We start from the raw sequence: 55241 nt of genomic DNA, 5'->3' as shown, positions 1-55241 counted from the left end.
CACCCGGCGGGACCTCGGCTCCGAGCGCGTCGCCGAGGTGCTCGCGCCGGCCCGGGAGGCCGTCACCGGGATCGTGGAGCGCGGGCAGCGGGACGGCGTCTTCCACTCCCATCTGCCGCCGGCCGTGCAGAGCGCAGGCCTGATGGCGTTGATCGTGGCTCTGGTGGAGTCCGTCAACACCGGCGCGCTGGAGGACGACGGGCTGCGAATCGCCACGGCCACCCTCATCGCGGCCGGCGTGCCGGAGGATCGGGCGAGCGCGGTGGTCGAGGAGGTCGCGTCGGCGATGGCTACGGCTCTCCCTGCCCACGGCACCTGATTTCTCTCCGGCCGACCCGTTCGACGAGGTGTCCCGGGCGTCGTCGCGGCGGAAGGTGACCGACTTGCCGGAGAAGTGCGCGGTGAGGCCCTGCTCCGTGGTGGTGACCGAGCGCAGTCGGAGGCCGTCGGGGATGTTCCGCGGCGCGATCGGCTCGGCGAAGACCTGGACGAGCAACTTCTCACCGGCCTCGGGCAGGGCGAAGCGGCCCGCGAGCTTGAAGTCCTTGAAGATGACGCGGTTGCCGGAGGCCGCCGTAGCCCTGGGGCAGTTCCAGGCAGAGCGCAGGTCCGCGTACGACAGGAAGGCGGTCGCCTCCGCCGAGCGGACCCGGGCCTTGCTGCGTCGTCCGACTTCTCCGACTTCTCCAACCCGTCCATCCGTACGGCGAGTTCGGTCACCGGCAGCGGGCGGTCCGAGTCATCGGCGGGGATGTCGTGTGCTGCCGTGATGTCCAGCCGGTCGAGGGCGCCGGAGGGGGGTGGTACATCGGCATTCCTTCAAAGGGAGTTCGGGGGGCGGGGAGTTCGGGGCGGACATTCGGGTGAGTGGGATACGGGCACGGGGTTTTAGACGGGACTCGGGGGCGACCCGGACTTCCGTACCTGATCGACCTTCGCGGCGGCTGTGTCCGGGGCGACTCCGGCGGCGATGAGGGCGGCGGTGGCGGCGCCGGTGCCGTCGTCGGACCACAGGCCGCAGTCTGCGCAGTCGAGCAGGGTCAGCACTTGGGCCTCGATGGCTCGGGTGAGCGGATCGGGCGGGACGGTGGTCTGGAAGACGCCCTGTCGGCGGCCGCGGGCGAAGACCCTCGTGGCCATGTCGCGGGCGGGGGCCAGCAGTTCGTCGACGCGTGCGCGTGCGATGTCATGGCCGCGAGCCAGCCGGATGAGGGCGCGGTAACGGTCGCCGACGGGCCACACCATGAGGAGGAATCGCGCCAGGTCCGCGACGGCGTCTGGGGTCGGGGCCGGGGCACCCGCGACGGCGCGCCGGATCGCCTCCGCGGCCTCGGCGGCCAGGCCCTCGACGAGCGCGGCCCGGCCGGCGAAGTGGACGTACACGGTGCGCCGGGCCACACCGGCGGCATCGGCGATGTCCTCCAGGCCGCTGTCGGGGTCGCGGGTCAGTTCCCGCCGAGCCGCGTCGAGGATCCGGGCACGGGTGGCCCGCGCGTCGCGACGCTGCGCCGAAGTCGCGGTCGAAGTCGGCGAGGGGGATGAAGTCGGAGCAGGAGGGGGCGGCGTCTCGTGGGGCCGGGCCGGAGACCGTCTCGGCCTCATCGTCGGTGTTCGTGCTGGTCGGCTGGTCACGTCGGTACCTCGAGGGCGGGTGGGAGGAGGGAGTCATCGCGATAGTTGCACACCGAGGGGCAATAAACTAGTCTGCACATCGATGGGCAATTAAGTGCTTCCGCTCATCCGCCCGTCCCTCTCAGGAGCTACTGATGCCCTTCCTTGCGAACACCCCCGTGGAGAAAATGACCGGGCCTTACGCGCGGCGCTGGTGGGCGCTGCTCGTGCTGTGCCTGAGTCTGCTGATCACGGTGATGGCGAACACGTCGCTGATCGTCGCCGCCCCCGACATGACCACCGACCTGGGCCTGAGCAGCAGTGATCTGCAGTGGGTCGTCGACGGCTACACCGTTCCGTACGCGGCGCTGATGCTGGTGCTGGGCGCGATCGGCGACAAGTACAGCCGGCGCGGCGCGCTGGTGCTGGGTCTGCTGCTCTTCGCCGGCGGTTCGGTGATGGGGAGCATGGTCGACGAGACCTCGCTGGTCATCGTGGCCCGCGCGATCATGGGTGTCGGTGCCGCGGTCGTGATGCCGGCCACGCTGTCCCTGCTGGTCGCGACCTTCCCCCGGAGCGAGCGGGCCAAGGCCATCACCGCCTGGGCCGCGACCTCCGGGCTGGCGGTAGCCGTCGGCCCGCTGGTCTCCGGCTGGCTGCTTGAGGACCACGCCTGGGGCTCGACCTTCCTGATCAACGTGCCGATCGCCGTGGCCGCCGTGTTCGGCGCGCTCGCCCTGGTACCGCCGTCCAAGGCGCAGGGCATGGGCCGGATCGACTACGTCGGTGGTCTGCTGTCGATCGTCACCGTCGGCTCCCTGATCTACGCCGCCATCGAGGGCCCGCACTCCGGCTGGGGCGCCGGCCCCGTCACCGCCGCCGTGGTCGCCGGTGCCGGTCTGGTCGCCTTCATCGCCTGGGAGCTGCGCCACCCGCACCCGATGCTGGACGTCCGAAAGTTCGCGCTGCGGCCCTTCACCGGCTCGATGCTCGCGGTGATGTTCTTCTTCTTCGGCATGTTCGCCGTGATCTACTACTCGACGCAGTTCCTGCAGTTCGTCCTCGGCTACGGCGCCCTGGACACGGGTGTACGGCTGCTGCCGCTGGCCGGTGCGGTGTTCCTCGGGTCCGCGGTGACCGGGATGCTCGCCCCGAAGCTGGGGGTGAAGGCGATGGTCGTGACCGGCATGGCCATCGGCACGGCGGGCATGTTCCTGCTCACCCAGATCGACAAGGGGTCGACGTACGGGGACTTCCTGGCACCGATGATGATGCTGGGCCTCGCGCTCGGACTGGCCATCTCCCCGGCGACCGACACGATCATGGGCTCCTTCCCCGAGTCCGAGCTGGGCGTCGGCGGCGGGGTCAACGACACCGCGCTGGAACTGGGCGGGGCGCTGGGCATCGCGGTGCTGGGCTCGCTGCTGGGCACGGCCTACCGCGACGAGCTGACCGACCTGGTGGGCAACCGGCTCCCGGGCGAGGCGATGGAGACCGCCAAGGACTCGGTCGGCGCCGGCCTGGCCGTCGCGGAGCGGGTCGCACAGGATCCCTCCGCCGGGCCCCAGCAGGCCCAGGCCGCCGTGGACGCCGTCCACCAGGCCTTCGCCCACGGAGTCGCCCAGACCAGCCTCATCGGCGGGATCATCATGGCCGCCGGAACCCTGATCGTCCTCGCGGTCCTGCCGGGCCGGCGCGGCTTCGCGAAGCAGAGCACCGAGCCGGGGGCCAGGACGACGGCACGCGAGGCGGCCACTGCGCGGGAGCACACCGGGGCCACCCGCTAGATCGCCGACGGGGCGTCCACTGGATCGCCGGGGACGCGTCCGCGGGATCGACGGGCGACGCGTCCGGGCGGTACTCGTCGTCGGCGATCGGCGCGGACGCCCGGCCGCGCCACCGCTCGTACGGATCGGGATCGTCGCCGTCGTACTCGACGACCAGGCGAGGCCCGCCGTGAACTCGCCGAGCTCACCTGCCGGTCGACAGGGCCGGTGACGATCATCGCGTTCTCCTCGGGCAACTGCTCGTCCCGGCCCTCACCGCCCTCGCCCGCCTACGCCGGAAAGCTCGTCGACTGGGCGAAATAGCACCTCAACCTGACCGTCAAGCCGGTCAGCCGCCCCAAGGACGCCTCTGCCTTCGTCGTGCTGTCCCGCCGCTGGGTCGTCGAGAGGTCGCTCGCGTGGATGATGCACGCACGCCGCCATGCCCGGGACTCCGAACGGCTCATCCAGTACTCCGAGACCTGATCACCTGGGCCGTCATCACCCTCATGACCAGGCGTCTCGCACGGAAGGGGCCACCCCCAGCTGGCCAAGGAAACCCACATCGGCCACGAGTGCCTGACAGACGTGGTCACCGTTTTCCGGTCAAGCGGATCCCCGCAGCCCCTGCTCCATCTGCTCTCTGGGCGGAGGCGGCAGCCACGAAGAACGGAATGGCGATGAGGAAGCGGTCGGCCTCGGCGCGTCGGCGCTGTTCGGCGAGCCACTCATCGGCCTGGTCACGGCCGACGGCACCGCTCATGCAGGCCGACTCGGCGAGCCCGGTGAGCAGCGACAGCATCGCGGGATCGGTGAACACGCTGGTGTGCACCTCGACGGTGACGTCGTTGAAGCCGCCGTCCAGGAGCAGGTTGCGGTACTGGCGGGCGGCGCGGGGCGTGCCCAGGAGGTCGGCGCGGGCGTGCACGATCGTGCGGGTGAGCGCCGCGTCATCAGAGTCGACCATGATGGCGTCCCAGTCCTGCCCGACCAGGACGATCCTGCCGCCCGGGCAGAGGACGCGCCGCGCTTCCGCCACCGCGCGCCACGGCTCCTGAAGTGCGTGGAAGACCTTGTCGGCACGGTAGCCGCGCACACTTCCGTCGGCGAACGGCAGATCCTCCGCCCCCGCCTCCCAGAACTCGGCCCCCGGCCACCGTTTCCGTGCCTCGGCCAGCATCCACGGATCGGGATCCACGCCCACCGCGTGGACGCCACGCTCGGCAAGCTCGGCGACGGCCCGCCCGGCACCGCAGCCGATGTCCACGACAGACGAGCCCGGGACAAGAGACAGCAGTTCGTAGGAGCGGGCCCGCAGCAGGATGGCGCTCGGCATCTGGTCCATCGCGTCGAGGAGGGCCAGCATGGCCTCGGTGTTGCGGTGCTTTTCCACCGCTTCCGGGTTCTTGGACATGGACGCCACGCTACGACTTAATGTCAACATGAAGTCAAGCGGAGACAACGGCGCGAGCGCGATGAGCATCGGCGCTCTCGCGGCACGGTTCGGTCTCGCCACGCACGTCCTGCGGCATTGGGAGTCGATGGGCCTGCTGCACCCCGTACGGGACGCAGGCGGACGCCGCCGCTACGGCGCGGACGACTTCACCCGCGTGGCGGCGATCCTCATACTCAAGGAGGCTGGCCTAGGCCTGGACATCATCAGGAGCCTGTTCGCAACCGTCGAGCCCTCTACCCGGCACGAGATCCTGCGTGCCGAGGCCGAAGAGCTCCGATCGAGGATCGCCGCCACCCGGATCTCATTGGAGCTCATCGAGGGTGGCCTGAACTGCGAGCACGAGGACGTCACCCAGTGCCCGTACTACCGGCGGCTCATCGCCGAGCAGGTCGGCTCCCGAGTGCCGGCGCACGGGCGAGCGCGAGGCGGAAAGCCGCCTGCTCAGCGGGGCGATTGAGCACGACCCGGCCCGGGCCGGGCGAGGAGCGTACAGGTCTGACCGACGACGAGCCGGAGCCGCTTGAGTTCGTACGACGGCACTGACACTGGCCGAGGATCAGAAACACGGATCGGTCTGGAAGTCCTCGTCAAGCGCGGGACGGCCGAGTTCACCGGCCGCTGACACGGTCGTGCTGGGCACGCCGGACGGGTGTGCCCACCCTCTTGTCCGCGCTGCGGATGGCCCATGATGCGGGGACCACCAGGCGGGGTTGGGGGCATGATCTTCCCCACCGGGGTCCTGCCGTGACCCGCCCATGCGGATACCTGGCGCCCGCACGCCGCCGGGACACGCCGCGCGATGATCTGGTGGTGGCGGAGGCCGCGGGCCCTTGAGCAACGGCGCCCGCGCCTACGTCAGCGGCCACTTTGTTGTTACGTGCCCAGGCCGGACCCCGGTGCGCCCGCGCCGCCACCACCGGCTGCCAGAGGGGCGTACGACGACGTCCGGCCGCTGTACTGACAACCGTTCGCCGGAGCTGCGGCGCTGGTCCGATCAGAGCCAGCCGCCGAGAGTGATCAGCCCGCGGTGCACCAGCGGCTCGACGAAGGGATTAGGCCGCAGTCCAGGCCCGTACGCCAGCTCCGCGACGTCCATGTGCCATGGTCTCCGCCGGTGATCGATAAGGCGGAGATCGAAGATCCGGTCAGCGATGTAGTCGGCTGGATACCCGCGGTCCAGGAGCCGGTCTGCGGCGTATACCGCAGCCGCGACCCGAAGCGAGTCGGTCCATGGCCTTTTGCCGTTCCTCTTGTGCTGTGCGGTGCCCCGCGGTGAGCGCACCGCATATCGCAGCAGGGGATCACCGCGGCGCACCATCGACGGCGAAAGTAGTGGGATCAGTACGGCCGCGAGCGCTACGAGCTGTCTATCGTCATGCGTGGGTGTTCCGTCGAGCCACGAGTTGACGCGTTCCTGCAAAGTCAAGACAGAGGTGTCGCTGACGGGCACCGGCTGGCACATGGTCAGCGAGTGTCCGCAAGGTTCCCTGAGGCCGTAAGTCCATTCGCCCTCGTCGGTCATGTTGTCGCAGTTTCGCGGGGGTGGCGCGTCGTGCCGGAAATCGACGGTGTCCCAGCAGGACTGGCATTCGGTCACCATGTAGACGGCGTGATCAACGCACGCGAACGACCAGGGAAGTTGCCAGCGCAGGAGCCAGCGCGAACTGCTGCCGTTGCGCAGGCACCTGGGGCACCAGCGTGCCCGCGAACGGTGGAGCCACGCCCCCTTGTTCCACTGCTGTACCGCCACACCGTCAGATGCGAGCAGCGCGAGATGCGGCAGCGCGTTTCCGGCGTAGCGTGCGAGGGTCATCGCGTGCAGGCGCTCGGCGTCGATCCCGGTCAGCTTCTCCATCCGCCGGACCACAGGATCGGACAACCGCGTTTCGGCCGCAGTGAGCCCACCGAGCCTGTCGATGAAGTTCCCGAAGGAGCGGCTTCATCTCGAAGTCCTGTTCACGGGCCAGCTCACCGACCCAGCTGGTCAGTGACTCCCCGGGTATCGGTTGAACCACTGGTCCTGTCAGCGTCGGACGCGGTGGGCGACGCTTCTGCACGGTCTTCTTCGCGGTGCTCACGTTGCGAATCCTGTGACAGGTGCGCTCTGTCGAACCGTGGCTTGAGGGCGGACCACCAGTGTGAGTGACCGAGGCAGGTCGTCGTTTACTCAACCCTGGCCGGGGGCGTGTCACCCGTCAGGACGCTTCCATGGTGTTATTCGAATAACATCATGGAAGCGTTGGAGCATGAACGATGCCCACCTGGATGGCTGCGACGTAGTACGCCCCGTCGTCATCGACTCCTCGAAGCGCATGCTCCTCCTGATCCCGTACGGACCCGACGAGGAGAACTGCTGGACTCTGCCGACGGTCCCCATGCGCTCCGGTGAGACTTGCCGTCGGTCGGCAACTCTCCATCTGCGGAAGGTCGCGCACCTCCCGCCACTGCGTATCTCGCCGCTCATTGGCCGGCTCGCCCGCAGGGACGCACCACACGGGGTCCAGTACGTCCTCGTAGTCCGCTCTGTGGCGGAAAGCTGGCCGCCATCCGTCCGCTTCGCACTCGCACCGGAGGCCTGCTGGTGGACAACGGCCGAGTTGCGGTCAGCCGGCGCGGTGGTCGATCCCGCTGAGCTGCTCGACTTCATGGATGGCTACTGGGAGGGGTGGCTGCCGGACGGAGAGATCTCGCTCGAGTGACTCACCGAGGCCGCAGTTCTCGTTCTCAACTCACCGCAGCAGGAGGACAAGCAGTGACCTTGCACGCGATTGAGATCACCCTGACCCGCTCCGTGGACACCCTTGAACTAAGGGCTGCTCAACAGGAAAGTTGCCTCCCTCTGGCAGCCGCCGACGACCGCAGACGGCTCGTGGTACTCGTGTCGGCCAAGAACGAGGGGCGGGCGATGCGCAAGATCTGGAAACGGCTGGAGGACGCACTTCCGATCGACGTGCTCTGCAGTCTCTTTCCGGGGCCGGACGGCAAGTACCTGATGAGCATCCCCTTGAGCGACGAGACCTATGAGCGGATCCGGGCGGGCGCCTCGGCGGAGGGGAAGACCCCGGAGGAGTACCTGCGGAAGGCGATCGCCCAGGCGCTCGCTCGTGCGCGGTCCACACGTCGAGCACGGCTGGAGTGCTCGCTGAACGGTCTGCTGCGTACCTACAGCCCTGAGGAGATCACAGGTTCGGCTGCGCGGCGGATCCAAAGGTGATCCCAGGTGCTGCTGCTCTGCGGGAGTCTTTACGGGACTGGTCCCTACGTTCCCGTACCGCTCAGGTGGCCTGTTCTTATACTGGTGGCATGGACCAGGAGCTGGAGCGAGCTGCGCTCGTAGCGCTGTTGCGGCGCGGGGATCGTTCCTGGCCCGAGCTGACCGACCAGGTCGAGACCGTCGGCAGTGCGCGGGATGTCCTCGAGAGTGCTCTTGACGCCTCCGGGCAGGCTGCCCTTTTCGACACCGCGCCAGCCGTGGATCTGGAGTCGATCGCCGCTGAGATCGCTGCCTGGGACCGCGAGGGCATGCGCCTCGTGACGATTCTGGACGAAGACTATCCGCTGTGCCTGAGGTTGGTCCATCAGCGCCCTCCCTTCCTGTTCCTGCGTGGCACTCACGTCGAGGAAGACCTGCGGGTCGCGGTTGTTGGCACCCGCAACCCCACACCTGAGGGAATCGACCATGCCCGGGCCATCGCGGGTGGGCTCGCCGAGCGTGGCGTAACGGTGGTCAGCGGGCTGGCTGCCGGAATCGACACCGCCGCCCATGGCACCGCTCTCGCTGTCGGAGGCCGAACCGTCGCTGTCATTGGTACCGGCCTGCGCCGCTCTTACCCTGCGCCGAATGCTCGTCTGCAACAGGAGATTGCTGAGAGGGGGTTGGTCATTTCCCAGTTCTGGCCGGATGCGCCGCCCTCGAAAGCGTCCTTCCCCATGCGCAACGCCGTGATGAGCGGATACAGCCTGGCCACTGTCGTGGTCGAGGCGGCCTATCGAAGCGGCGCTCGGATGCAAGCCCGCCTCGCCCTGGAGCACGGTCGCCGCGTCTTCCTGATGCGTTCCCTCATGACGCATGAATGGGCGCGCGAGTACGCCACTAGACCGAACACGAGCGTCATCGATACGGCAGACGACGTCTTCGACGTCCTCGATTCTCTCGTCCCCACAACGGGCGAGCTGACCTGGGCATAGTCGGCGGCCTCGGGTGACAACAGTCGTCGGACTGTCCGACCGTTACGCCAACTTCCTCGTCCATCCCTTGATGTCCGGCCCGGGCGTATGCCAAATCTGCCGCGGCACCGCGAACGCCGGCTATCCGAGTTGCAGACAGTGTCAGCAGACCGGCAACGTCCTGGGCACAGGTGTCGCCGACGTGGTTGTTCCGGTAAGCCTGGCCCTCAAGGGTGAGCAGTACGCCAACGAACTGTGGCGCTACAAGAACGCTGCCGGTCCGCAGCAGATGTACTTTCGTACAGGCTTGGCAGCGGTTCTGTGGCGCTTCCTGGCCCTCCACGAAGGCTGCGTTGCGGCTCACTGCGCCGTACCCGGCTTCGACATAGTCACGACGGCACCCAGCACGAGCGGTCGCGAGAACCACCCCCTGCGCACCATTACCGCCGAGATGGTGGAGGTCACCCGCGATCGGTACCGCGACCTGCTCGCTCCGGCCCCGGACGCGGCCGTTCTGGGCCGGAACCCGTCTCGCTCGCGCTATACCTCGGCAGCGCTCTGGGGCGAGAACGTCCTGGTCATCGACGACACGTGGACCAGCGGAAACCATGCTCAGTCCGCCTCCGCAGCGCTGAAGGCAGCGGGTGCGAGAAGCGTGGCTGTCGTGGTCCTTGGTCGGCATTTGAACAACTCGTACGGCGACACGGCCACGCTCGTCGAACAGGCGCGGCTACGGCGGTTCTCCTGGGACATGTGCGCACTTCGACCCTGGCACCACGGCTGAGCCCTGTTTCGGGGACCTACACGCTGCTTGCCCATCTATTCAGGGCGCAGGCCGTTTCACGAATACAGGCATCTACCAATTCACTCAGCTGCTCAAAGGTATAGGCAGGAAAATACTGAGGTGCTAGGCCAAAGATCGGCTGAGCCAAATCAACCTTCGCGAGATCGGCCCCCTTCAGCAAGTTGTAGTGAATCAAGGTGTTCCGAAACTCTCGGACCGCACCATCCGTGATGGTATGTACGGCGTCAGTATCCAGGATGGTTTTCAGTACCGCGTTAGACGAAGGTGACAGCGGATAACGCGTGTCATCCCTGAGGAGCTTGAGGCTCAGCAACACCTGATACAGGGTGATGTAGCGAATCTTGAAAACCGTGTACTCAAGATTACGGATATCGGCTCCAGCAGTGACGATCTTATCGATGAAATTCATCCTGACTTGGAAGTCGGTCAAAACGCCTTTCATGGCCTGTGTTGCTACTCCATCGAAAGCCTGCGCGTAGTACGTTGAAGCTCGCACATCTGCAGATCTCAAATGCGCCCCTGCGAGGTGGCGTACAAACGTCTCGCCTCCCTGAGTATCCATACGAGCGCCGAGTGCTCCGAAGCAACGTCCCAACTGCTGCATAATACCGAGCATGTAGGTGCCGTTATCCTCCTGAAGGAGCTTGTCTGCCTCAACTCCAAGGTGAAAAGCAGCGGCATGCGAGGTCGTAACTAGCGTACCTTCGTACGTGAAAAGCCCCAGGTCCTTCTCCCACCTCCGGGCGAGCCAGAGCCAGGTATTCCCTAGGAAGTGATCGGAGTGCTTGTCCAAAATGTCATCTGTGAAAAATCGCAACTGTCCGTCGATGTGTCGTTGTGTGTCCTCGAAGAGCTTCAGGCTATGCCTCGCGCGAGCACACACCTCCTCAGCTTCGGCAGAGAACCCATTAAATGCTGAAGAGTCGATCGCCTGGGGCTTCCTCTTCGCCTCATGGAGCACCAGCGAAAAGTATGGAGCCATGCACAGGGGCATGACCCACGATACGCTCGCATCATTTGCTGCCTGAAAGTCGCGGAACAATCGACCCACGTAGTCAGCATCGCTAGCCACGCCAGCCTTGATGACGTCATTGTTCACGGACACTGCCAGCCTCCCTCATGCTGAGCCAGAATTATCTTCCCTTCTCATGTGGTGCTCAACGGCTTTTCCTCGGATGTCACCGGGCGTCAAAAATCGTTCGAACAGGCGCGCACTACCCGTAGGTGCCGCCGCCGATGGCCGGAGCGCCGTCCGCGGGGCATGGACGACTGATTGAACAGGCGCCGGTGACTCGGAGGTTTCTCGGCGGGGCATCCCCGGGGTATCGGCCGACTGTCGCGCCTCTCACCTGGCGGATGGGAAAAGATCTTTGTGATCGCGGGAGTTGATCTTGGGGGGCGTGGTGTACCCCTTGGTCAGCCCATTCCGTCGGTGCCCCACAGCGAAGAACCGATGGAACGGGTCTCTGCAGGTGACGGAAGTCATCGCAGGGGCCCGTTTCTCGTTTCCGTGATCGCTGTGAGGCATCACACAGCCCTGATCAGGGCGTGTGAGGGCCCTGCCGCGTGAGGTATCTCACGCGTCGGGGCTGTCTTCGGCGTGCTGCAGTGCCGAGGTCAGAGCGATCCTTGCCGCCGGCAGGGTCAGCTGGAGCCGAGCATCTTCCGCATCTGGGCGATCTCCGTGCTCTGGGTGGTGATGATGTCACCGGCGAGGGTTCTGGCGGGGCCGTGGACGCCCTGCTTCTTCTCTGTCTTGGCCATGTCGATCGCGCCCTGGTGGTGCTTGATCATCAGGGTCAGGAACATGGTGTCGAAAGCTTTGCCGGACGCGTGCATCATGTCGCGCATCTGCTGATCGTCCATCATGCCGGGCATGCTGGGCATCGCAGAGGGACTGTGGTGATCCATGCCAGGCGTGGACGTCCCCTTGGGGACTGGCTCACCCCAGGACTTCAGCCAGCCGGACATGGTCTTGATCTCCGGCTCCTGCTCCTTTTCGATCTTCACCGCGAGGGCTTTCACGTCGCTGGAGTGGGCGTGTTCCTGGGCCATGCCGGCCATCTCGATGGCTTGGCGGTGATGCACGATCATCTGCTGGGCGAAGGTGACATCGGCCTGGTTGTGCCGACCGGTGGCGGTCGCCGCCGGAGCGGATGCAGTGGAGGTGTGGGCAACGTCGGTGTTGTCGCTGCCGCCGCACGCGCCCAGTGCCAGCGCGGTCACGGCCGTGAGCGACGCCAGGCTGGTACGGCGCAGGAGCGTGCGGGCAGTGGTCATGGTCGGGGGTTCTCCAGGGTGGGGCGGGCCGAGGGCAGGGGTGCGAGGGGCCGGGTTGGTCTGGGCACGACTCATGCTGACTTGCAGGGCCCTGTGCCGGGGTGATCGAACGCGCGGGGCGGTCCGAGGGACACCCGGGTGGATCAGCCATTTCGTCTGAACGGCGAGGAGAGCCCGTTCAGTGCGCTCGCCGGTTGTCCGCGGTCCTTCCAGCGGCCTTGGCTGCGGGCCGGGGCCAGAAGGGTGGCGAGCTTGTCGTGCTGGGCGACGGTGGCACGGGCGGCGTTGAAGATCACCGGAGGAATCCGGCAAGGGGCAGTGCGCAGATCAGTACTGCCTGTGCCGTACGAGCCGACCGGTGGACGCGCCCCGCCCCAGTCGGGAGCGCCGCGTCGGGCGCGGCGCCCTGAGCGGGCCGTCACGGCCGCTGACCCGCCAGAGGACCGTTCTACTATGTGCCTGCGTAGTACGGCGAAGAGGAGCGACCATGCGGCGGCTGGGGGAACTCGAAACGGAGATCATGGACCGCCTGTGGCGCTGGCAGCGCCCGGCCACCGTGCGGGAGATCGTCGACGACATCAACAAGCACCGGCCGCTCGCCTACACCACCGTGAACACGGTCGCCGCCATCCTCTACAACAAGGGCTGGCTGCTGCGGGGAAAGCAGGGCCGTGCCTGGGTGTACGCGCCGGTCCGTACGCGCGAGCAGTACTCGGCCGCGTTGATGGAGGAGGCGCTCGGCGCCAGCGAGGACCGCCCCGTGGCCCTGGCCCACTTCGTGCGGCAGATGAGCCCTGAAGAGGTCGGGGCCCTGCGCGAGGCGCTGGCCGCCGCCGAGCGGCGGGACAGTCGGTGAACGCGGCACCCCTACTGCTCGGTTATGCCGGGGCGGTCGGGTTCCTCGCCCCGCGGCTGCTGCTGCGCAGCGCCTGGCCGTATCGCGCACCGACCCTGGCGGTGACATCCTGGCTCGCCCTGTCCGCGTCGTTCACCGTGGCGGTCGGGCTGGCCGTGTATCAACTGGCCTCTCCCACCGAGCACCTGCATGCCAACCTCGTCGACCTGCTGCACTCGTGCGGCCTGACGACGGACACAGCCGCCCCTGACCCCACGGCCGCCGCCCGGCTGGCGGTGGCCCTGCCCGCGTTCGTTGTGCTCCTCGTCTTCGGCTCCTTCCTCTTCGAGGTCCTGAGCGGCCGGCGCACCCGCTCCCGCCACCGGAAGGTCCTGGATCTGGTGGGCCGCCGTTCTCCGCGGCTCGACGCCACCGTCCTCGAACACGATCACCCCGCCGCGTACTGCCTTCCCGGGCACCGGCCGCGCGTCGTCGTCAGCGCCGGCGCTCTGCGGCTGCTGTCCCCAGGGCAGCTCGACGCCGTACTCGCACACGAACGTGCGCACATCGCGGGCCGTCACCACCTGGCCCTCGCCGCCGGCACGGCGTTCGCGAGGGTCTTCGGCCCGCTTCCGCTGGCCCGGCACGGCAGGCAGCAGACGGCCGTGCTCCTGGAGATGATCGCTGACGACCGGGCACTGCACCGGCAGCCGCGCGAGGTGCTTGCCGCCGCGATGTACGGGATGGCGGCCGGGGCGGCACCCGCGGGCGCGTTCGCGGTGGGCGGTCCCACCGCACTGGTCCGCCTGCGGCGGATCCTCGCGCCGCAGCGGCGGCCGCACGCCGTGCTGCGGGTCTCCGTGGCCGTGGCGGCAGTGACGGTGCCACTGGTCCCGCTGCTCCTGGGCTGCGTGCACGTCATCGGGTGATCACCCCAGCCCCGTCCGTTTCTTCGGGCAGGGATTGCAGGGATTTCAGGGTCGCAGGGATTGCAGGGATTGCAGGGATTGCCACTCAAACTACTAACCTACTAAGTTGCTCGCATATTTGATCGACACCAACGGCACTCCCGGGGGACGGCTCCCGTCACCGGCCGCGGGTGAACAGAGGAGTTGTCGCAGGATGGGATCCCACCGCCGACCGAAGCCGCCGAGCCGCTCCCGGCTTGCCGTTCTGGCCGCGACGGCGGGGACCGTCTCGCTCCTGCCGACCCAGAGCCAGGCTGCGCCGAAGCCGTCCGTCGACGAGGTGCGCCAGCAGGTCGAGGAGCTGTACGAGGAGGCGGAGGCTCCGACGGAGGAGTACAACGCGGTCCTCGTGAAGAAGGAGAAGCTCCAGAAGGAAGCCAAGCGCGCGCAGGAGCGAGTGGCTGCGCAGCAACAGGAGATCAACGAACTGCGCGAGGAGATGGGCCCGTTGGCCGCCGCGCAATACCGCGACGGCGGCCTGGACCCGAGCGTGCAGCTGTTCCTCTCCTCCGACCCGGACGACTACCTCGACGAGGCGGAGAGGGCCGACCGCCTGTCGGCACGCCGGGTCTCCATGCTGAGCAGCCTGGAAGCCAGGCAGCGCGAGCTCGCCCAGACCCGCGCGGAGGCGGTCAAGAAGCTGACCGAGGTGGAGAAGGCGCGCAAGCAACTCGGCGGAACGAAGGAAGAGATCCAGGACAAGCTCCGCACGGCCCGGACCCTCCTGAACAGCCTCACCGCCCAGCAGCGTGCGCAACTTGAGGAGAAGGAGGCTCAGGCCGACAAGGCTGCCGGCAACAGCGACAGCCCGGCCTCGTACAACGGCCCCGCGAGTGGACGCGCCCGTACTGCTGTCGAGTTCGCCTACGCCCAGCTCGGCAAGCCGTACGAGTGGGGCTCGACCGGCCCGAACTCGTTCGACTGCTCCGGGCTCACGGGCGCCGCGTGGCGCGCGGCCGGCGTCTCGCTGCCGCGCACCGTTCAGGAGCAGTACTCGGCGGGACGCAAGGTCGCGAAGTCGGACCTGCAGCCCGGCGACATCATCTACTGGTACAACAGCAGCCAGCACAACGGCCTCTACATAGGCAACGGCAAGGCCATTCACGCGCCGCGCACCGGCAAGAACGTCGAGATCACTCCCCTCGGTTACATGCCGTACTTCGCGGCCACACGCCCCTGAGCCGACACGCCGGGAAGGACAACCGGCCCCGCCGGTTCCCCTGCGCACGCTCCCCTGGAGCCAACGCGCGTTTGGCGGGGCCGCGGGCCTGGCCGTAGACCCACGGAATCCGTGAGCACTCTCCGCCCACGGTTCGTACCAAGGGTCCTAGTAGGTGGGCCTTGGCGTGACACAGCGGGGCGCACGGGAGGGCTAGAGATGGGGAGTCCGGCGATGAGCTGGTCCGTTGCGGCGGTCGCCGCCCTCCTCGCCGCCCTCCTCGCCGCCCTCCTCGCCGCCCTCCTCGCCGCCCTCGTCGCCGCCGTCAGCGCGGTGCGGGTGAGGACCACCGGTACTCGCGCCGCAACTGGGCCTGCTGGTTGTTCACCATGCCGGACACGGTCGTCGTGTACCTGGCCTCGCTGACGCTCTCCGTCTGGGACAGGACCCGTACGGCGGAACGGGGTCGCCACGGCGGCCGGCGCCGCCGGATCGGAGCCGCGCCGGAGCCGCGCCGGAGGCGGCCCTCGCCGCTCACATCAGCATGGGCACAACCATGTCCGCCCTTCCAGCGGGAATCCCCGTGTGCAACCCCGAGATGTGAGCAGCACCACAGGCGCACCCGGCTCGCGCGGATGGCGAAGCTCGTGGAGGACGCGCGCCGGCAAGGCCGAGGTAGGGCGACTCGCCGACCGGATCTCCGGCGTCTTCGTCCCCGTGGTCCTGCTCATCGCCGCGGCCACCCTCGGCGGCCGGCTCGGCATCACGGGCGACGCGACCGCCGCCTTCACCGCGGCCGTGGCCGTCCTGATCATCGCCTGCCCGTGTGCCCTGGGCCTGGCCACCCCGACCGCGCTCATGGTCGGCACCGGGCGCGGCGCCCAGCTCGGCATCCTCGTCAAGGCCCCCGAGGTGCTCGAATCCACGCGCCGCGTCGACACCGTCGTCCTGGACAAGACGGGGACCGTGACGGACTGAACTGGAGGCAGACGCCCGCGGGCCGCCACCGACATCACATCACCCGGCGCAGGCATACCCGTCGCGGCGTGACCTGCGCCTGTTGGGTACCGTCGGAGGCGCCGATGCCGAACAGCCAGAGGCCGAACAGCCAGAGGCCGAACAGCCAGAGACGGAGTCCCGGAATGCGGGCGAGCCGGTACGTACGCGCGGGAGGCGCCCTTGGGCACCTGCTGCTCGTCGTCGTGCTCGCGTTCGGGGTCTTCGCGATGCACACCATGGGGCATCCCGACGACTCGTCCGGCTCCGCCACGAGCACCACGTCCCACGCGTCGGCGATGAGCGTGGCCTCAACGGCCCACGACCCCATGAGCAATCCCACCGTCACGGGCGCGGAGACGGCCGGTCGAGCGACCGATCCGGCGGACTCGTCGTCCACGCACGAGCCCGGCATGGCGATGGACATGATCTCGTTGTGCGTGGCGGTCCTGTTCGGTGCGTGGGTGCTCGCCACGCTCCTGCGGTCCGTGTTCACCCGGCATCAGGAGTGGTCGGCACGGCTGCTCGCCCAGGTCGCCGCCGTACTGCGGCCCAATCCCCCGCCACGCGGACCCGATCTCACCCGGTTGTCAGTGCTGCGGCTGTAGGCCGAAGCGCACTCGCGGGCGCGCACACGCGCGGTCCCGCGACGTCGCACGCGTCCGAAACAGCCACAGAACTGACATACGAGGTGAAATCAACCATGACTGCCTTCACGCGCACCGCTCTGCGCCGCAAGTCCGCCCGCCGCATCACGGCCGTGGGTCTCGTCACCGCCGGCACTCTGTTCCTCGCCGCCTGCGGTGGGGACGGCATGGACGGCATGGACCACGGCAGCGACAGCGGCTCGGCCTCCGCGACCGACCAGGCCGGTGATGCCGATCAGGCCGGGGACTTCAACGACGCGGACGTCACCTTCGCGCAGATGATGATCCCCCACCACGAGCAGGCCCTGGAGATGGCAGAGCTGGCCGACGGCCGCGCCTCCGACGCCGAGATCAAGGAGCTCGCGGGGGAGATCGAGAAGGCCCAGGACCCCGAGATCAAGACCATGAAGGGCTGGCTGGAGTCCTGGAAGCAGCCGACCGCGATGGAGTCCATGCCGGGCATGGACCACGGGGGCGACGGCAGCGGCGACGGCATGATGTCCGCGGCGGACATGGAAGAACTCAAGGCCATGAAGGGCACCGGGTTCGACAAGGCATTCGCCGAGATGATGATCGAGCACCACAACGGCGCGATCAGCATGGCCGAGGACGAGCAGAAGAACGGCACGAACGCCGACGCCAAGAAGATGGCCGGCACCATCATCAAGGGCCAGTCCGCCGAGGTGAAGCAGCTCCAGAGCATCGTCGACCGGCTCTGAGTCCCCTCGACGCGCCGCACGGTCGGCCCACGTCACCCACCGACCGCCCCGTGCTCCGCGCACGCGGGCCCGGGGCGGTCACCCCCCTTTCTCTCACCTGCGCGCCACGTCGCCCTCCCCGGGACGACGTGGCGACTTCCCTCCGAGGACCCATGAACCCGCGCCTTGCCGCCGCGGCAGCCATCACCGCCGCGCTCACCCTCACCCTGACCGCCTGCTCCAGTGACACCGACACGGACACCTCCGCATCCGGTCACGGATCCGGCGTCACAGTGAGCCACATCCACGGAATCGGCCTGGACCCCTCCGACCAGCGCCTGTTCGTCGCGACCCACGAGGGCATCTACACCCCCGACGCCAAGGGCAAGCCCACCCTGGTCGGCGACAGCAAGGACGACTTCATGGGCTTCACGGTGGCCGGGAAGAAGACGTTCTACGCCAGCGGCCACCCCACCTCCGGCGGCAACAAGGGGCTCATCAGGAGCACGGACGCCGGCCGGACCTGGACGTCGCTGTCCCTGTCGGGCGAATCCGACTTCCACGCCCTCAAGTACGCCCACGGCACCGTCTACGGATACGACTCCACCAACGGCCTGCTGCGAACCAGCAAGGACGGCACCAAGTGGAAGGACGGAGCGGCACTCAAAGCGATCGACATCACGGTCAGCCCCCAGGACTCCGGCCTCCTCCTCGCGACCACCGGCGAGGGAGTCGCGCGGAGCACCGACGGAGGCAAGACCTTCACCGCGGGCCGGCAGCCGGTGATGGCCTTCCTCTCCTGGCCGGCGCAGGACGAGCTGTACGGCATCGACACCGCTGGCGGGCTGCACCGCAGCAGCGACGGCGGAAGCACGTGGCAGAAGCAGTCAACGGTGGCGGGCGGGCAGCCTCAGGCCCTCACCGCGGTCAGTGCCCAGCATGTCCTGGCCGCCACCCGGACCGGGGTGTACGAGTCGAAGGACGGCGGCAAGACCTTCACCAGGCGCCTCGATGTCGAGGCGAGCGGCGGACACTGAGCACCTCGCCTCACCGCGGTCTGCTGACGACGTCAGCAGACCGCGTCCCCGAGGCGGCCGGCGCGAAGCCTGGAAGACGTCGAGCCCGCTGACCACCATCTCCCCAGTTCTGGCCGGACGCACCGCCCTCGAAGGAGGGGGCAGAGCGCCGCATAGTGTGCCGCGTCGGCTCCCTCCTCGTGTCGAGCCGGGTCTCGTCGGGTGGCTCAGAAACGCAACCAGCATGGAAACGGCCTGTGTTGTCGCCTGAATGGCCGACCTGTGTCGTATGTGTTCGAGTGGATATGGATGCCTATTTCCGGGCGATCGGAAGGAACAGGACCATGACCGAGACGACGGAGCAGATCACCCAGCTGACGGATTGGGCGAAGCATGCACAAGAGCAGGTGCAGAATGCCATCGCCAAGAACCGTGAGCAGCTGTCGGCTGCGGTTGAACACGCTCAGCAGGAGGCGGAACAGCGAGCAGAGCAACTCCGCCGTGAGGCAGCCGAACAGAAGGCAGCTGCCGCTGCGTCACTGGACGAGGCAAGGAACAAGTGGCAGGAGCATGTGGCGACGGCCAAGAGCCGTTTCCAGGAGCGCAAGGCCGAGCTTGACGTGAAGCGCGCCGAGCACAACGCGGATGATGCCGAGCACTATGCGACGTTCGCGATCGACTTCGCCGCCGCCGCGATCGTGGAGGCGGAATCCGCTGCGCTGGAAGCGTTGCTGGCCCGTTCGCAGGCCGATGCCCTGGCCAAGAGATAGGGCCACATCGAACGCGATCAGTAATCGGCGTATCGGCAGGCTGGTTTCTCGCCCTGCCCCCACCGTGATGGCGTCGGCGTTCTGCCGACCGCTGTGACGGCATCGAATCGTGGCGGCCGGACGCGAGGCCGCGAAGGCTCGGCGGGAGCAGAAGAAGCCCCGGCCATCGGCCGGGGCTGCAAGAAGCAGTCGCTGGTCAGGGAACAGGGCCGCCCTGAGGGCGCGTGGTGCCCGTGGCAGCGGGTAACGCGCCGGCGAGGCCCACCAGCTCCTGCACACCGACGGAATCCGGGGACGCGCGGTCATCACTCCCCACGGGTGATGACCGTAGGGGGCCGGATCGCCCGGGATCGGCGAGCGGGCGGTGTCCTTCGCAGGTATCGCGCGGGTGCGGACCAGCTCCCCTCTGAACCGATCAGTGCTGGGCGTGCGGACGGGCGTGGAACAGGGGCCGCCGCCCGGTGGCCGTGCCCGGAGCGAGATGGCCGATCTCGACGCGCGTCCTGATGGCACGGACCACCTCGGTCAGGCCCAGGACGATGGCCATGACGCCCACGACCAGGGTGAGTGTCGCGATCGAGGTGAACGGCATGATGATCATCACGATGCCGGCCAGAGCGCCGATGATGCCGAAGGCCACGTGCCAGCCACGCGCCGGCATGTCCTGGACGGATGCCGCTGCGGCCGTCTCCGTGGTGCCACGCAGCAGCCAGCTGAAGCCGATCCACAGGGCGAGCAGCAGGGTCGACTCCAGGGGACCCCGGAAGCAGATCAGCCCCAGCAGGATGGAGGCCGCACCGGTGATGAAGTGCAGCACCCGAAGATGCCGGGGGACATGGGAACCGAAGGCGGCGGCCAGCTGGAAGACACCGGTGACCAGCAGATAGATGCCGAACAGAATGCCGATGACCCGCAGTGTCGCACCCGGCCAGACCAGGGCGACGACGCCCAGGGCGATGGTGGCGAGTCCCATGGTGAGCAGGATCTGCCAGCCCATGTTCGCCAGGGAGGCCATGCCTTCGGCCAGCGGTGTCTCAGGCCTCTGAGGATTCTCTTGCAGGTGCGGCTGGGTGCCGCGCGGGGGATCGGCGCCCGGGGAATCGGAAGGAGAGGTCATGACGCCTGCCTCCTTCTGGCAGCAGCGTGGTTGCGTCGGTACACGTTCATCGTCACCCCATCGGCCTCATGTCGCTCGGTGGGATCGGAGCATGCGGAGCGCCTCTCGCCGAGAACGCGGAGGTGCACCGTGGCTGACGCGGGCTGCGGAACCGACTCTCCCACCGCTCGGGCCGCCCCGGGCGCAGGCGCCGAGGGCGCCGCGCCTCCGGCGTACTGCTGCTGGCCCTCCTGCGCGGCCGGCTCAGCGTCGGGCTGCTGTTGACCATCGCCGCCGTCGGAGCGGTGGCGCTCGGCGAGGTGGGTGAGGCTGCCACGCCGGCGTTCCTGTTCTCCATCGCCGAGGGCCTGGAAGGCTACGTGGTCGCCCGTACCCGGCACGGACTGCGCGCCCTGCTGGATCTGGTACCGCCCACCGTGCGCGTCCTGCGCAACGGCACCGAGACACAGGTCGCACCGGCTGATCTGCGTATCGGGGATGTGCTCCTGGTCCGGCCGGGGGAGAAGATCGCCACCGATGGCGTGGTGGCCTCCGGCCGCGGCGCCCTGGATACCTCGGTGGTCACCGGCGAATCCGTGCCCGTGGAAGTCGGCCCCGGCGCCGAGGTGTTCGCCGGAACCGTCAAGGGAGCCGGCGTACTGGAGATCACGGTCACCGCCACCGCGGAGGACAACTCCCTCGCCCGCCTCGTCGACCAGGAAGGGAAGCACACGGGGGATCAAAGGGGCAAAGGCTGCATCGGTGACCGTTGTCATGTCGGTTAACGATGCCCTGACCTGCGTAAACGCCAGACGGGCAGGAGAGGTTCGGGAGGGGGGGCCACCCTGCCGCGGATCAGGTGTGGAAGAGCCGGTACGCCGCCAACGGTGTCCGGGATACAGCCCGTGCCCGTCCTCTTCCGGCCGCGCGACGGACTTGCGCGAGCGCGTCCGAAGGCCCCGGCCATGCGACCGCTCAGCTTGACCGGCTCCCCGGCAGCCGGTGCGCTGCGTGGTATGCGAGCGGGTGTGCTGCTGCCGCCGGCCGGGCACGTGCTGTCTCAGGGGCACTCCCCCCGCTGGCCCGTGGTGGCGATGATGGCCGGGGTGGCCGTGCCCGGCACGGCCGTTCTGACGCACCGCCGATTGACGGGCGCTCAGTTGCCGGGTGTCCTCGTGGTCACCGTGCTGCTCGCCGCTGCCCGTACTGAATCCGCTATCCGGCCCAGCAGGAGTGGCGGCTCTTGCGGTACGGGGTAGGGACATCGAGCGGGAGGAGTTCCTGCAACGCTGAGGACGACCTGGAGTACCGACCGTCCGGCCTTCGCTCGCCGTGAGGCACCGCGGCGGCGCGACCGACCACCACGGGAAGTCAGCATGAACACACCAGCCACCAGCACCGGCCCACAGGACCTGCAGCACCCGCGCTTCGCCCGCCAGTACCTCAAGATCGCCGCCGAGTCGGACCGCCGTGGTGGCGTGGAGCACCGGCGCCGCCTGCTGGACGGCCTGTCCGGGCGCGTCCTGGAGGTCGGCGCCGGTCAGGGTCGCAACTTCGCCCACTACCCGGCCACCGTCACCGAAGTCGTCGCGCTGGAACCCGACGACACCCTGCGCGCGGTCGCCGGGCGTGCGGCGGCCGAGGCGCCGGTGCCCGTCTCGGTCCTCAGCGGCCATGCCGATGAACTGCCCGGTGGGAACGAGGAGTTCGACGCCGTGGTGTTCTCGCTCGTGCTGTGCAGCGTGAACGACCAGGCCACCGCGCTGGCCGAGGCGGCCAGGGTGCTGCGCCGAGGCGGCCAGATGCGCCTCTACGAGCACGTGCGCTCCCGCCACCGGATCCGCGGGCTGATGGAGGACGCCATCACTCCGGTGTGGCGCCGAATGGGCGGTGGCTGCCACCCCAACCGGAACACCGAGGCCGCCGTCCGCGCCGCGGGATTCACCCTGGACCAGGTCGATCACTTCGGCTTCCGGCCCTCCCCGCTGATCCCCCGCTCGGCGCACATCATCGGCAGGGCGACCAAGCCCTGATCCCCCTTGCAGCGGCAGGCCGGCCGGGCCGTCGACGGAACTGCTTGACTACGACAACGGCGAAGCCGGTGGAGGGAGGGCGGCCCGGTGGCGAGGGGAACGCTGGAGAGCGACGTGATGGACGTGCTGTGGCGCGCGAAGCGACCGCTGCCGGTGCGGGCGGTACTGGACGCCCTCAACAGCACCCGCCCGGAACAGCTCGCCTACACCACGGTGATGACCGTCCTGAGCCGGCTCGCGGACTAGGGCGCGCTGGAGCGCACCCGCCACGGCCGGGGCTTCGTCTACGCGCCCACGGCCGAGGACGAGGCGGGGCTCGCGGTACGCGAGGTGCTGCGCCGTTACGGGGACGCCGCCGTCGCCCACTTCGTCAGCGTCCCCGCCACCGACCCGAAGGCCAAGGAACGGCTGCGCCGTCTGCTGGAGCAGCGGGAGAAGGAGTGACCGTGCGCCGGCGCCCCCTCGTCGGCAACCGCGCGTTCTGGACCCTGGTGGGTGCCGTCGGCGTGGTCCGGGCCGTCGTCACGCTCACCGCCTGCTGCGCCGTGGCCGTGCCGGCCCCGCGGGTGGCCGACGACGGCAGCCGAAGGCCGCCGAGGCGACGGAGGACGAGGACAGTGGGTTGGGCGCCGGCGCCTGGATCGGCATCGGCGTTGCCGTGGTCGTCGTGACGGACGGGGGCCGTCTGCCTTGTATGTCGCAGGAGCCCGGACCTCCTTTCGGGTCGGGTGATCTCTCCTTCCCGACCTGGCCGGCTCGGCGACAGGTTCCCGAGCCGGGCGGGCTGCCCCGGAGGCGCTGTGCCGCTCTCGGCGAGCGACTCCCCGGCTGCCGCGCCGGACCGGTCAGCCGCCCATGTGCGCCGTGTCGGCCAGCAGCAGCGCGGGGCCCAGTGCCAGCAGCAGCGGCAGCATGACCACGGCGGCGGTCGCGGCCGCGGTCAGAAAGCGCGTGAGCGGGCCGGCGGTCGCGAGAGGTGCCGAGATCAGGCGCCGGATGCGTTCGGCCGGATCGGGTCCGGTCATCGCGAACCCCGCCGACTCTCCGGAACCGGTCGGTCCCGGCGCGTGGCACATCTCCAGCAGCGCCGAAGCCACCGTGCGGCGGCCGTGCATGCGAACCGCGTGGTCGTCGGCGGCCATCTCCGCGAGACGGCGCGCCTGGTCCGCGTAGTCCCGGAGCAATCCCGCCCAGCCGAGAGCCGCCGTCAGGACGTCGGCGGCGAGGAGCGCCCGGTGGTGGCGCAGCCGCAGATGGGCCCGCTCGTGTTCGAGGGTGGCGGCGAGTTCGTCGGCCGAGAGGAGGTCTCGGGCCGCCGTTGTCACGACGATGCGGGAGCGGCTCCCCGTGCCGGGGATGCAGAAGGCGGCCGGAGCGGCATGGGCCAGGACCCTGATCGACGGATCGCCGTCGTCGTACCCGCCCTGGGTGTCGGCGGTGAGGCGGTGGCGGTCGCGTTCGCGGCTCAGGCTCACAGCCCGCCGGACAGCGGTCACCGACAGTCCGGCGGCGCCCAGGAGGAGGGCGAGCAGCGCCGCCTCGGCGATGCCCCGGACCTGCCAGGCGCCACCGTACGCGGCGTGGATCAGCGGTTTGTCGGCGTGGAAGAGCCACACCATGCCGTGCTCCCACACATCGTGCGCGGCCAGCACGAGGGCGCCGGTTACCGATCCGAGCAGCCCCAGGGCGCCGGCGTGCCACAGCCGCAGCGCCGCCCGCGGGTGACGGCTGACCCAACGCGCCTTCGCCAGCCGCCGGGCAAGCGGCCCGCCGAGGAGGAGCGCGTGCGCGAGGAGTGCGGTGATGACCAGCACGGCGGGGCGCCTAGCCGTCCGTGCCCGGCTCGGCGGGCATCCTCGCCAGTGCCCGGCGCAGCGCCTCGGCCTCGGCCGGGTCGAGCCGGCCGGCAAAGCGGAGCAGAGCGCTCTCCCGGTCGGCGGAGGAGTCCAAAGCCTGCTCCATGAGTCCGGCGGAGTAGTCACCGGCGGTCTGCAGCGCGCTGTACCGGAAGGAACGGCCCTGTTTCACGCGCTCCAGCCAGCCCTTGGTGCGCAGGCGTTCGGTCACGGTCATGACCGTGGTGTACGCGGGCTGCCGGCCCTCGCGGTGCAGTGCGTCGACGATGTCGTGGATGGAGAGCGGGTCATCGCTCGCCCACACCACGCGCATGACGTCCGCCTCCAGTTCGCCGAATGGCCGCATCGCCCTCGTCCCCCGCCTCTCCGTGTTCCGATCGCCAGGCCGCGCTTCGTCCGCCCTGAACCGTTCCCGACGGTACTGAATGCCGCCAGGCCCACGGACTTTCTACCGCGCGTAAAAATTTACCAGCCATCATTCTCCTATCGGCTGTAGAAATTCTATGTGCCGTAGTAGTTTGCTGGTGTGGACGTCGATCGAGGCGCCTCCGCGCCACTGAGCCATGCCCTGCCCACCCCCGACCCCTCCGGCTTCTCCGCCCCCTCCGCCCCCTCCGGCCCCGTTGGCCGTGGCCCCGTCGACCGTGTACCCCTACCGCGCGCCCCCGGCCGAGGACTGTTCTTCGGCTGCGCGGTCCGGCCGATGGAGCCGGAGGACCTGCACTTCGTGGTCACCGAGCACCGTGCCCACTTCCCCGACGGCTTCTTCGCGCGGCTCGGTCCGCGCTATCTGGCGGCCTACACCCGCACCTACCTGACAAGCCCGCACGCGCGGGCCTACATCGCCGAGGCCGACGGACTCCCGGTCGGCTTCCTGGTCGGCGTGACCGACCCCGCCGCCCACCGGCAGCACCTCGTGCGCACTCACGGGCGAAGGCTCGCTCTGCACGCGTGCGCGTCGCTGACGGTTCGCCCCCGGTTGGCCCTGCACTTCCTGCGGACCCGTCTGGGGCGTTACGCACGCAAACTTCTACCGGCTCGGCGCGACCCCGCTCAGCAGCCCGCCCCTGTCGCGCCACGCCCCGGAGTCACGGCCGTTCTGGCCCACGTCGCGATCCTCGGCAGGGTCCGCTCGCTCGGCCTCGGCTCGGCGCTCATCCGCCGCTTCACCGACGAGGCCGCCACGGCCGGATGCGCCCGCGTGAGCCTGGTCACGGCGGCCGGACCCGATGGGGCGGGCCGCTACTACGAGCGTCTCGGCTGGCAGCACGTGGGAGAGACCCGCACCCCGGAGGGCCGCGCTCTCCTCACATACGAATACGACCTCTCCCCACAGCCCCCACGAGGAACAGCGCAGTGATCCGCACCACCCACCGATGGCCGCCGCTCGCACTGGCGGTCCTCTTCCTGGCCACGGCCTGCACAGCCGCGGCCGACACCAGCACCGGAACCGGCACGTCCGGGAGCGAAGCGGCCACCCCCAGCCCGTCCCCGACCCCCTCGGCCGACGCCGCCGTCCGCCCGGTCTCCGACGCACAGTGGCAGAGGATGAAGGATGCCGGGATGGTGCGGGCGGGCTGCCCGGTGACCGCACCGGACCAGTTGAGCCGAGTGGAGATCAACCACCACGGCTTCGACGGCAAGGTTCACCGCGGGGTGATCGTCGTCCACGCGGACACCGCCGACTCGGTCGCCCGCGTCTTCACCGAGCTCTTCGACGAGGGATTCCCCATCCGGCAGATGAAGCCGCTGGAGGAGTTCGGCGGCGACAGCAACGCCAGCCTCGCCGCCGACAACACCGCCGCCTTCAACTGCCGCCGCCTGGACCAGATCAACGCCCCCGCCCTGGAGTCCCCGCACGCCAACGGCCGCGCCATCGACATCAATCCGGTCGAGAACCCGTGGAAGGACCTGCGCTGCAAGTGCTGGAAGCCCGGCGTCGAGAACAGCGCGCGCACCGAGGGCAAAGGCAAGATCCTTGAGGGCGGCGCTGTCTGGCGGACGTTCACCGACGAGGGGTGGATCTGGCAGAACATCGATGTGCCGGACTACATGCACTTCGACACCGGCTATCCGTCCAAGCCGTACACCGGGCCGGGCGCGACGGCTTCACCGGCGGACGGTTCCGGAGGTGCGTGACGGCCGCGTCGTGGAGGCCGGCGGCCGGACCACACCAGCGCGCCGCGAGGAAGGAACGCCGGGCGAGGCGTTCGCGGAGTGTGCGTCGGGGCTCTGACTGTGACGAAGCTCACTGCACGGCATCCGAAGCTGTTGTGGGCGTCTCCGTGCCGTACAGATGGAGCCGTTCGTGACGTCCTGGGGCGGTTGTACGGTCGTGCGGAGTTGATGTTCGTGCGCGGGGGAGGCGGTCGGCATGACCGAGGTCGGTGCGGTGCGGGAGGCCACGGCGGCGGCCGGGGCGCGGGTGCCCTGGGTGCGCGGTTTCGCGCGGTGGCCCGTGGAGGGAAGCTCGCCCAAGGAGGCGGGGAAGGCGCTGCGCGCGCGGGTGCGGCGCGGTGCGCACGCGGAGCTGACGCTCGACGCCGGCCGGCCGGACGCGGCGACCGCGGTCGAGGAGTCCAACCGCGGCCGGCTCCCCGAGCTCACGCCGATACGGGTCGGCAGGATGGCCGCGACGCCCTTCGCGTTCCTGCGCGGTTCGGCCGGCCTCATGGCGTACGACCTCGCGCGCACGCCCGTGACCGGCACAGGGGCCCAGATCTGCGGTGACGCGCACGCGGCGAACTTCGGTCTGTACGCGGATGCGCGCGGCGGACTGGTCATCGACCTGAACGACTTCGACGAGACCGTGCACGGCCCCTGGGAGTGGGACCTCAAACGGCTCGCCACCTCGCTCGTCCTCGCCGGCCGGGAGGCGGGCGCCGACGAGGACACGTGCCGCACGGCGGCGTACGACGCGGTGGGGGCGTACCGCCGCACGGTGCGGCTGCTCGCCAAGTTGCCGGTGCTGGACGCGTGGAACGCCATCGCGGACGAGGAACTGGTCTCCCACACCGACGCCCACGACCTGCTCGGCACGCTGGAACGGGTGTCGGAGAAGGCGCGGGCCAACACGAGCGGGCGGTTCGCGGCGAAGTCCACGGAGGTGCTTCAGGACGGCAGCCGTCGCTTCGTGGATGCCCCGCCGGTGCTGCGCCGCGTACCGGACGAGGAGGCCGCGGCGGTGGTGACCTCCCTGGAGGAGTACCTGACGACGCTGCCCGAGGACCGCCTGCCGCTCCTGGCCCGGTACGCGGCGCACGACGTCGCGTTCCGCGTGGTCGGCACGGGCAGCGTGGGCACCCGTTCGTACGTCGTCCTCCTGCTGGACCACCGGGGCGAGCCGCTGGTCCTCCAGGTCAAGGAGGCCCGTCCTTCGGCGCTGCTCCCGCATCTGGCGACGGCCGGCTTCGAGGCCCCGGCGTTGTCCCACCAAGGCCGCCGGGTGGTCCTCGGTCAGAAGCGGATGCAGGTCGTCAGCGACACGCTGCTCGGCTGGACCTCGGTCGACGGACGCCCCTTCCAGGTACGGCAGTTCCGCAACCGCAAGGGCAGCGTCGACCCGGCGGCCCTCGCCGCCGACCAGATGGACGACTACGCCCGTATGACCGGCGCCCTCCTGGCCCGCGCCCACACCCACACCGCCGACCCCCGTCTCATCGCCGGTTACTGCGGCAAGAGCGAGGAGCTGGACGAAGCCATCGCGTCGTTCGCCGTCACGTACGCGGACCGGACGGAAGCCGATCACGATGTGTTGGTGGCGGCGGTCAGGGCCGGGCGGATCGCGGCGGAACTGGGTGTGTGAGGGACCGGAGGGAGGGTGACGGATCTCCTGGGCCGGCGGCGGAGCTGAGCGTGTGGGTGGGCCGGATCGTGGGTCGGGGCGGGGGCGGTGAAGCTCGGTGGGCGGCCGGGCCGTGGCCTACGCTGGTCGGGTGACGACCCCGGAAGCCGATCAGTCCCAGTCCGTGCCCGATGCGGGAGGTCCGCAGGAGGAGACGGCCGCGCCTGCCGAGGCGCCGTCCGGCACCGCCGACCGGTCCGACGCACCGGCCGGTGCGTCCGAGCAGGGCGAGCAGGGCGAGCTGGGCGGTGCGTCCGAGCAGGGCGAGCTGGGCGGGGAGGCCGAGCAGAGCGGGGAGGGCTCCGGCCAGGGACAGCCTGCATCCGGGGGCGGCGCGGGTTCCGGTGACGGCACGCGTGCGGGGGAGTCCGACGGGCAAGCCGACGGGAAAGCCGACGGGACTGAGGCCGGGCGGCCCGAGGCGCGGCTGGAGCGGGCTGTGCGGGCGGCCGAGCAGGCGTTGATCGAGTTTGAGATCGCTGTCGAGACCTTCCGCGTCGAGGTGGAGAACTTCTCGCGGCTGCACCACCAGAAGCTCGGACCGATGTACACGCGGCTCGACGAGCTGGACGCGCAGATCGCCGAGGCGCGGGCCGCCCGCACCGGCGACCCGGAGGACATCCGCGCCGCTCAGGAGGCCCGTGCACGGGTCATGCCGATGCCCGGCGTCGAGGAGCTCTTCCACGGCTGGATGGATTCGGACGGGCTGTTCCCGGAGGCCGCGGCGATGCTCACGGACCAGCCGGTGCGGCCCCCGGAGCGGGTGCGTCCGAGCGAGGAGGCCCGCAAGCTCTACCGTGAACTCGCCCGCAAGGCTCACCCCGACCTGGCGCAGGACGAGAGCGAGCGCAAGCGGCGCGACGAGTTCATCACCCGGGTCAACGCGGCTTACGGCCGCGGCGACGAGGCGATGCTGCGGGAGCTCTCCGCGGAGTGGGAGGCGGGTCCGGTCCCCGAGGAACGCAGGCCGAGCCGCAGCGAGGAGCTCTACGCCCGCCTCGAATGGCTCGCCCAGCGCAAGGAGATGCTCACCCTGGTCGCCCGGGAGCTGGAGGAGGGCGCGATCGGCGGGATGCTGCGCCTGGCGCCGGACGACCCCGACCGCCTCCTCGACGAGATCGCCGAGCAACTCCTCGCCCAGGTCGCCCAACGCGAGGCGGAACTGGCCGGGCTGCTCGGCTAGGGCGTGTTGCGAAAGTCCCGCCCGCCGGGTGGGCCTGGCGCACACGCTGCTCGGGCGGACGACGTTACTTCCGACACTGGCCCCGGTGGGCCCTCGTCCGTGCGGGCCGCTCGGCCGTGCCTGTCGGCCCGCCACCGCCGCGCCGCATCCCTGTGTTCGGTCGGGTAGCGTCTGGGACATGCATTTCGGAGCTGGTGTGCCCACGGTCGAGGTCACGGACCTCACGGACGGCGACTTTCTGCTGGACGTCCGGGAGGACGACGAATGGCAGGCGGGTCACGCCGAGGGAGCGCTGCACATCCCCATCAGTGAGTTCGTGGCCCGCTACGGCGAGTTCACCGAGGCGGCACCGCAGGACGGGCGGATCCATGTGATCTGCCGCAGCGGCGCACGCTCGGCCCAGGTCACGATGTACCTCGTCCAGCAGGGCATCGACGCCGTGAACGTCGACGGCGGCATGCAGCTCTGGGCGGCCGGTGGCCGTGCGGTCGTGGACGACAAGGGCCAGCCCGGCTTCGTGCTGTAGGCACAGGTCGGGGCAGGCACAAGGTCGGGGCTGGCACAGGGCGGGCAGGCGCAGGCCAGGCAGTCGCCGGTCGGGCAGTCACAGGCCAGGCAGTCGCCGGTCGGGCAGGCACAGGCCAGGTAGTCACAGGCCGGGCTGGGCGGGCGTCACCCGAGGGCGTGCGTGGCCAGCAGGTCGCCCAGTGCCTCCTCGTGGGCCGCCGCCGGGCCGAGGGACAGCTCCAACTGCTTGGCCCAGGCGTGGTACCGGTGGAGCGGATACTCGGTGTCGGCACCGAAGCCACCGTGCAGATGCTGTGCCGTCTGCACGACCCGCCGTACGCCCTCCGACGCCCAGATCTTGGCCACGGCCACGTCCCCGGCCAACGGCAGCGCGGCCCCCGCCCCCGCCCCCGCCCCCTCCCCTTTTCCCGAACCGACTCGCCATGCCGCCTGCCACAGCGTCGCCTCCATCGCCCGCAGGTCGATATAGCGGTCCGCCGCCTGCACGGCGACGGCCTGGAACGTGGCGATCGGGAACCCGAACTGCTCCCGTTTCCCCGTGTACTCGCTGGTCATGCCAAGTACGCCCTCGCCCAGACCGAGCGCCAGCGCACACGTCCCGGTGGCCAGCAGCGCACGCAGCCACTCCCACGCCCCGTCGGCGTCGAGGACGTCCCGCGCGGAGAGCCTCACGGACGCCAGGCTCAGCTCTCCGAGCCGCTCGCCCGTCGTCGAGACCTGCTCCGCGAGCACGACTCCCTCGTGCACCCGGGGCACGAGCGCGAGCACGGTGCGCCCAGCCGCCGGGGCGTGGGCGGGGACGAGGACGAAGTCGGCGTTGTACACCCAGGGCACCGCCGTCTGCACGCCGTCCAGGACCCAGGTCCCGTCGCTCTCGCGCCGTGCGGTCACGGCGGCTTCGGCCGGATCGTGGCCCGTCCGGCCGTTCGCGGCGACCGTCAGCACCGTCTCGCCCCGGCCCGCCCGCGCCAACAGCCCGGCCTTCAGCTCCTCGCTCCCGTGGGCCTGTACGGCCACCGCGGCCGCCGTGCTCTCCAGCAACGGCACCCTGGCCAGTACCTTCGCCGACTCGCGCAGCACCAGGCACAGCGCGATGGCGTCCAGCCCCGCCCCGCCGTACTCCGGCTCCAGCAGCAGGCTCAGCAGGTCCGCGTCGGCGAGCTTCGCCCACAGCGCGCGGTCGAAGTCGTCGGCCACGGCACCCGGGGTGAGCGCCGGGCTGGGCACCCCGTCCGGCGCCACCCCGGCGAACACCGCCTTCGCCGCCTCGACCGCCGCCTGCTGTTCCTCGGTGAAGGTGAAGTCCATGGTTCCGTCCCCTTCCGCACGCCGCCGTCCGACGACCGGACCCGCCCTGATCCGCGCTCCGATCTGAGGGAGCGTCAAGATAGAACAGGTTCTAGAAGAAGGGAACGTCCAGGGACCAGGGAACGACCCGGGGCGATGCGTTCGGCGGCGCTCATCGGCGCTCAGCGGTGCTCAGGGCGTTCAGCTGGTGCTCAGCGGTGCTCAGGGCGTCCAGCGGTGCTCAGTGGCGTTCAGCGGTGCTCAGTGGCGTTCAGCGGTCGAAGTCCAGCTCCACCTTCTCCGTCGCCGGATGGGACTGGCACGCCAGCACGTATCCGGCATCGGTCTCCTCCGGTTCCAGCGCGAAGTTGCGGTCCATCCGCACCTTGCCCGCCACCAGGAAGGCCCGGCAGGTTCCGCACACGCCGCCCTTGCAGGCGTAGGGCGCGTCGGGACGGTTGCGCAGAACTGTGTCCAGCAGCGATTCGCCGTCCCTCACCGGCCAGGTCCCGCCACGGCCGTCGAGGCGGACAGTCACCGAACTGTGCGCCGGGGCCGGCGAGACCGAGGCCGGCGCGGCCCCGGCGTCCACGTGGAAGATCTCCTCGTGGATCAGGGCCCGCGGCACTCCGAGCCCGCGCAGCGCCCGCTCCGCCCCCTGCACCAGGCCGAACGGCCCGCACAGGAACCACCCCGCCAACTGCTCCACGGGCAGCAACGCCGGCAGCAGCTCCGTCAACCGCTCCTGGTCGAGCCGCCCGGACGGCAGCCCCGCCTGCTGTTCCTCCCGGGAGAGCACCGTCACCAGCTGGAACCGCTCGGGGAAGCGGTCCTTGAGGTCGGCGACCTCCTCCAGGAACATCGTCGAGGCCGATGTCCGGTCGCTGCGTATCAGACAGAACCGCGCCTGAGGCTCCCGCGCCAGCAGCGTCGTCACGATCGACAGCACGGGGGTGATACCGCTGCCGCCGACGATCGCCGCGTACCGTCCGGGCGCGGGGTCCAGTGTGAAGCGGCCCGCCGGTGTCATCACCTCAACCTCGTCGCCGGCGGTGATCTCCTTCAGCGCGTACGTGGAGAAGGCGCCGCCCTCGACCAGCCGCACCCCGATCCGCAGTGTCCGCGGGCCCTCGCTGCCGGGAGCCGGGGCGGGTGAGCAGATCGAGTACGTGCGGCGGATCTCCGTGCCGTCGACCGTGTGGCGCAGGGCGAGGTGCTGGCCGGGCGCATGCCGGTACTTCGCGCGGAGTTCCGGTGGCACGGCGAGGGTGAGGGCCACGGAGTCGTCGGTCAGCCGGTCGACCGCCGTCACCGGGAGCGTGTGGAAGCGGGCCATCACAACTCCTTGAAGTGGTCGAACGGTTCACGGCAGGTCAGACACCGCCGCAGCGCCTTGCACGCGGTGGACGAGAAACGGCTCAGCAGCTCTGTGTCGGCCGATCCGCAATGGGGGCAGCGCACGGGGTCAGGGTCTTGCGGGCGGTCCTGCGGGCCCGTGTCCGGCACGGTCGTGCGGGTCGGCCCGAGGGCCAGCGGGACCGGTCCGGGGGCCAGGCCCGTCCGCGGGGGCGCTATCCCGAACTCCCGCAGCTTGCGGCGGCCTTCGGGCGAGATGTCGTCCGTGGACCAGGGCGGGGTGAGTACCGTGTGGACGGAGACCTCCCGGATGCCGTGCTCGTGCAGCACGCGCTCTATGTCGAGCGACATCGCCTCGATGGCCGGGCAGCCCGTGTACGTCGGGGTCAGCTCGACCTCGACCGAGTCCGCCGAGCGCACGTGGACCGCGCGGAGGACGCCCAGCTCCTCCAGGGTGAGGACGGGCAGCTCGGGGTCGGGCACTGAGCCGGCCAGCCTGAGCAGCTCCGCCTCCAGGGGCGTCGTGGGGGTCGGGGAGGTCACCATGACGCCCCCGGGTGACTGCGGTGCAGATGCTGCATCTCGGCGAGCATCCGCCCGAAGGGCTCGGTGTGCAGCCCTTGCCGTCCGGCGCCCGCGCTCCACGCACCTGACTGCGGTCCTTCGGGAACATCCAGCGTGGCCTGGCGCAGGACGGCGGACACGGACTCCAGCCAGACGGCCCGGATCCCTTCCCCGTCGACGTCGAGGCCCTCCACCGGCTGGAACATCTCGCCGGTGAACCGCCACAGTGCCTGGCACGCCCGCCGCATCCGCTCATGGCTGACCTCGGTGCCGTCGCCGAGGCGCAGGGTCCACTGCTCGGCGTGGTCCTGGTGGTACGCCACCTCCTTGACGGCCTTGGCGGCCAGCCCGGCGAACTCGCCGTCACCCGCGGCCAGGTGTGCGTACAACAGCCGCTGGTACGTGGAGAAGTACAGCTGGCGGGCGATCGTGTGCGCGAAGTCGCCGTTCGGCTGCTCCACGAGCTGCACATTGCGGAAGGCTCGCTCCTCGCGCAGATACGCCAGCTCGTCCTCGTCCCCGGCCATCGACAGCAGCACCCTCGCCTGGCCCAGCAGATCCAGTGCGATGTTGGCGAGGGCGACCTCCTCCTCAAGGACGGGGGCGTGGCCCGCCCACTCCCCCAGACGGTGCGAGAGCACCAGGGCGTCGTCGCCCAGGGCCAGGGCCGCCGCGATGTGGGGGACGGGCTCGCGGGTCTTCCGTGCCTTCGTCGTCTCCGTCACAGGTGCTTCACTCCCTCCGGGATCTCGTAGAACGTGGGGTGGCGGTACGGCTTGTCGGCGGCGGGCTCGAAGAACGGGTCCTTCTCGTCCGGCGAGGACGCCGTGATGGCGGCGGAGGGGACGACCCAGATGGAGACGCCCTCACCACGCCGGGTGTACAGGTCGCGTGCGTTGCGCAGGGCCAGCTCGGCGTCGGGGGCGTGCAGACTGCCGGCGTGGGTGTGCGAGAGCCCGCGACGCGAGCGGACGAAGACCTCCCACAAAGGCCATTCGCTGGTGGTCATGCCGTCGTCTCCCCGTCCTTGGCCCCGTCCTTGGTTATGTCCTTGCTCCTGTCCTTGGTTATGTCCTTGGCCGTGTGCTTCTCGGCGTACGCCGCGGCCGCCTCCCGCACCCAGGTGCCCTCGTCGTGGGCCGCCCTGCGCTGGGTGATCCGCTGTTCGTTGCACGGGCCGTTGCCCTTGAGGACCTCCCGGAACTCCGTCCAGTCGATCTCGCCGAAGTCGTAGTGCCCCCGCTCCTCGTTCCACCTCAGGTCCGGGTCCGGGAGGGTGAGGCCCAGGCTTTCCGCCTGGGGGACGCAGATGTCCACGAAGCGCTGGCGCAGCTCGTCGTTCGAATGGCGCTTGATCTTCCACGTCATCGACTGCGCGGAGTGCTGCGACTGGTCGTCGGGCGGGCCGAACATCATCAGGGACGGCCACCACCAGCGGTTCACCGCGTCCTGCGCCATCTCGTGCTGCTCGGGGGTGCCGCGGCTGAGGGCCTGCAGCAGCTCGTACCCCTGGCGCTGGTGGAAGGACTCCTCCTTGCAGATGCGGACCATCGCGCGCGCGTACGGCCCGTAGGAGCAGCGGCACAGCGGCACCTGGTTGGTGATCGCGGCGCCGTCCACCAGCCAGCCGATGGCGCCGACGTCCGCCCAGGTCAGCGTCGGGTAATTGAAGATCGACGAATACTTCTGGCGGCCGCTGTGCAGCTTGTCGAGCAGCTCGTCGCGGCTGGTGCCGAGGGTCTCCGCCGCACTGTAGAGATACAGGCCGTGGCCGGCCTCGTCCTGGACCTTGGCCATGAGGATCGCCTTGCGGCGCAGGGAAGGTGCGCGCGTGATCCAGTTGGCCTCCGGCTGCATGCCGATGATCTCCGAGTGGGCGTGCTGGGCGATCTGCCGGACGAGCGTGGCCCGGTAGGCGTCGGGCATCCAGTCCCGCGGCTCGATCCGCTCGTCAGCTGCCACCGCGGCGTCGAACGCCGCCTCGTACGCCGCCGCGAGTGCTGCCTCGTCCGCCGGACTGTCCTCCTCCCGCGTCCGGGCAATCCGGTGCGCTGCTGTCGCCATCGGTCCCCCTTGCCTCTCCCTCGCTCCCGACCGATCGTTCGGTCCGCACGATTCAATGGTGGGTCGGGGCGCCGTAAGGTGTCAACCGCTGTGGATAACTCGCCTGTGGATAACTCATGGCCGCCGGTGTGACTGGTGTGCTGATGTGATCGCTGTTCCCGGTGTGGCTGCGCCGGGCGGGCGGGGCTGAGTACCGTTCCGGTGCGGACACCGCGGTACGGCGCTCGCGGCGGGGCGAGGCAGACCGACCTCGGCCAGGCGGGGTGAGGAACGCACCGGGAGACGGGCAAGCGAACCGCGACATCGGGAATCGGGGCGGAATGGACGCGTACGACGAGGGCTCGACCGCCCCGCACGGGCCGGACACGCCGGACGGCCCCGCGCCGGACACGGCCCATGCGCCCGGCACCGCCTCCGGTCCGGGCACTGCTTCCACGCCCCGCAGCGCTCCCGGGGCGGACGCTGCCTCCGGACCGAGTACGGCCCCCGCGCCCGACACCGCCTCCGCATCGGTCGACGCCGCCCCCACCTCGGACACGGGCCCCTCCTCGGACACGGGCCCCGCCTCGGACACTCGTGCGCAGACCGGCGTCGTCTCCGCCGTTCCCGCGCAGGGTGGCCCGGCGACGCCCGAACACGTCCCGGCCGCCGACGCCGACGCCGACGCCGACAGCGACAGCGATCGGGACGGCGACATCAGCAGCTCCAGCACAGGCACTGCGACTTGCCCCGGCCCCGGCCCCGACCCCGGCCCCGGCCCGGTCACAGACACCGGCGGCCCTCGTCCCTCGGTCACCGACGCCCCGTACCCCCCGGCCGCGCAGCCCGCCGAGCGCCTGGGGATAACCGCGCTGTCGCTCCCCTACCAGATCGTCGCGGCCCTCGCGCTGGCCGTCGTCGCGGTGGCCGCCTGCGTGCACCTCGGGATGGTGTTCCTGCACGTGGCGCCCTCGAACACGGTCACCAAGAAGCACGGCCGGGCGATCGACGAGTGGGTCTACCCGGAGTTCGAGCAGAACTGGATGCTGTTCGCGCCCAACCCGTTGCAGCAGAACATCTCGGTGCAGGTGCGCGCCGAGGTCCGTGACGCGGACGGCAGCATCCGCACGACCGGCTGGTACGACCTGACGGCGCTGGACGGCGCCGCGATCGACGGCAGCCTTCTGCCGAGCCACACCCGGCAGAACGAGCTGCGCCGGGCCTGGGAGCTCTACGTCGGCTCGCACGACAGCGAGAACCGCCCCACGGGCCAGCGTGGCGACCTCGCCGAGCGCTATCTGCGCCGGATCGTCGTGCTGCGCCTCGAACGCGAGAACGCGGCCGGACCCGGCGGCCTCGTCGAACACATCCAGGTCCGCTCCCGTACCACCAACGTGCCGCCGCCGGAGTGGAGCGAGGAGAAGGTGTCCGACAAGCCCGTCGTGCGTGAACTGCCCTGGTGGAAGGTCACCGAACGGGACCGGACGGAGGCGGGCCCGTGATGAGCCGGCCCGCCGCCGCGATCGGGCGCGGCATCACCCGTGTCACGGACACCGCGCTGGGCCCGTACCAGACCGCCGTCATACGGATCGGCTTCTCCGCGACCTGGCTGCTGTTCCTGTTGCGCGAGTTCCCGAACCGGCAGCAGATGTACGGGCCCGACGGACCCTGGAGCTGGGATCTCGCGCAGCAGCTCATCGCGGGCAACCACGCGTTCACGGTGCTGATGTGGTCGGACAGCCAGGTGTGGTTCGAGACCGTCTACACCCTGGCCGTGCTGGCCGCCGTCCTGCTGCTCGTGGGCTGGCGCACCCGCACCATGAGCGTGCTCTTCATGGTCGGCGTCCTGTCGCTGCAGAACCGCAACATCTTCATCGGGGACGGCGGCGACAACGTCATCCATCTGATGGCGATCTACCTCGTCTTCACACGCTGCGGTCAGGTGTGGTCCCTGGACGCGCGCAGGGCACGGCTCGCCCGTGGGGCACGCGCGCGTGGGGAGTGGCCCCGGCCTGACCGGACCGGTCCCGCCCTGTGGTGTGTGTTCGGACTGTTGCTGGCCGCGGCCACGGCCGTCGGCAAGATCAGCGGTGGGTGGCTGGGCGGCTGGCTGACGGTCCTCTGGGGGCTGTGGGCCGTGCAGGGCCTGTGGTGGGCCGTCGGGCGGTACGCGCGCGGCGGGGAGCCCCGCGTGCTGCTCGACCTCGTGGCCAACCTCACGCACAACGCGGCCCTGTTCATGATCATGGCCGAGGCGTGTCTGATCTACGCGACCGCCGGCTGGTACAAGATCCAGGGCTCGCGCTGGCAGGACGGCACCGCCGTGTACTACCCGCTCCACCTGGACTCCTTCTCGCCGTGGCCCGCCCTGTCCGACGCGCTGTCGGCGAACGGCACGCTGGTGATGCTCGTGACGTACGGGACGGTCCTGGTGCAGGTCGCCTTCCCGTTCACGCTTCTCAACCGGCGCGTCAAGAACGTTCTGCTGGCGCTGATGATCACTGAGCACGCTGTGATCGCCGTCGTCCTGGGACTGCCGTTCTTCTCGCTCGCGATGATCGCCGCGGACGCCGTGTTCCTGCCGACGTCCTTCCTGCGGCGCCTGGGCGACGGGGCGGCACGCGCGCGTGGGAGGCTGTTTTCGGGAGTCCCGGGTCGCCGTGACCGCGCGTCGCGAGGCCCGGACAGGCAGGGCCCGGACGAGCAGGGCCCGGACAGGCAGGGCCCGGACAAGCAGCGGCCGGGCGCCCCGGGGACGGCCGGGGAACCGCACGTAGGCTTCACGGCATGAACGATCCGGTACGTGTGTGGCGTCGGCTCGCCGACACCTCCGTCCTGCTCGACGGCTTCCACGCCCTCAAGCACGCGGTGCGCTTCGGGGCCGAGGTCCCGGTGGCCGTCACGACCGACCGCCGTGCCGCCCTCACGCTCGCCGACGAACTGGCCCCCGACGTACGGGACACCCTTGACGCGCTCCTGGCGGAGGTCCCCGAGGCGACGTACGCGACACTCGTCGCACGTCCGCACCCCACCGCCGTGGCCGCCCTTGCGGTACGGCCCTCGCGGGAGGCCAGTCTGCGGGCGCTGGCACACCTCCCCCGCACCGCTCCGGTCGTCGTCCTCGACAACCCGCGCAACCTCGGCAACGCCGGAGCCGTGATCCGTCTCGCGGCCGGGTTCGGGGCGGCGGGGGTGGTCACCACGGGCACCCTCGACCCCTGGCACCCCACGGTCGTCCGCGGCGGGGCAGGGCTGCACTTCGCCACCGCCGTGGAGCGGCTGGACGTGGACGAACTGCCGCCCGGCCCGGTGTTCGCACTGGACCCGGAGGGCGACGACATCCGCGAGCTGAAGCTCCCGGACGACGCCGTGCTCGCCTTCGGCTCGGAGCGCAGCGGTCTGTCCGCCGGACTCCGGGCACGCGCCGATCACCTGGTGTCCCTGCCGATGCGCCCCCAGGTCTCCAGCTACAACCTCGCGACCAGTGTGGCCATGACGCTGTTCCACTGGAGCGCCACCGGGGGCGCGCCGACGAGCGCCCAGCACACCTGGATCTAGGCCTCCCGGCGTACCTCGACGACCCGGAAGCGGTTGGCGACGAACGCTCCGTCGCACAGCGCCGCGTTGGCCGCCGGGTTGCCGCCCGAGCCGTGGAAGTCGGAGAAGGCGGCCGTCTGGTTGACGTACACCCCGCCGGTGAGATTGAGGGACAGCTGGGCGCACTCCTCCAGGCAGGCCTCCTCGATCGTCGCGGCCACCTCCTTGGAGGTGGTGTACGCGCCGACCGTCATCGCGCCCTTCTCCTGGACGGTCCGCCGCAGCAGCCGCACCGCGTCCACCGCCGAGTCGACCGCCACCGCGAAGGAGACCGGGCCGAAGCACTCGCTCAGGTAGGCGGCCTCGTCGTCGGCCCCCTCCCAGTGTTTCCGTGCGCCGTCGAGCTTGACGATGACCGGGGTGCGGACCGTCGCCTTCGGGAACTCCGGGTTGGTGATCTCCCGTGAGGCGAGGGCGACTTCGCCGAGCCCGGACGCGGCCTCCAGGCGGGCCTTCACATCCGGGTTCACGATCGCCCCGAGGAGGGCGTTCGCGCGCGCGTCGTCGCCCAGGAGGCCTGCGACCGACTGCGCGAGATCGGCGACGACCTCGTCGTACGACTTGGGGCCCGCGTCCGTGCTGATGCCGTCGCGGGGGATCAGCAGGTTCTGCGGGGTCGTGCACATCTGGCCGCTGTACAGGGACAGTGAGAAGGCCAGGTTGGAGAGCATCCCCTTGTAGTTGTCGGTGGACTCCACGATCACCGTGTTGACGCCGGCCTTCTCCGTGTAGACCTGGGCCTGGCGGGCGTTGGCCTCCAGCCAGTCGCCGAACGCCGTCGAGCCCGTGTAGTCGATGATCCGGATCTCCGGGCGCACGGCCAGCGTCTTGGCGATGCCCTCGCCGGGGCGCTCGGCGGCCAGGGCCACCAGGTTCGGGTCGAAGCCCGCCTCGGTGAGGACCTCGCGGGCGACCCGCACGGTGAGGGCGAGCGGCAGGACCGCGCGCGGGTGGGGCTTCACCAGTACCGCGTTGCCGGTGGCCAGGGACGCGAACAGGCCCGGGTAGCCGTTCCACGTCGGGAAGGTGTTGCAGCCGATGACCAGGGCGATGCCGCGCGGGACCGGTGTGAAGCGCTTGTCCAGGGCGAGTGGGTCGCGCTTGCCCTGGGGCTTGGTCCACTCCGCCGCGTCGGGCGTGCGGACCTGCTCCGCGTACGCGTACGCCACCGCCTCCAGGCCGCGGTCCTGCGCGTGCGGGCCGCCCGCCTGGAACGCCATCATGAAGGCCTGACCGGATGTGTGCATGACGGCGTGCGCGAACTCGTGCGTGCGGTCGCTGATGCGCTTGAGGATCTCCAGACAGACCACGGCACGCGTCTCGGCGCCCGCGTCGCGCCACGCGCGCTGGCCGGCCTTCATGGCGGGCAGCAGGACGTCGATGTCCGCGTGCGGGTAGGTGACGCCCAGGTCGATCCCGAACGGCGAGACCTCGCCGCCCACCCAGTCGTCCGTGCCCGGCTGGTCGATGGCCAGGCGGTCGCCCAGGAGGGCGTCGAAGGCGGCCTTGCCCTCTTCGGCGCTCAGGCTGCCGTTCTCGCCGTAGGCCTTGGGGTGCTCGGGGTGCGGGGACCAGTACGCGCGTGTGTGGATCGCTTCCAGCGCCTGGTCGAGGGTGGGCCGGTGCTTGGCGATCAGCTTGTGCGCGGTCGGTTCGGCGGCCATGCGGGACCAACTCCTCGTCTCAAGAACTCTTCGTCGAGCTCTGACCGGGGCAGAAACGTGGGCGGAAAGGGGCTGACAGAGTTAGAGTAACCGAACGATCGGTCGGGACAAGGGGGACCGCCGCATCTGTGGAAAACCCCGTGCGGGAGGATCGCGCACATGACAGCACTCGACCTCAGCAGCCCTGTGGCCGTCGTCGGCGCCGGCACCATGGGCCAGGGCATCGCCCAGGTCGCCTCGGTCGCGGGCCACCCCGTGCGGCTGTACGACGCCGTTCCGGGACGGGCCCGGGAAGCGGCCGCGGCGATCGGCGCCCGCCTCGACCGGCTCGTCGAGAAGGAGCGGCTCACCAGTGCCGACCGGGACGCCGCACGGGCCGGGCTGCGCCCGGCGGAGAGCCTCGCCGAGCTCGCGGACTGCGCGCTCGTCGTCGAGGCGGTGCTCGAACGGCTCGATGTGAAGCAGGAGCTGCTGCGCGAACTGGAGGAGGTCGTCGGCGAGGACTGCCTGCTCGCCACCAACACCTCGTCCCTGTCCGTCACGGCCATCGGCGGCGCCCTGCGCAACCCCGGCCGCTTCGTGGGCCTGCACTTCTTCAACCCGGCGCCCCTGCTGCCGCTCGTGGAGGTCGTCTCCGGGTTCGCCACCGACGTCACGTCGGCCACGCGCGCGTACGAGACCGCCCGTGCCTGGGGCAAGACCCCGGTGGCCTGCGCCGACACCCCCGGCTTCATCGTCAACCGCATCGCGCGGCCCTTCTACGCCGAGGCCTTCGCGGTGTACGAGGCCCAGGCCGCCGATCCCGCCACCATCGACGCGGTCCTGCGCGAGTCCGGCGGCTTCCGGATGGGCGCCTTCGAACTGACCGACCTCATCGGGCAGGACGTCAACGAATCCGTCACCCACTCCGTGTGGCAGGCCTTCTTCCAGGACGTCCGGTTCGCGCCCTCGCTCGCGCAGCGGCGGCTCGTCGAGTCGGGCCGGCACGGCCGCAAGACCGGCCACGGCTGGTACGACTACGGGGACGACGCCGAGCGCCCCGAGCCGCACACCGCGGAGAAGGCCCCGGCGCCCGCGTACGTCGTCGCCGAGGGCGACCTGGGGCCCGCGTCCGAACTGCTCGCGCTGGTCCGCGAGGCGGGCATCGGCGTGCGCGAGGAGGACGAGGACCACGGCACACGGCTGGTCCTGCCGAGCGGCGGCCAGCTCGTCCTCGCCGACGGCCAGACCTCGGTGGAGTTCCGGGACGTCGTGTACTTCGACCTGGCGCTCGACTACCGCAAGGCCACCCGTATCGCGCTGTCCGCTTCCCAGGACACCTCTCCGGCGACCCTCTCCGAGGCCATCGGGCTCTTCCAGGCGCTCGGCAAGGACGTCAGTGTCATCGGGGACGTGCCCGGCATGATCGTCGCCCGTACGGTGGCCCGGATCGTCGACCTCGCGCACGACGCCGTGGCCAAGGGCGTGGCCACCGAGGAGGACATAGACACGGCGATGCGCCTGGGCGTCAACTACCCTCTGGGGCCCTTCGAGTGGAGCCGCAGGCTCGGCCGCAACTGGGCGTACGCCGTCCTCGACGACCTGCACCTGCGTGACCCCTCGGGCCGCTACGCGCCGTCCCTCGCGCTCTACCGTCACGCGTACGCCTCCGACAAGCGGGAGGGCACCACCTCATGACCACGGCCAAGCGCGACACGTACACCCCGGACACACTGCTCTCCGTCGCCGTCCGGGTCTTCAACGAACGCGGCTACGACGGCACCTCCATGGAGCACCTCTCCAAGGCGGCCGGTATCTCCAAGTCGTCGATATACCACCACGTCGCGAGCAAGGAGGAGCTGCTGCGGCGTGCCGTCAGCCGGGCCCTCGACGGCCTCTTCGGGATCCTCGACGAGGAGCACGCGCGCGCGGGGCGTGCCGTGGAGCGCCTGGAGTACGTCGTGCGGCGCATGGTCGAGGTGCTCATCGCGGAACTGCCGTACGTGACGCTGCTGCTGCGCGTGCGCGGCAACACCGGCACCGAGCGGTGGGCCCTGGAGCGGCGCCGCGACTTCGACCACCGGGTCTCCGAGCTGCTCAAGGCCGCGGCCGCCGACGGGGACGTGCGCGGCGACATAGAGGTCCGGCTGGCCACCCGGCTCGTCTTCGGAATGATCAACTCGGTCGTGGAGTGGTACCGGCCGGACGGGCGCGGCATGGGCGAGCGGGAAGTGGCCGACGCGGTGGTGCAGTTGGTGTTCGGGGGCCTGCGCACCCAGGGGTGACACCAGGAGCGATCAGCCTTGCGGCTCCAGGTCCTCCTCCTCGAACACCAGCAGCGTCCGTGTGCTGAGCACCTCCGGGATGGCCTGGAGCCGGGTGAGCACCAGCTCGCGCAGCGCGCGGTTGTCCGGGGTGTGCACCAGCAGCAGGACGTCGAAGTCGCCGCCCACCAGGGCGATGTGGGAGGCGCCCGGCAGCTGTCGCAGCTGTTCGCGGACCGTGCGCCAGGAGTTCTGCACGATCTTGAGGGTGATGTAGGCCGAGGTGCCCTGCCCGGCGCGCTCGTGGTTCACGCGCGCCCCGAATCCACGTATCACGCCGTCTTCGAGGAGACGGTTGATACGGGCGTAGGCGTTGGCGCGGGAGACGTGGACGCGCTCGGCGACGGAACGTATCGAGGCGCGGCCGTCCGCCTGGAGCATCTGCAGGATGTCCTGGTCGATGGCGTCCAGCGGGCGAGGGGGAGGCAACGCGGGGCCGTGCTCCGGAGGCTCGGCCATTTGTTCAGGTGCCATGTCCCCCCGCCTCTCTACCATGGACGTAGTGCGTCCATCACAGGCTGTGGAGAACCGTTTGTCCACAGCCTGGCGGTGCCTGTAGCCAAAATGTGCCGACGACCGAACAATCGGTAGGTGAGGCGCGTCACAGCCGAGGCGTGCCCGAGAAGCCACTCCCACGAGGAGGTGCCGTATGACGGTCATGGAGCAGCGGGGCGCGTACCGGCCGACACCGCCGCCCGCCTGGCAGCCCCGCACCGACCCCGGTCCGCTGCTGCCCGACATGCGGCCGTACCGCGTCCTGGGCACCGAGACCGCCGCCCAGGCCGACCCCGCGCTGCTGCGCCGGCTCTACGCGGAACTGGTGCGCGGCCGCCGGTACAACGTGCAGGCCACGGCACTCACCAAGCAGGGCCGGCTCGCCGTCTACCCCTCCAGCACCGGTCAGGAGGCCTGCGAGGTGGCCGCGGCCCTCGTGCTCGAAGAGCGCGACTGGCTCTTCCCCAGCTACCGGGACACCCTCGCCGCCGTCGCCCGCGGCCTCGACCCCGTCCAGGCGCTCACGCTCCTGCGCGGCGACTGGCACACGGGATACGACCCCCACGAGCACCGCGTCGCGCCCCTGTGCACCCCCCTCGCGACCCAACTTCCGCACGCCGTGGGCCTCGCTCACGCCGCCCGCCTCAAGGGCGACGACGTGGTCGCGCTCGCCCTGGTCGGCGACGGCGGCACCAGCGAGGGCGACTTCCACGAGGCGCTGAACTTCGCCGCCGTGTGGCAGGCCCCGGTCGTCTTCCTCGTCCAGAACAACGGCTTCGCGATCTCCGTCCCGCTCGCCAAGCAGACCGCCGCCCCGTCACTGGCCCACAAGGCCGTCGGCTACGGAATGCCCGGCCGCCTGGTCGACGGCAACGACGCGGCGGCCGTGCACGAGGTGCTCAGCGACGCGGTGGCCCACGCGCGCGAGGGCGGCGGACCCACGCTGGTCGAAGCGGTGACGTACCGCATCGACGCCCATACGAACGCCGACGACGCCACCCGCTACCGAGGCGACGCCGAGGTCGACACCTGGCGCGCACACGACCCGATCGCGCTCCTGGAGCACGAGTTGACCGAGCGCGGGCTGCTCGACGAGGACGGGAAGCGGGCCGCTCACGATGCGGCCGAGGCCATGGCGGCCGACCTGCGCGAGCGCATGCACCAGGACCCGGTGCTCGACCCCATGGACCTGTTCGCCCATGTGTACGCCGAGCCCACACCGCAACTGCGGGAGCAGCAGGACCGGTTGCGGGCCGAACTCGCGGCCGGGGCCGAGGCGGACGCGGAAGGGACGGGCCGATGACCACCGTCGCCCTCAGGCCCGCCACCATGGCGCAGGCCCTCACACGCGCGTTGCGGGACGCCATGGCCGCCGACCCGGCGGTCCACGTCCTGGGCGAGGACGTCGGCGCGCTCGGCGGCGTCTTCCGCGTCACCGACGGCCTCGCCGAGGAGTTCGGCGAGGACCGCTGCACGGACACCCCGCTCGCCGAGGCGGGCATCCTCGGCACGGCCGTCGGCATGGCGATGTACGGCCTCAGGCCGGTCGTGGAGATGCAGTTCGACGCGTTCGCCTACCCGGCGTTCGAGCAGCTGATCAGCCACGTCGCACGCATGCGCAACCGCACCCGGGGCACGATGCCGCTGCCGATCACGATCCGCGTCCCCTACGGGGGAGGCATCGGCGGCGTCGAGCACCACAGCGACTCCTCCGAGGCGTACTACATGGCGACCCCGGGGCTCCACGTCGTGACGCCCGCGACCGTCGCCGACGCCTACGGGCTGCTGCGCGCGGCCATCGCGTCCGACGACCCCGTGGTCTTCCTGGAGCCCAAGCGGCTGTACTGGTCGAAGGACTCCTGGAACCCCGAGGACCCGCAGGCGGTCGAGCCCATCGGCCGCGCCGTGGTGCGCCGCACGGGCCGCAGCGCCACGCTGATCACATACGGGCCGTCCGTGCCCGTCTGCCTGGAGGCGGCCGAGGCGGCGCAGGCCGAGGGCTGGGACCTGGAGGTCGTCGACCTGCGCTCCCTGGTGCCCTTCGACGACGACACCGTGGCCGCGTCCGTACGGCGCACCGGGCGCGCCGTGGTCGTCCACGAGTCCGGCGGCTTCGGCGGCCCGGGCGGCGAGATCGCGGCCCGCGTCACAGAGCGCTGCTTCCACCATCTGGAGGCGCCCGTGCTGCGCGTCGCCGGGTTCGACATCCCGTATCCGCCGCCGATGCTGGAGCGGCACCACCTGCCCGGGGTCGACCGGATCCTGGACGCCGTGGAGCGCCTGCAGTGGGAGGCGGAGAGCTGATGACCCAGGTGCTGGAGTTCCGGCTGCCCGACCTCGGTGAGGGACTGACCGAGGCCCAGATCGTCCGCTGGCTGGTGCAGGTCGGGGACGTCGTCGCCGTCGACCAGCCGGTGGTGGAGGTCGAGACGGCCAAGGCCATGGTGGAGGTGCCCTGCCCGTACGGGGGCGTCGTGACCGCCCGCTTCGGCGACGAGGGCACGGAACTGCCCGTAGGGGACCCGCTGTTGACGGTGGCCGTGGGGGCGCCCGCCGAGGGCGACCAGGGCTCCGGCAACGTGCTGGTGGGCTACGGCACGGCGGCGCCCCCGGCGCGGCGCAGGAGGGCGCGGCCCCAGAGCGGAGCCGTGCCGGACACGCCACGTCGGGCTGCCGCGCCCCCAGCCGCTGCGCACACCCCGCCCCCACCCGTGGCCGCCCCGAAGCGCCCCGACGGCCCCGTCCCGGTCATCTCACCGCTCGTGCGCCGGCTCGCCCGGGAGAACGGCCTGGACCTGCGGGAGCTGGCCGGCTCCGGACCCGACGGGCTGATCCTGCGGGCGGACGTGGAACACGCGCTGCGAGCCGCGGCCGCCGCCGCGCCCTCCTCCGCTCCGGCGACAGCGGTCCCGGCAGCGCAGACGGTCTCGCCGCCCACGCGCGCGGAAAGCTTGACGCCCACGCGCGCAGAAAGCCTGGAGAGCGCCGCCGCGCCTGCCGCGGCCGGCACGTCCGCGACCGCCGCCCCCGTTACCCGCATCCCCCTGAAAGGCGTGCGCGGGGCGGTCGCCGACAAGCTCTCCCGCAGTCGGCGCGAGATCCCCGACGCGACCTGCTGGGTGGACGCCGACGCCACGGAGCTCATGCACGCGCGCGCGGCCATGAACGCGGCGGGCGGCCCCAAGATCTCGCTGCTCGCCCTGCTGGCGCGGATCTGCACCGCCGCCCTCGCCCGTTTCCCCGAGCTCAACTCCACCGTCGACATGGCCGCCCGCGAGATCGTCCGCCTCGACCGCGTGCACCTGGGGTTCGCCGCGCAGACCGAACGGGGGCTCGTCGTCCCCGTCGTCCGGGACGCGCACACCCGGGACGCCCAGTCGCTCACCGCGGAGTTCGCCCGGCTGACCGAGGCGGCCCGCACCGGGACGCTCACCCCCCGAGAACTCACCGGCGGGACCTTCACGCTGAACAATTACGGCGTGTTCGGCGTCGACGGCTCCACACCGATCATCAACCACCCCGAGGCGGCCATGCTCGGCGTCGGCCGCATCGTTCCCAAACCCTGGGTGCACCAGGGCGAGCTGGCGGTGCGGCAGGTCGTCCAGCTCTCGCTCACCTTCGATCACCGCGTGTGCGACGGTGGCACGGCGGGCGGTTTCCTGCGGTACGTGGCGGACTGTGTCGAACAGCCGGTGGTGCTCCTGCGTTCCCTGTGATCGCCGTGGCGCGCATACTCGGGGGGTGACCGCGTACGACCCTCCGGGGCAGCCGCAGCCGCAGCCCCGCGCCGCAGCCGCCGACGCGCACGACGCTGCCGGGCCGGTGTACGACGCCGTCGTGCTCGCCGGGGGCGCCGCCCGGCGGCTCGGCGGCGCGGACAAGCCCGGGGTGCGCGTGGGCGGCCGGGCGCTGCTCGACCGGGTGCTGGCCGCATGCGCCGGGAGCGGCACCACGGTGGTCGTGGCCGAACCCCGGCCGACGGCACGGCCGGTGGTGTGGGCCCGCGAGGACCCGCCCGGCGGCGGCCCGCTCGCCGCGCTGGAGGCCGGTCTCCGGCACACCAGAGCGCCGTACGTCGTCGTGCTCTCCGCCGATCTGCCGTTCCTTCAGGAGACGACGGTACGGCGGCTGCTGGACGGCCTGGGAACGCATGGTTCCGAGGGCGTGCTGCTCACCGACCCCGACGGCCGTGACCAGCCCCTCGTCGCCGCGTACCGGGCCGAGGCCCTGCGCCGCGAACTCACCGCGCTCACCGCCGGGCAGGGCGGACTCACCGGTCTGCCCCTGCGGCGGCTCACCGGCGCGCTCGATCTCACCCGTATCGCCGACCCCGTCGCGTCGTTCGACTGTGACACCTGGGAGGACATCGCCGCCGCCCGGGCTCAGATCAGGGAGCATGGGCACGTGTTGGATGAATGGATTTCCGCAGTCAAGGACGAGCTGGGCATCGACCTCGATGTCGACACGGGCACTCTGCTCGATCTCGCTCGCGACGCCGCCCACGGAGTGGCCCGTCCCGCGGCCCCGCTGACCACGTTCCTCGTCGGGTACGCCGCGGCCCGCGCCGAGGGCGGCCCTGAGGCGGTCGCCGAGGCCGCCCGCAAGGCCGCCGCACTGGCCCTCCGCTGGGCGGACGAGAACACGCCCGACGCCGGGCCGGACGCCGGATGACCGCCCAGGACGCCGAGGAACTCGACGTGGAGGAGGCGCTGGCCATGGTCAACGACAGGGGCAGGCGCCGACTCGGCACACCGTCCACCCCGTCGCCGTCCACGCCCGCCGCGCGGACACCGCACTCCGCCGAGGACACCCGTCACCGGGGCACGCCCTGGCCGGAGGCCCGCGCCCTCGCCGAGCGCGCCGCCCGCTCGGTCCGGCGCCGTACCCCCGCCTCCGTCACCCTCGACGCCGCCCTCGGCCTGGTCCTCGCGGCCCCCCTCACGGCCCTCACCGACCTCCCGTCCTTCGACACCTCCGCGATGGACGGCTGGGCGGTCGCGGGCCCCGGCCCCTGGCACGTACGCGAGGACGGCGTGCTGGCCGGGCACGCCCAGCCCGAACCCCTCACCGACGGCGAGGCCGTCCGTATCGCCACCGGCGCCCGCGTCCCCCAGGACAGCACGGCCGTCCTGCGCAGCGAGCACGGCCGCATCGACGACAACGGCCGGCTGTACGCGACCCTCCCGCAAGCTCCCGACGCCGCTCGACCGGGTGGGACCCCCACGGTCGTCCATGGTCAGGACATCCGGCCGCGTGGCCAGGAGTGCCGCAGCGGCGACCAGCTCCTGCCGCTCGGCACCCTGATCACCCCGCCCGTGCTCGGGCTGGCCGCGGCCGCCGGGTACGACACCGTCACCGCCATCCCTCGTCCGAGGGCCGAAGTCCTGGTCCTGGGCGACGAGTTGCTCACCGAAGGCCGTCCGCACGACGGCCTGATCAGGGACGCGCTCGGCCCCATGCTGCCGCCCTGGCTGCGGGCGCTCGGCGCCGAGATCGTGACCGTCCGCAGGATCGGGGACGACGCCGATGCCCTGTACGAGGCCCTGAAGAACTCCCCCGCCGACCTGATCGTCACCACCGGCGGCACGGCCTCGGGGCCCGTCGACCACGTCCACCCCACCCTGCGCCGCCTCGGTGCCGAGCTCCTCGTGGACGGTGTCCAGGTGCGTCCCGGCCACCCGATGCTCCTGGCCAGGACGAGGAAGAACCAGCACCTCGTCGGACTTCCCGGCAACCCCCTCGCGGCCGTCTCCGGGCTGCTCACCCTCGCCGAGCCCCTGCTGCGGACCCTTGCGGGACGCGCCGCCCCGGAGCCGTACGCGCTGCCGCTCCAGGACTCCGTGCACGGCCACCCGCGCGACACCCGGCTCGTCCCGGTCGCCCGGCGCGCCGACCGGGCCGTACCGCTGCACTACAACGGTCCCGCCATGCTGCGCGGTATCGCCACCGCCGACGCCCTGGCCGTCGTACCGCCGGGTGGCGTTCGCACCGGACAGGAGCTGGAGCTCCTCGAACTGCCATGGGCGACTGCGGGAATTCAGGTGTGTTTCACGTGAAACTTCCGGGCCAGGACATGATCGCTCGACGTGCGGACGAGCGGCTCGCGACCCATCAGGTGAAGCTCCCCAGACGGGCTGTCGAGCGCCCGATCCGGCAGGTCGCCAAGCGGCTGGCGATGGCCCTGTTCGTGCTGGTCGCGACCGCCCTCATCGTCTACGCCGACCACGACGGATACAGGGACAACGCCAACGACGGTGTCGACCTCCTCGACTCCTTCTACTACGCGACCGTCACCCTCTCTACGACCGGCTACGGCGACATCACCCCGGTCAGTGACGCCGCCCGGCTCACCAACATCTTCGTGATCACGCCCCTGCGCGTGCTGTTCCTGATCATCCTGGTCGGCACCACGCTTGAGGTCCTCACGGAGCGCACACGTGAGGAATGGCGACAGAACCGCTGGAGGACGGCTTTGAGGGATCACACCGTTGTTGTCGGCTTCGGAACGAAGGGACGGTCGGCGATCCAGACCGTCTGCGCACAGGGGCTGAAGAAGGAACAGGTCGTGATCGTCGACCCCAGCTCCAAGGTGGTCGAGGCGGCAACGGCCCACGGGTACGCGGGGGTGGTGGGAGACGCCACCCGCAGTGATGTGCTCCTACGGGCCGAGGCGCAGAAGGCGCGGCAGATCATCATCGCCACGCAGCGGGACGACACCGCGGTTCTCGCCGTTCTCACGGCCCGGCAGCTCAACCGCTCGGCGAAGATCGTGGTCGCCGTGCGGGAAGAGGAGAACGCGCCGCTGCTGAAGCAGTCCGGGGCCGACATGGTCATCACCAGTGCCAGCGCGGCCGGACGGCTGCTCGGGCTCTCCGTACTCAGCCCCGCCGCGGGCATGGTCATGGAGGACCTCATCCAGCAGGGCAGTGGGCTGGACATCGTCGAACGCCCCGTCATCAAGGCCGAGGTGGGGCTTGGTGTGCGGGAGACCGACGACCTTGTCGTCAGTGTCGTACGAGGCCACCGGGTGCTCGGCTACGACGACCCGTCCGTGGGTGAACTCCAGGTGACGGACCGGCTCATCACCATAGTCCGGGCCACCAAGAGCACCAGGGTCGCGCCGGACAAGCGGCCACTGCCCCAGGACTGACCAGCCCCGGAGCACAGTGAGGGGCGCCCGCGCGAGATCGGCGGGCGCCCCCAGCGCCGTACGGCACCCCCGTGGCCCTACGGCGGCCCCGTAGCCCTACAACACCCCTGTAGCCGTACGGCACCCCGAGGCCATACGGCTACTTGCGGTTGTAGAGCCGCATCGTGATCGGTCCGAAGACCAGCACGAACAGTGCCGACCAGCCCAGCGACCAGGCGATCTCCGCGGTCGGCCAGTCACCCGCCATCAACCCCCGCACCGCCGAGCCCAGATGGGTGATCGGGCTGTTGTTGACGAACGCCTGGAGCCAGCCCGGCATGGTCCTCGGGTCGACGAAGACGTTGGACAGGAAGGTCAGCGGGAAGATCACCATCATGCTGACGCCCATCACGGACTTCTCGGTGCGCAGCATCAGACCGAACATCGTCCAGATCCACGAGAACGCGAACGAGAAGACGAGCAGCAGGGCGATCCCGGCGAGCACGCCCGTGACCCCGCCGTCCGGGCGGTAGCCCAGGATCAGACCGACGGTCAGCATCACCACGGACGCGATCGTGTAGCGCAGGGCGTCGCCCAGCAGATAGCCGACCATCGTCGACGGCCGCCAGATCGGCAGCGAGCGGAACCGGTCGAAGACACCCTTCTCGATGTCCGTGTTGACCGAGACGCCCGTGTACATCGTGATCATCACGACCGACATCACCACGATGCCCGGCAGCAGGAACTGGATGTACTCCCTCGGCGACCCGGCCAGGGCGCCGCCGAAGAGATACGTGAACATCAGCACCATCATGACGGGGAAGACGGTGACGTCGAAGAGCTGCTCCGGCACGTGCTTGATCTTGAGCATGGCCCGCCAGCCGAAGGTCACCGAGGCCGACAGGGCGCTGGGGCGCGGCGGCCGCTCCTTGGCGATCAGCAGCGCGGCCAGCGACTCGGCGCTGACGGGGGCGAGTTCCTTGCTCTCGGTGGGGGTCACGGTGCTCATGCCGCCGCCTCGCCCTTCGTGTCGTGAAGCTCGGTGTCGTCGACCTGATGGCCCTGTCGGCCCTGCGTGCCCTGTGCGTCCCGCGTGCCCTGTGCGTCCCGCGTCCGGGTGTCGTGTCCGGTGAGGGCGAGGAAGACCTCGTCCAGGCTGGGCTGGCCCAGCGAGAAGTCGTCGACGGTGATGCCGACGCGGGTCAGCTCGGCGAGCGCGCGGGCCGCCTGCTCGGCCGCACCCCGCCCGCCCGCCGCGCCCCCGCCCACCCGCGCTGTCAGTGCCACCGGGTCGGGCTCCCGCTGCACCTCGGCGTCGAGCGCCAGCCGCAGTACCTCCTCGGCCTGTGGGCGCTGTGCCGGGTCGCGCAGCCGCAGGTGCACGGAACCGGCCCCGACGGACGCCTTCAGCTCGCCCTTCGTGCCCTCCGCGATCACCCGGCCGCGGTCGATGACGGCGATCCGGGACGCCAGCTGGTCGGCCTCGTCCAGGTACTGGGTGGTCAGCAGTACGGTCGTGCCCTGGGCGACGACCGCGCGCACGATGTCCCACACCTGGTTCCGGCTGCGCGGGTCGAGACCGGTCGTCGGCTCGTCGAGGAAGAGCAGATCGGGCGTGTTGAGGATGGACGCCGCGATGTCGATACGGCGCCGCATGCCGCCCGAGTAGTGCTTGACCTGCTTCGCCGCCGCCTCGGTCAGCCCGAAGGCCTCCAGCAGCTGTTCGCCGCGCTGCCGGGCGGCCTTCTTGTGGTGGCCGAGGAGACGGCCGAGCAGCACCAGGTTCTCGGCGCCGGTGAGGTCCTCGTCCACGGACGCGTACTGGCCCGTCAGGCTGACCCTGCTCCGCACGTCGTCGGCTTCCCGGACGATGTCGTGGCCGAAGACATGGGCCTCGCCGCCGTCGGGGCGCAGCAGGGTGGCGAGCATCTTCACGGTGGTGGTCTTGCCGGCACCGTTCGGGCCGAGGACGCCGTACACCGTGCCGGCCGGCACGGAGAGGTCGACGCCGTCCACGGCACGGGTCTCGCCGAACGTCTTCACCAGACCCGCGGTCTCGATCGCGAGGCCGGACGTCTGTGGGCTCATGTCATGGGGTCCTTCCGCGTTACGGGGCCCGGTTCACGGGTCAGTAGAAGGGGAGACCGCGCGGATCTCCGGAACTCATCGGCGCGGGACCCGTGCGGCCGTACGACTACCGGTCCGTGACCCGGGACGCAGGGCGGCCGGGCGGAGTAGGTTCCCCCTCATGCATGCGATCACGATTCCCGAACCCGGCGGACCCGAGGCCCTGGTGTGGGACGAGGTCCCCGACCCGGAGCCCGGCGAGGGCGAAGTGCTCATCGAGGTGGCGGCAAGCGCCGTGAACCGCGCCGACCTGCTCCAGCGGCTGGGCTACTACGATCCGCCGCCCGGCGCCTCCCCGTATCCCGGCCTGGAGTGCTCAGGGCGGATCGCCGCGCTGGGCCCCGGCGTCTCCGGGTGGGCGGTCGGCGACGAGGTGTGCGCGCTGCTCTCCGGCGGCGGTTACGCGGAGAAGGTCGCCGTACCCGCCGGTCAGCTCCTGCCCGTGCCCACCGGGCTCGACGTCCGGCAGGCGGCCGCGCTGCCCGAGGTCGCCTGCACCGTCTGGTCGAACGTCTTCATGATCGCCCACCTCCGCCCCGGCGAGACCCTCCTCGTGCACGGCGGCTCCAGCGGTATCGGCACGATGGCGATCCAGCTCGCCAAGGCGGTCGGTGCGAAGGTCGCCGTCACGGCGGGCAGCAAGGAGAAGCTGGACCACTGCGCCGCGCTGGGCGCGGACATCCTCGTCAACTACCGCGAGCAGGACTTCGTCGAGGAGATCAAGCGGGCCACGGACGGCGCGGGCGCGGACGTCATCCTCGACATCATGGGCGCCAAGTACCTCGAACGGAACGTGAACGCCCTCGCCGTCAACGGCCGCCTCGCGATCATCGGCCTACAGGGCGGAGCCAAGGGCGAGTTGAACATCGGTGTGCTCCTCGGCAAGCGGGCAGCGATCAGCGCGACCAGCCTGCGGGCCCGCCCGGCCGACGAGAAGACCGCCATCGTCGCGGCCGTACGGGAACACGTGTGGCCGCTCGTCGCCGCCGGCCACGTACGTCCGGTCATCGACCGCGAGGTGCCGATGAGTGAGGCGGCCGCGGCCCACCACGTGCTGGAGGAGAGCGGGCACGTCGGGAAGGTGCTGCTGGTGGCGCCGTAGGTCCTCAGGCCCTGGCAGCGGCCTGGGGAGCCTCACGGCCGTCGTACGCGCAGGCCGACGAAGGCCAGCCCCAGGCCGAGCCCGATGAGGATCAGGCCCCCGCCGAGCGGGAGGGCCCGCCCCCCGGGTCCCTCGACGGCGTCCCGCCGGGTGACACCGGAGAACGGACGGTCGGGGGTGCCCGACTGCCGAGGCTCATCGGGGGTGTCGGGTCCGCCTGTGGGCCGGCCGGGCTCCGGGTGCGCGGGACGCGTGCCCGAACCCGGCGGATCTGTGCGCGAACCCGGATCCGTGTCCGTGTCCGGGGCCGTGGCGGTCGCCTTGTCCGTCGGACCGTCCGCCGCCGTCTCGCTGGGCTCGGGGTCCACATCGGCCCGCCCCGGCCGTTCCCGCCCCTCGCCCGCGCTGCTGCCCGCGCGGGACTCCTCGGCGCGGGGGGTGGGCCCGGCGGCGTACGGGGGAGGCGCGATGTCTACCGGCGGCACCAGAGCCGTCACGACCGGGGCCGTCACGACGGGGGCCGCCGGGACCATGAGCGCCAGGGCCGTCAGACACCGGACCGTGAGGAATGGAGCCACGTCGGTGCTCCCTTCCCGGTGCGAAAGGGCGTGGACAGTGACAAAAGCGTCACATACCGCAACCTTCTCGGCATCCCGGGCGGCCTGGTAACCGCGGGGGTGGCGCCCCCCCCCGCGACACCGTGGACCAGCCGGGTCAAGGGGAGCAGGAACGGTGCGAGAGAATAGCGCCATGGAGATGCCGAGGAACGAAAGGTCGCCCGAGAACCCACAGATCCTGGTCGTCGGCCAGGACGGTATGGCTCTGGGCGGCGGAGGAGACGACGACTCCCGCGAGGTTCCGGTGACGGAGCAGGTGGAGCAGCCTGCGAAGGTCATGCGCATCGGAAGCATGATCAAGCAGCTTCTGGAGGAGGTGCGGGCGGCACCCCTCGACGAGGCGAGCCGGGCCCGCCTCAAGGAGATCCACGCCAGCTCGGTGAAGGAGCTGGAGGACGGGCTGGCTCCCGAGCTCGTCGAGGAACTGGAGCGGCTCTCCCTGCCCTTCATGGACGAGGCGATCCCCAGCGACTCGGAACTGCGGATCGCGCAGGCGCAGCTGGTCGGCTGGCTCGAAGGGCTGTTCCACGGGATCCAGACGACGCTGTTCGCGCAGCAGATGGCCGCGCGGGCTCAGCTGGAGCAGATGCGTCGCGCCCTCCCGCCCGGCGTCGGCGGCGAGGGCGGCCTTGAGGAGCCACGCACGGGCGGGCCGTACCTCTAGGCCGACAGCACCTAGTAGTGCTTGGTCAGGTTCGTTTGCTGGTGGCGTGTCCGTTTGAGGGGGTGTGTCGTTGACCGGGTGTGATGGGCGGGGAGTTGGCTGCGGTCCGGTGTGATCTGGAGGACTTCGCGGCGGAGATGTTCGAGCCGTTCGCGCGGGCGGATCAGCGTCGGTGGGGCGAGGTCTATCTGCGGGGACTGTTGCTGGACGGGCGGCGTAAGTCGGTGGAGCCGATGGCCGCCCGGCTGGGTGAGGACGGCAACCGGCAAGCCCTGGCCCACTTCATCACCTCCAGCCCCTGGGATGCGGCGCACGTGCGGGCCCGTCTGGCGTGGCGGATGCAGCAGGTGATCAAGCCGACCGCGCTGATCATCGATGACACCGGCTTCCTCAAGGACGGGGATGCCTCGGCGTGCGTGGCCAGGCAGTACACCGGCACCGCGGGCAAGGTCACCAACTGCCAGGCCGGAGTCTCGCTGCACCTGGCTTCCGATAGTGCCTCGGCGGCCGTCGACTGGCGCCTGTTCCTGCCCGAGAGCTGGGATCCCGCCTCGCCGAAGGCCGATGCGGCCAAGGTGG

56 protein-coding genes and 2 pseudogenes (1 of these 58 running past the window's edge) are annotated in these 55241 nt (G+C 70.6%); 38 read left to right on the top strand and 20 right to left on the bottom strand.

Features of this window, described 5'->3' with window-relative positions; translation table 11 throughout:
* Nucleotides 1-319 carry the 3' portion of a TetR/AcrR family transcriptional regulator gene (locus IE262_RS38560; RefSeq protein ID WP_189880270.1) on the top strand. Its footprint begins 332 nt before the window's first position, so only the last 319 of its 651 coding nucleotides appear in the window; its start codon lies off the left edge, out of view; it ends in the stop codon at nucleotides 317-319.
* Between the two features lie 569 nt (nucleotides 320-888).
* On the opposite strand, the gene IE262_RS38555 is transcribed toward IE262_RS38560, so the two are convergent.
* A complete protein-coding gene (locus IE262_RS38555) occupies nucleotides 889-1602 on the bottom strand; it encodes a TetR/AcrR family transcriptional regulator (RefSeq protein WP_189880268.1) in 714 nt (237 codons plus the stop codon).
* 164 nt (nucleotides 1603-1766) lie between these two features.
* Between IE262_RS38555 and IE262_RS38550 the strand changes: the two genes are divergently transcribed.
* Both IE262_RS38550 and IE262_RS38540 read left to right on the top strand, forming a co-directional pair.
* The gene (locus IE262_RS38550) at nucleotides 1767-3398 is read left to right on the top strand and encodes an MFS transporter (protein ID WP_189880266.1); all 1632 of its coding nucleotides are present in this window, start codon (nucleotides 1767-1769) and stop codon (nucleotides 3396-3398) included.
* A 267-nt stretch (nucleotides 3399-3665) separates the two neighbouring features.
* A pseudogene (locus IE262_RS38540) lies at nucleotides 3666-3957 on the top strand (IS5-like element IS4811 family transposase); the annotation flags it as partial.
* A gap of 12 nt (nucleotides 3958-3969) precedes the next feature.
* Here IE262_RS38540 and IE262_RS38535 read toward each other — a convergent pair.
* A complete protein-coding gene (locus tag IE262_RS38535) occupies nucleotides 3970-4791 on the bottom strand; it encodes a methyltransferase domain-containing protein (protein WP_189880264.1) in 822 nt (273 codons plus the stop codon).
* Between the two features lie 28 nt (nucleotides 4792-4819).
* Between IE262_RS38535 and IE262_RS38530 the strand changes: the two genes are divergently transcribed.
* A complete protein-coding gene (locus IE262_RS38530; protein ID WP_189880262.1) occupies nucleotides 4820-5290 on the top strand; it encodes a MerR family transcriptional regulator in 471 nt (156 codons plus the stop codon).
* A gap of 537 nt (nucleotides 5291-5827) precedes the next feature.
* Here IE262_RS38530 and IE262_RS38525 read toward each other — a convergent pair.
* Nucleotides 5828-6751, bottom strand: a complete 924-nt coding sequence (locus IE262_RS38525; RefSeq protein ID WP_189880280.1) for a TniQ family protein — start codon at nucleotides 6749-6751, stop codon at nucleotides 5828-5830.
* 328 nt (nucleotides 6752-7079) lie between these two features.
* Between IE262_RS38525 and IE262_RS38520 the strand changes: the two genes are divergently transcribed.
* The 4 genes from IE262_RS38520 to IE262_RS38505 all read left to right on the top strand — a co-directional run bounded on the left by IE262_RS38520 (nucleotide 7080) and on the right by IE262_RS38505 (nucleotide 9784).
* Nucleotides 7080-7532: a hypothetical protein gene (locus IE262_RS38520; RefSeq protein WP_189880260.1), complete on the top strand. Its 453-nt coding sequence runs from the start codon at nucleotides 7080-7082 to the stop codon at nucleotides 7530-7532.
* A gap of 53 nt (nucleotides 7533-7585) precedes the next feature.
* A complete protein-coding gene (locus IE262_RS38515; protein WP_189880258.1) occupies nucleotides 7586-8047 on the top strand; it encodes a hypothetical protein in 462 nt (153 codons plus the stop codon).
* Nucleotides 8048-8136: 89 nt separating this feature from the next.
* Nucleotides 8137-9021 (top strand): DNA-processing protein DprA, encoded by an 885-nt coding sequence (locus IE262_RS38510; protein ID WP_189880256.1) that lies wholly within the window; start codon nucleotides 8137-8139, stop codon nucleotides 9019-9021.
* Between the two features lie 13 nt (nucleotides 9022-9034).
* On the top strand, nucleotides 9035-9784 hold the full coding sequence (locus IE262_RS38505; RefSeq protein ID WP_189880254.1) for a hypothetical protein: 750 nt from the start codon (nucleotides 9035-9037) through the stop codon (nucleotides 9782-9784).
* 16 nt (nucleotides 9785-9800) lie between these two features.
* Here the strand turns inward: IE262_RS38505 and IE262_RS38500 are convergent, their stop codons facing one another.
* The gene (locus IE262_RS38500; RefSeq protein ID WP_189880252.1) at nucleotides 9801-10904 is read right to left on the bottom strand and encodes a hypothetical protein; all 1104 of its coding nucleotides are present in this window, start codon (nucleotides 10902-10904) and stop codon (nucleotides 9801-9803) included.
* Nucleotides 10905-11449: 545 nt separating this feature from the next.
* On the bottom strand, nucleotides 11450-12085 hold the full coding sequence (locus tag IE262_RS38495) for a DUF305 domain-containing protein (protein WP_189880250.1): 636 nt from the start codon (nucleotides 12083-12085) through the stop codon (nucleotides 11450-11452).
* Nucleotides 12086-12572: 487 nt separating this feature from the next.
* Between IE262_RS38495 and IE262_RS38490 the strand changes: the two genes are divergently transcribed.
* The 3 genes from IE262_RS38490 to IE262_RS38480 all read left to right on the top strand — a co-directional run bounded on the left by IE262_RS38490 (nucleotide 12573) and on the right by IE262_RS38480 (nucleotide 15068).
* Nucleotides 12573-12941, top strand: coding sequence for a BlaI/MecI/CopY family transcriptional regulator (locus IE262_RS38490; protein ID WP_189880248.1), 369 nt, complete (start codon nucleotides 12573-12575; stop codon nucleotides 12939-12941).
* On the top strand, nucleotides 12938-13849 hold the full coding sequence (locus IE262_RS38485; RefSeq protein ID WP_134038278.1) for a M56 family metallopeptidase: 912 nt from the start codon (nucleotides 12938-12940) through the stop codon (nucleotides 13847-13849). Before IE262_RS38490 ends, IE262_RS38485 begins: the two co-directional genes overlap by 4 nt.
* A 193-nt stretch (nucleotides 13850-14042) precedes the next feature.
* Nucleotides 14043-15068, top strand: coding sequence for a C40 family peptidase (locus IE262_RS38480; protein WP_189880246.1), 1026 nt, complete (start codon nucleotides 14043-14045; stop codon nucleotides 15066-15068).
* Nucleotides 15069-15372: 304 nt separating this feature from the next.
* Here the strand turns inward: IE262_RS38480 and IE262_RS38475 are convergent, their stop codons facing one another.
* Nucleotides 15373-15585, bottom strand: a complete 213-nt coding sequence (locus tag IE262_RS38475; protein ID WP_189880284.1) for a hypothetical protein — start codon at nucleotides 15583-15585, stop codon at nucleotides 15373-15375.
* A gap of 82 nt (nucleotides 15586-15667) precedes the next feature.
* Between IE262_RS38475 and IE262_RS38470 the strand changes: the two are divergent.
* From IE262_RS38470 to IE262_RS38450, 5 genes and pseudogenes are all read left to right on the top strand, one after another.
* Nucleotides 15668-16019: pseudogene (locus IE262_RS38470) on the top strand (HAD-IC family P-type ATPase); the annotation flags it as partial.
* Nucleotides 16020-16189: 170 nt separating this feature from the next.
* Nucleotides 16190-16651 (top strand): DUF6153 family protein, encoded by a 462-nt coding sequence (locus IE262_RS38465; RefSeq protein WP_134038281.1) that lies wholly within the window; start codon nucleotides 16190-16192, stop codon nucleotides 16649-16651.
* A 95-nt stretch (nucleotides 16652-16746) separates the two neighbouring features.
* Complete coding sequence (locus tag IE262_RS38460; protein ID WP_189880244.1) at nucleotides 16747-17409, top strand: DUF305 domain-containing protein; 663 nt, start codon at nucleotides 16747-16749, stop codon at nucleotides 17407-17409.
* A 152-nt stretch (nucleotides 17410-17561) separates the two neighbouring features.
* Nucleotides 17562-18425 carry a F510_1955 family glycosylhydrolase gene (locus IE262_RS38455; RefSeq protein ID WP_134038287.1) on the top strand — a complete coding sequence of 288 codons (864 nt, stop codon included), beginning with the start codon at nucleotides 17562-17564 and terminating at the stop codon, nucleotides 18423-18425.
* A 323-nt stretch (nucleotides 18426-18748) separates the two neighbouring features.
* Nucleotides 18749-19174 (top strand): hypothetical protein, encoded by a 426-nt coding sequence (locus IE262_RS38450; RefSeq protein ID WP_229877969.1) that lies wholly within the window; start codon nucleotides 18749-18751, stop codon nucleotides 19172-19174.
* A gap of 415 nt (nucleotides 19175-19589) precedes the next feature.
* Here the strand turns inward: IE262_RS38450 and IE262_RS38445 are convergent, their stop codons facing one another.
* On the bottom strand, nucleotides 19590-20291 hold the full coding sequence (locus tag IE262_RS38445) for an HdeD family acid-resistance protein (RefSeq protein WP_134038290.1): 702 nt from the start codon (nucleotides 20289-20291) through the stop codon (nucleotides 19590-19592).
* A gap of 260 nt (nucleotides 20292-20551) precedes the next feature.
* Here IE262_RS38445 and IE262_RS38440 point away from each other — a divergent pair, with 260 nt between their 5' ends.
* The 3 genes from IE262_RS38440 to IE262_RS40050 all read left to right on the top strand — a co-directional run bounded on the left by IE262_RS38440 (nucleotide 20552) and on the right by IE262_RS40050 (nucleotide 22549).
* Complete coding sequence (locus tag IE262_RS38440; RefSeq protein WP_308432852.1) at nucleotides 20552-21055, top strand: P-type ATPase actuator domain-containing protein; 504 nt, start codon at nucleotides 20552-20554, stop codon at nucleotides 21053-21055.
* Between the two features lie 591 nt (nucleotides 21056-21646).
* Complete coding sequence (locus IE262_RS38435) at nucleotides 21647-22303, top strand: class I SAM-dependent methyltransferase (protein WP_134038293.1); 657 nt, start codon at nucleotides 21647-21649, stop codon at nucleotides 22301-22303.
* Nucleotides 22304-22390: 87 nt separating this feature from the next.
* A complete protein-coding gene (locus IE262_RS40050) occupies nucleotides 22391-22549 on the top strand; it encodes a BlaI/MecI/CopY family transcriptional regulator (protein WP_229877967.1) in 159 nt (52 codons plus the stop codon).
* A gap of 599 nt (nucleotides 22550-23148) precedes the next feature.
* On the opposite strand, the gene IE262_RS38425 is transcribed toward IE262_RS40050, so the two are convergent.
* Both IE262_RS38425 and IE262_RS38420 read right to left on the bottom strand, forming a co-directional pair.
* Nucleotides 23149-24117: a M56 family metallopeptidase gene (locus tag IE262_RS38425; RefSeq protein WP_189880241.1), complete on the bottom strand. Its 969-nt coding sequence runs from the start codon at nucleotides 24115-24117 to the stop codon at nucleotides 23149-23151.
* Nucleotides 24118-24127: 10 nt separating this feature from the next.
* A complete protein-coding gene (locus IE262_RS38420; RefSeq protein ID WP_189880239.1) occupies nucleotides 24128-24505 on the bottom strand; it encodes a BlaI/MecI/CopY family transcriptional regulator in 378 nt (125 codons plus the stop codon).
* Nucleotides 24506-24685: 180 nt separating this feature from the next.
* On the opposite strand from IE262_RS38420, the gene IE262_RS38415 reads away from it, so the two are divergent.
* The 5 genes from IE262_RS38415 (at nucleotide 24686) to IE262_RS38395 (ending at nucleotide 29712) form a co-directional block, all read left to right on the top strand.
* Nucleotides 24686-25519: a GNAT family N-acetyltransferase gene (locus IE262_RS38415; RefSeq protein WP_229877965.1), complete on the top strand. Its 834-nt coding sequence runs from the start codon at nucleotides 24686-24688 to the stop codon at nucleotides 25517-25519.
* On the top strand, nucleotides 25516-26298 hold the full coding sequence (locus IE262_RS38410) for a M15 family metallopeptidase (RefSeq protein WP_189880237.1): 783 nt from the start codon (nucleotides 25516-25518) through the stop codon (nucleotides 26296-26298). Before IE262_RS38415 ends, IE262_RS38410 begins: the two co-directional genes overlap by 4 nt.
* A 235-nt stretch (nucleotides 26299-26533) precedes the next feature.
* Nucleotides 26534-27964: a DUF2252 domain-containing protein gene (locus IE262_RS38405; RefSeq protein WP_189880236.1), complete on the top strand. Its 1431-nt coding sequence runs from the start codon at nucleotides 26534-26536 to the stop codon at nucleotides 27962-27964.
* Nucleotides 27965-28271: 307 nt separating this feature from the next.
* Complete coding sequence (locus IE262_RS38400; RefSeq protein ID WP_189880276.1) at nucleotides 28272-29186, top strand: J domain-containing protein; 915 nt, start codon at nucleotides 28272-28274, stop codon at nucleotides 29184-29186.
* Nucleotides 29187-29382: 196 nt separating this feature from the next.
* The gene (locus IE262_RS38395) at nucleotides 29383-29712 is read left to right on the top strand and encodes a rhodanese-like domain-containing protein (protein ID WP_134038643.1); all 330 of its coding nucleotides are present in this window, start codon (nucleotides 29383-29385) and stop codon (nucleotides 29710-29712) included.
* A 146-nt stretch (nucleotides 29713-29858) separates the two neighbouring features.
* Here IE262_RS38395 and IE262_RS38390 read toward each other — a convergent pair whose 3' ends face one another.
* From IE262_RS38390 to paaA, 6 genes are all read right to left on the bottom strand, one after another.
* A complete protein-coding gene (locus tag IE262_RS38390; RefSeq protein WP_134038303.1) occupies nucleotides 29859-31022 on the bottom strand; it encodes an acyl-CoA dehydrogenase family protein in 1164 nt (387 codons plus the stop codon).
* Between the two features lie 250 nt (nucleotides 31023-31272).
* A complete protein-coding gene (locus tag IE262_RS38385) occupies nucleotides 31273-32337 on the bottom strand; it encodes a 2Fe-2S iron-sulfur cluster-binding protein (protein WP_134038306.1) in 1065 nt (354 codons plus the stop codon).
* Complete coding sequence (gene paaD, locus IE262_RS38380) at nucleotides 32337-32903, bottom strand: 1,2-phenylacetyl-CoA epoxidase subunit PaaD (RefSeq protein WP_189880234.1); 567 nt, start codon at nucleotides 32901-32903, stop codon at nucleotides 32337-32339. Before paaD ends, IE262_RS38385 begins: the two co-directional genes overlap by 1 nt.
* The gene (gene paaC / locus IE262_RS38375) at nucleotides 32897-33598 is read right to left on the bottom strand and encodes a 1,2-phenylacetyl-CoA epoxidase subunit PaaC (protein WP_229877971.1); all 702 of its coding nucleotides are present in this window, start codon (nucleotides 33596-33598) and stop codon (nucleotides 32897-32899) included. The genes paaD and paaC overlap by 7 nt, the downstream gene beginning before the upstream one ends.
* A 44-nt stretch (nucleotides 33599-33642) precedes the next feature.
* A complete protein-coding gene (gene paaB / locus IE262_RS38370; protein WP_131562872.1) occupies nucleotides 33643-33930 on the bottom strand; it encodes a 1,2-phenylacetyl-CoA epoxidase subunit PaaB in 288 nt (95 codons plus the stop codon).
* On the bottom strand, nucleotides 33927-34985 hold the full coding sequence (paaA, locus tag IE262_RS38365) for a 1,2-phenylacetyl-CoA epoxidase subunit PaaA (protein ID WP_229877963.1): 1059 nt from the start codon (nucleotides 34983-34985) through the stop codon (nucleotides 33927-33929). The genes paaB and paaA overlap by 4 nt, the downstream gene beginning before the upstream one ends.
* 320 nt (nucleotides 34986-35305) lie before the next feature.
* On the opposite strand from paaA, the gene IE262_RS38360 reads away from it, so the two are divergent.
* The 3 genes from IE262_RS38360 to IE262_RS38350 are packed head-to-tail and all read left to right on the top strand — an operon-like array spanning nucleotide 35306 to nucleotide 38522.
* Nucleotides 35306-36466, top strand: a complete 1161-nt coding sequence (locus tag IE262_RS38360; RefSeq protein WP_189880230.1) for a DUF5819 family protein — start codon at nucleotides 35306-35308, stop codon at nucleotides 36464-36466.
* A complete protein-coding gene (locus IE262_RS38355) occupies nucleotides 36466-37755 on the top strand; it encodes an HTTM domain-containing protein (protein WP_189880228.1) in 1290 nt (429 codons plus the stop codon). The genes IE262_RS38360 and IE262_RS38355 overlap by 1 nt, the downstream gene beginning before the upstream one ends.
* Entirely contained in the window at nucleotides 37752-38522 is a 771-nt protein-coding gene (locus IE262_RS38350; protein ID WP_134038321.1) for a TrmH family RNA methyltransferase, read from the top strand. The genes IE262_RS38355 and IE262_RS38350 overlap by 4 nt, the downstream gene beginning before the upstream one ends.
* Here IE262_RS38350 and paaN read toward each other — a convergent pair.
* Nucleotides 38519-40225, bottom strand: a complete 1707-nt coding sequence (gene paaN, locus IE262_RS38345) for a phenylacetic acid degradation protein PaaN (RefSeq protein ID WP_134038324.1) — start codon at nucleotides 40223-40225, stop codon at nucleotides 38519-38521. The two genes, IE262_RS38350 and paaN, sit on opposite strands and share 4 nt — an antisense overlap.
* A 159-nt stretch (nucleotides 40226-40384) precedes the next feature.
* Between paaN and IE262_RS38340 the strand changes: the two genes are divergently transcribed.
* Together IE262_RS38340 and IE262_RS38335 are read left to right on the top strand one after the other, a co-directional pair.
* Entirely contained in the window at nucleotides 40385-41902 is a 1518-nt protein-coding gene (locus IE262_RS38340) for a 3-hydroxyacyl-CoA dehydrogenase (RefSeq protein WP_189880226.1), read from the top strand.
* On the top strand, nucleotides 41899-42489 hold the full coding sequence (locus tag IE262_RS38335) for a TetR/AcrR family transcriptional regulator (RefSeq protein ID WP_134038329.1): 591 nt from the start codon (nucleotides 41899-41901) through the stop codon (nucleotides 42487-42489). The genes IE262_RS38340 and IE262_RS38335 overlap by 4 nt, the downstream gene beginning before the upstream one ends.
* A 12-nt stretch (nucleotides 42490-42501) precedes the next feature.
* Here the strand turns inward: IE262_RS38335 and IE262_RS38330 are convergent, their stop codons facing one another.
* A complete protein-coding gene (locus IE262_RS38330) occupies nucleotides 42502-42987 on the bottom strand; it encodes an Lrp/AsnC family transcriptional regulator (RefSeq protein WP_134038645.1) in 486 nt (161 codons plus the stop codon).
* Between the two features lie 190 nt (nucleotides 42988-43177).
* On the opposite strand from IE262_RS38330, the gene pdhA reads away from it, so the two are divergent.
* Genes pdhA through IE262_RS38300 form a run of 6 tightly spaced genes read left to right on the top strand, consistent with a single transcriptional unit; the run spans nucleotide 43178 to nucleotide 50173 of the window.
* Nucleotides 43178-44326, top strand: a complete 1149-nt coding sequence (gene pdhA / locus IE262_RS38325) for a pyruvate dehydrogenase (acetyl-transferring) E1 component subunit alpha (RefSeq protein ID WP_189880224.1) — start codon at nucleotides 43178-43180, stop codon at nucleotides 44324-44326.
* Entirely contained in the window at nucleotides 44323-45327 is a 1005-nt protein-coding gene (locus tag IE262_RS38320) for an alpha-ketoacid dehydrogenase subunit beta (RefSeq protein ID WP_189880222.1), read from the top strand. The genes pdhA and IE262_RS38320 overlap by 4 nt, the downstream gene beginning before the upstream one ends.
* Nucleotides 45327-46739, top strand: coding sequence for a dihydrolipoamide acetyltransferase family protein (locus tag IE262_RS38315; RefSeq protein WP_189880220.1), 1413 nt, complete (start codon nucleotides 45327-45329; stop codon nucleotides 46737-46739). The genes IE262_RS38320 and IE262_RS38315 overlap by 1 nt, the downstream gene beginning before the upstream one ends.
* A 25-nt stretch (nucleotides 46740-46764) precedes the next feature.
* Nucleotides 46765-47694: an NTP transferase domain-containing protein gene (locus IE262_RS38310; protein WP_189880218.1), complete on the top strand. Its 930-nt coding sequence runs from the start codon at nucleotides 46765-46767 to the stop codon at nucleotides 47692-47694.
* The gene (locus IE262_RS38305) at nucleotides 47691-49079 is read left to right on the top strand and encodes a molybdopterin molybdotransferase MoeA (RefSeq protein WP_189880216.1); all 1389 of its coding nucleotides are present in this window, start codon (nucleotides 47691-47693) and stop codon (nucleotides 49077-49079) included. The genes IE262_RS38310 and IE262_RS38305 overlap by 4 nt, the downstream gene beginning before the upstream one ends.
* Entirely contained in the window at nucleotides 49076-50173 is a 1098-nt protein-coding gene (locus tag IE262_RS38300; RefSeq protein WP_134038344.1) for a potassium channel family protein, read from the top strand. The genes IE262_RS38305 and IE262_RS38300 overlap by 4 nt, the downstream gene beginning before the upstream one ends.
* 139 nt (nucleotides 50174-50312) lie before the next feature.
* On the opposite strand, the gene IE262_RS38295 is transcribed toward IE262_RS38300, so the two are convergent.
* Nucleotides 50313-51161, bottom strand: a complete 849-nt coding sequence (locus IE262_RS38295) for an ABC transporter permease (protein WP_134038349.1) — start codon at nucleotides 51159-51161, stop codon at nucleotides 50313-50315.
* On the bottom strand, nucleotides 51158-52240 hold the full coding sequence (locus IE262_RS38290) for an ATP-binding cassette domain-containing protein (RefSeq protein WP_229877962.1): 1083 nt from the start codon (nucleotides 52238-52240) through the stop codon (nucleotides 51158-51160). Before IE262_RS38290 ends, IE262_RS38295 begins: the two co-directional genes overlap by 4 nt.
* A gap of 160 nt (nucleotides 52241-52400) precedes the next feature.
* On the opposite strand from IE262_RS38290, the gene IE262_RS38285 reads away from it, so the two are divergent.
* The gene (locus IE262_RS38285; protein ID WP_189880214.1) at nucleotides 52401-53381 is read left to right on the top strand and encodes an NAD(P)H-quinone oxidoreductase; all 981 of its coding nucleotides are present in this window, start codon (nucleotides 52401-52403) and stop codon (nucleotides 53379-53381) included.
* A gap of 32 nt (nucleotides 53382-53413) precedes the next feature.
* On the opposite strand, the gene IE262_RS38280 is transcribed toward IE262_RS38285, so the two are convergent.
* Entirely contained in the window at nucleotides 53414-53959 is a 546-nt protein-coding gene (locus tag IE262_RS38280; protein ID WP_189880283.1) for a prolipoprotein diacylglyceryl transferase, read from the bottom strand.
* A gap of 172 nt (nucleotides 53960-54131) precedes the next feature.
* On the opposite strand from IE262_RS38280, the gene IE262_RS38275 reads away from it, so the two are divergent.
* Both IE262_RS38275 and IE262_RS38270 read left to right on the top strand, forming a co-directional pair.
* Entirely contained in the window at nucleotides 54132-54662 is a 531-nt protein-coding gene (locus IE262_RS38275) for a bacterial proteasome activator family protein (protein ID WP_134038358.1), read from the top strand.
* An 83-nt stretch (nucleotides 54663-54745) separates the two neighbouring features.
* Nucleotides 54746-55241 (top strand): IS701 family transposase (locus IE262_RS38270; RefSeq protein WP_373305235.1); only part of this gene is annotated, 496 nt, incomplete at its 3' end.

It is taken from the genome of Streptomyces bluensis (genome assembly GCF_014650715.1).
Classification (GTDB): Bacteria; Actinomycetota; Actinomycetes; order Streptomycetales; family Streptomycetaceae; genus Streptomyces; species Streptomyces bluensis.
Note: the sequence above shows the minus strand (reverse complement) of the source record. Positions and strands in the feature narration are given on the sequence as shown.

What these genes read in the sequence shown, in the direction of transcription:
- IE262_RS38555 (WP_189880268.1), bottom strand. Translation starts at nt 1,602, where the DNA reads ATGAGGCCGAGACGGTCTCCGGCCCGGCCCCACGAGACGCCGCCCCCT.
- IE262_RS38550 (WP_189880266.1), top strand. Translation starts at nt 1,767, where the DNA reads ATGCCCTTCCTTGCGAACACCCCCGTGGAGAAAATGACCGGGCCTTAC.
- IE262_RS38535 (WP_189880264.1), bottom strand. Translation starts at nt 4,791, where the DNA reads ATGTCCAAGAACCCGGAAGCGGTGGAAAAGCACCGCAACACCGAGGCC.
- IE262_RS38530 (WP_189880262.1), top strand. Translation starts at nt 4,820, where the DNA reads ATGAAGTCAAGCGGAGACAACGGCGCGAGCGCGATGAGCATCGGCGCT.
- IE262_RS38520 (WP_189880260.1), top strand. Translation starts at nt 7,080, where the DNA reads ATGAACGATGCCCACCTGGATGGCTGCGACGTAGTACGCCCCGTCGTC.
- IE262_RS38510 (WP_189880256.1), top strand. Translation starts at nt 8,137, where the DNA reads ATGGACCAGGAGCTGGAGCGAGCTGCGCTCGTAGCGCTGTTGCGGCGC.
- IE262_RS38495 (WP_189880250.1), bottom strand. Translation starts at nt 12,085, where the DNA reads ATGACCACTGCCCGCACGCTCCTGCGCCGTACCAGCCTGGCGTCGCTC.
- IE262_RS38490 (WP_189880248.1), top strand. Translation starts at nt 12,573, where the DNA reads ATGCGGCGGCTGGGGGAACTCGAAACGGAGATCATGGACCGCCTGTGG.
- IE262_RS38480 (WP_189880246.1), top strand. Translation starts at nt 14,043, where the DNA reads ATGGGATCCCACCGCCGACCGAAGCCGCCGAGCCGCTCCCGGCTTGCC.
- IE262_RS38465 (WP_134038281.1), top strand. Translation starts at nt 16,190, where the DNA reads ATGCGGGCGAGCCGGTACGTACGCGCGGGAGGCGCCCTTGGGCACCTG.
- IE262_RS38460 (WP_189880244.1), top strand. Translation starts at nt 16,747, where the DNA reads ATGACTGCCTTCACGCGCACCGCTCTGCGCCGCAAGTCCGCCCGCCGC.
- IE262_RS38455 (WP_134038287.1), top strand. Translation starts at nt 17,562, where the DNA reads ATGAACCCGCGCCTTGCCGCCGCGGCAGCCATCACCGCCGCGCTCACC.
- IE262_RS38450 (WP_229877969.1), top strand. Translation starts at nt 18,749, where the DNA reads ATGACCGAGACGACGGAGCAGATCACCCAGCTGACGGATTGGGCGAAG.
- IE262_RS38445 (WP_134038290.1), bottom strand. Translation starts at nt 20,291, where the DNA reads ATGACCTCTCCTTCCGATTCCCCGGGCGCCGATCCCCCGCGCGGCACC.
- IE262_RS38435 (WP_134038293.1), top strand. Translation starts at nt 21,647, where the DNA reads ATGAACACACCAGCCACCAGCACCGGCCCACAGGACCTGCAGCACCCG.
- IE262_RS38420 (WP_189880239.1), bottom strand. Translation starts at nt 24,505, where the DNA reads ATGCGGCCATTCGGCGAACTGGAGGCGGACGTCATGCGCGTGGTGTGG.
- IE262_RS38405 (WP_189880236.1), top strand. Translation starts at nt 26,534, where the DNA reads ATGACCGAGGTCGGTGCGGTGCGGGAGGCCACGGCGGCGGCCGGGGCG.
- IE262_RS38390 (WP_134038303.1), bottom strand. Translation starts at nt 31,022, where the DNA reads ATGGACTTCACCTTCACCGAGGAACAGCAGGCGGCGGTCGAGGCGGCG.
- IE262_RS38385 (WP_134038306.1), bottom strand. Translation starts at nt 32,337, where the DNA reads ATGGCCCGCTTCCACACGCTCCCGGTGACGGCGGTCGACCGGCTGACC.
- paaD (WP_189880234.1), bottom strand. Translation starts at nt 32,903, where the DNA reads ATGGTGACCTCCCCGACCCCCACGACGCCCCTGGAGGCGGAGCTGCTC.
- paaB (WP_131562872.1), bottom strand. Translation starts at nt 33,930, where the DNA reads ATGACCACCAGCGAATGGCCTTTGTGGGAGGTCTTCGTCCGCTCGCGT.
- paaA (WP_229877963.1), bottom strand. Translation starts at nt 34,985, where the DNA reads ATGGCGACAGCAGCGCACCGGATTGCCCGGACGCGGGAGGAGGACAGT.
- IE262_RS38360 (WP_189880230.1), top strand. Translation starts at nt 35,306, where the DNA reads ATGGACGCGTACGACGAGGGCTCGACCGCCCCGCACGGGCCGGACACG.
- IE262_RS38355 (WP_189880228.1), top strand. Translation starts at nt 36,466, where the DNA reads ATGAGCCGGCCCGCCGCCGCGATCGGGCGCGGCATCACCCGTGTCACG.
- IE262_RS38350 (WP_134038321.1), top strand. Translation starts at nt 37,752, where the DNA reads ATGAACGATCCGGTACGTGTGTGGCGTCGGCTCGCCGACACCTCCGTC.
- paaN (WP_134038324.1), bottom strand. Translation starts at nt 40,225, where the DNA reads ATGGCCGCCGAACCGACCGCGCACAAGCTGATCGCCAAGCACCGGCCC.
- IE262_RS38340 (WP_189880226.1), top strand. Translation starts at nt 40,385, where the DNA reads ATGACAGCACTCGACCTCAGCAGCCCTGTGGCCGTCGTCGGCGCCGGC.
- IE262_RS38335 (WP_134038329.1), top strand. Translation starts at nt 41,899, where the DNA reads ATGACCACGGCCAAGCGCGACACGTACACCCCGGACACACTGCTCTCC.
- IE262_RS38330 (WP_134038645.1), bottom strand. Translation starts at nt 42,987, where the DNA reads ATGGCCGAGCCTCCGGAGCACGGCCCCGCGTTGCCTCCCCCTCGCCCG.
- pdhA (WP_189880224.1), top strand. Translation starts at nt 43,178, where the DNA reads ATGACGGTCATGGAGCAGCGGGGCGCGTACCGGCCGACACCGCCGCCC.
- IE262_RS38320 (WP_189880222.1), top strand. Translation starts at nt 44,323, where the DNA reads ATGACCACCGTCGCCCTCAGGCCCGCCACCATGGCGCAGGCCCTCACA.
- IE262_RS38315 (WP_189880220.1), top strand. Translation starts at nt 45,327, where the DNA reads ATGACCCAGGTGCTGGAGTTCCGGCTGCCCGACCTCGGTGAGGGACTG.
- IE262_RS38305 (WP_189880216.1), top strand. Translation starts at nt 47,691, where the DNA reads ATGACCGCCCAGGACGCCGAGGAACTCGACGTGGAGGAGGCGCTGGCC.
- IE262_RS38295 (WP_134038349.1), bottom strand. Translation starts at nt 51,161, where the DNA reads ATGAGCACCGTGACCCCCACCGAGAGCAAGGAACTCGCCCCCGTCAGC.
- IE262_RS38290 (WP_229877962.1), bottom strand. Translation starts at nt 52,240, where the DNA reads ATGAGCCCACAGACGTCCGGCCTCGCGATCGAGACCGCGGGTCTGGTG.
- IE262_RS38285 (WP_189880214.1), top strand. Translation starts at nt 52,401, where the DNA reads ATGCATGCGATCACGATTCCCGAACCCGGCGGACCCGAGGCCCTGGTG.
- IE262_RS38275 (WP_134038358.1), top strand. Translation starts at nt 54,132, where the DNA reads ATGGAGATGCCGAGGAACGAAAGGTCGCCCGAGAACCCACAGATCCTG.